We start from the raw sequence: 57,671 nt of genomic DNA, 5'->3' as shown, positions 1-57,671 counted from the left end.
GTTGTCCGGGTCCAGCTTATGACTTTCCTTCATCAACCGGATCTGATTCATACACGAACCGTCAACCTGACGCCTTTTCAGGAAATCTCAAGAGATTGGAACAGCCTGTCACTCCATCGTCCAGGTACTGCAATCCATCTGGTGGGCAATGTGATTGCGTTCATTCCACTGGGGATGTTCATTCCGATGCTGCTGGGCAACAAGCTGCTGTCAGGGGCGAACGTATTTCTGTCGTCTCTGCTTCTAAGTTTAGGCTATGAGGTAACACAGCTGCTCACTGGCATGGGCATATTCGATGTGGATGATCTGATGCTAAATACATTAGGCGGGGTGATAGGATATATTCTGTTTACCATGGCTCTTGGCATGAAACGGTTGCTGATTGGAGGAGAATCCCGAACGGTGAAGAAGGAGTATAACCCTAAGGAGAGTCCTGTGTAAGGAGGAAAATTATGATCCTAGTCACTTTACTATTGATGAGCGCAGGTTTGATGTTTCTTGTGTACCCACGAAGTGTAACAGATGGCTCGAGCAGTCAGATCGCGGAACGAGTGATCATGTCGAGGTGGGTCGGAGGCTCACTGATCATTATGTCATGTCTGTTCCTGATCATGGGTACAATGCAGCTGCTGGATGAGGCTTCACACCATATTGGACACTAGGAAGATAATGAACGAAACAGAGCAATCTTATATGCATCACATAAAGCTTCTCATCACGTTTTAATACTGTGGTGGGAAGCTTTTTTCTGTCTTTTTGTCATTATACCGGAATTGGATAACACAAGTCTTGAGAGGGTTTGCGAATGGGTTCCCTATTGCGGTAGAGTAGGACCAAAGATTACTAAACTACATTTTAACAAAGGAGGATATTTATTGTTATATTCATTAGCTGTAAGCTTGGCAGGCAGAATGAGAGCTATCATGGAAATCGAAAGTGAAATGGTTGAAGCTGAGCAGAATCATCTCGGCAAAGAAATCGTGCGTGCTTTAGAACAGAAAAGATCAGAGTTGATTAACAGCTGCACACGTGATGAGTTATTAGTCATAAAAACAGTAATGAATGTTGGCCGGTCAGAGCGAGGGTATCGTTATTATTTCGACAGGGAGGATGTTGAAATCATTCACTTACCTATTGAGTTGACCGGACCTGAACTGATGCAGAAATATTCCTATTATCTCGTACATAAAACAAAACAAGAACTCGCATATGGCATTGAATATTACACTGCTGTGTCAGAACAACTGCAAGAAGGTATGGAGATCTTGAAACTTTAATCGGTAACTGTAGGAGGATATAAGAATGATTATGAAAATTTCGTACTATACGCCAGATGGTTTCTATTATTACGTCCCCGATCAATATGCAGAGCAGATGGAAGAGTGGAGAAGTGAATTTTCCGATTTTTTGCAAAGTATAGAGGGGAAGCATCCATTTACAGAATATACAGAGTCCATTAATCATGAGGGCAATTTGGAATACGCCGTTTTTGTACGGAGTTACGGAGGAGATGACTTCATGGACTGGATCAACGTGGAGAAATTAAAATGCAGGGGGATATATCGCATTCCTTCGCCGCCTGATGATTCGGAAGTTGGAATAAGAATAGATTTTTAGAAGTAAGCCGCCTATTAAAAGAAAAATCATCAAAAAAAGCTCCCCATCTCGTGCTGAACGCACGTGGCGGGGAGCTTTTCTATGTTAATGCATCATCTTAATTGTTAATGCAATTAAGCTTTTTTCATCATTTGACGCAATACAGTTTGCAGGATACCACCGTTGTGGTAGTAGTCTACGTCAACCATGCTGTCCAGACGAGCGATAACAGGGAAGTCGAACTTGGTTCCGTCTTCGCGGGTTACCGTAACGGTCAACTCTTGTCCAGGCTTCACATCATTGCTGAGACCTGTAATGTCGTACGTTTCACGTCCGTTCAGACCCAGGCTGGACCAGCCATGGCCTTCCTGGAATTGCAGAGGCATTACGCCCATGCCCACCAGGTTACTGCGGTGGATACGCTCGAAGCTTTCTGCGATAACGGCTTTTACGCCAAGCAGGAATGTACCTTTAGCCGCCCAGTCACGGGAGCTGCCTGTACCATACTCTTTACCTGCAATAACGATCAGGTTCTGACCTTCATCCTGATACTTCATGGAAGCATCGTAGATGGACATCTCTTCATCGGTTGGCAGATACTTCGTAATACCACCTTCCGTACCCGGAGCCACCTGGTTGCGAATACGAATGTTGGCAAACGTACCGCGCATCATGACCTCATGGTTACCACGGCGTGAGCCGTAGGAGTTGAAGTCTTTGCGCTCAACGCCATGCTCTTTCAGGTACAATCCGGCTGGACTGGATGGAGCAATATTACCCGCTGGAGAGATGTGGTCCGTTGTTACGGAGTCACCAAGCAAGGCCATAACACGTGCAGAGCGGATGTCTGCAATATCAGTCAGCTTGTCGCCAAGGTTTTGGAAGAACGGCGGGTTCTGAATGTACGTGGAGTTTGGATCCCACTCATACAGTTCGCCTTCCGGTACAGGAATGTTATTCCAGCGCTCATTGGCTGTAAATACGTTCTCGTATTTGTTGCGGAACATCTGAGCATTCAGTGAGCTTGCAATCGCATCCTTGATTTCCTCGGAGCTAGGCCAGAGGTCTTTCAGGAAGACAGGCTCGTTATTCGTATCATAACCGATTGGATCGGTAGCAAAATCAATATTGACCGTTCCCGCGAGAGCGTAAGCTACCACGAGTGGAGGAGAAGCCAGATAGTTGGCTTTTACCTGAGCATGTACACGGCCTTCGAAGTTACGGTTACCGGACAACACAGCCGCTACAGTCATATCGTTCTCGGCAATGGCTTCGCTTACCTCGTCTGGCAGTGGACCGGAGTTACCGATACAAGTTGCACAGCCATAACCCGCAACGTTAAATCCAAGCTTGTCGAGATATTGGATCAGGCCTGATTTTTCGAGATACTCGGTAACAACGAGGGAACCTGGAGTCAAGCTGCTTTTCACGTAGCCTGGTTTGGTCAGACCGCGCTCAACCGCTTTTTTCGCAAGTAGACCCGCTCCGAGCATAACGCTTGGGTTAGATGTGTTGGTGCAGCTTGTGATGGCTGCAATCACAACCGCGCCTGCTTTCAGTTCACTAGTGGAACCGTCAGGGTGCTTCACAGGCACTGTTTCTTCAATCTTCTCATCGCTCAGTCCGTATCCGCCTTTATCGACCGGAGTACGAATGATGCTGTTGAAGCTCTCTTTCATTTGCGTCAGTTCGATGCGATCCTGTGGACGCTTAGGACCTGCGAGACTTGGTACCACGGAAGCGAGATCCAGCTCGATCACGTCGGTGAATTCTGGATCAACCGTGCTGGAAGTCCGGAACATGCCTTGTGCTTTGTAATAAGCTTCAACCAGATCCACTTGCTCGTCGGAACGTCCTGTACTGCGCATGTAGTTCAATGTCTCGCTATCGACAGGGAAGAAACCAATCGTAGCGCCGTATTCCGGTGCCATGTTGGCAACAGTCGCACGGTCAGCGAGGCTGATGTTGGCAAGGCCTGGACCGTAGAACTCGACAAATTTGCCGACTACGCCTTTTTTACGAAGCATTTGAGTGACAGTGAGTGCCAGATCTGTAGCTGTTGCGCCTTCGCTCAGGCTGCCTGTCAATTTGAAGCCGATAACGTCAGGTGTTACAAAGTACAGTGGTTGACCTAGCATTCCTGCTTCGGCCTCAATTCCGCCAACACCCCAACCAACAACGCCGAGTCCGTTGATCATGGTGGTGTGGGAGTCCGTACCTACGAGGGAATCCGGGAACACGACGGTTTCGCCGTCAACCGTTTTGGTTGCAGCGACGGAAGCCAGGTACTCCAGGTTAACTTGGTGAACAATCCCTGTGGATGGTGGTACAGCACGGAAGTTGTTGAATGCCGTTTGTGCCCAGCGCAGGAAACGATAGCGCTCTTCGTTACGCTCGAACTCAACCTTGATGTTGTAGTCGAGAGCGTCGTTGGTTCCGAATGCATCAACCATAACGGAGTGGTCGATAACGAGGTCAACCGGCACGAGCGGGTTGATCTGTTTTGGATCGCCGCCTGCCTTTTTCACCGTATCGCGCATCGCAGCAAGATCCACGACAACCGGTACGCCAGTGAAGTCCTGCAGGACGATACGTGCAGGGATAAACGGAATTTCCTTGTTATTGTCACGGCCTTCTGCCCAGCCGGTAAGTTGTTTCACATGTTCTTCGGTAATTGCGCGTCCGTCGAACTGACGAACTGCTGCTTCGAGCAGCACTTTAATGGAGAAGGGAAGCTTGGAAAGGTCGCCGTAGCCGCCTTCCTGAAGAGCATCGAGACTGTAGTAGCGGTAAGACTTGCCTCCGACCTCAAGACTGCGGGCTGCGGAGAAATGGTTCTTGGCTGACATACATGTACCTCCTTAAAATGTGTCGGTGAGATGAAGATAAAGTTCATTTAAGTGGAAGAACAGGCCTTCATCGTTCCGTGTCCTTGTTCGCTAGTTTCATCAGATGAAACGTAATTTCATAATTGCAACTTTAGTATTAAGTATACCGTTTTCACCTCCGTACGTAAAGGGCTTTTTGCCTGTCCAAACAAGCTTTGCGAACAATGAAGGCGTTTTCGTGAATATTGCCTTGTTACGATACTTCCTGCTGCCCAAGTCTCCAATTTTCGGCACTCGATCCCTGAGCGGAACACATACAACCGGTATACACCTCATATGAATAGAAGTAGTATGCACAGCTGAATTTTCCAGAGAGAACTCAAGTGCCAAAGGGGGACACAGGCTTGGAAAGGGAATGGAAGAGTGCCTTATACACCTATGTGAACCAGTACAACCGATGCGAAATCGACTATCGTCCACAGACGAGCGAGCGGATTGTCACGGATCCGGCATTTGTGCTGGAGCGGGGAGAGCGTATGGCCAGACTGGACGATTGGTATCGTAAACGGCGTGCAGTGCCTCTTCGCAGCGAGACCAGTGCCAAGCTTGTGCGAACGGTTACGGAAGGTCCGGAAGAATCGGTGGTGGATATTCAACTTTACAGCAGGCTTTTCTATGAGAAAAGCGGAATCACCCACCGGGAGGATCGGATTGAGAGGGAACGGTTGACCTTTATTAGGCAGGGTGGAACTTGGATGATTGGACGGGTTGAAAGAGAAGTTCCGGAGCGGCGTCCGGCAGGGGAAGGGAGACCCTTTCAGCAGGCGGATTTTGTACAGGCGAATAATCGGCCGCTGCTGAACAGGGAAGTGCTTGGCCAGGGTAGAAGTTCAAGGCAGCAATTATACCGGCGGGACCTGGCAGTTGCTTATGCAGATCGGTGGTGGAATGCGGGAAACCCCGCATTTGAGGAATTCGAGGTAGACTGCACCAATTACGTCTCCCAATGTCTCTTTGCAGGGGGAGCACCCATCCACTATACTGGTAGAAGAGAAGCGGGCTGGTGGTACAAAGGCTATGTGAACAGCACCGAAATGTGGAGCTACAGCTGGGCCGTATCCAACAGTCTGGAGCGTTATCTGGGAAGCAGCAGCTGGGGGCTGACAGCAACCGAAGTGGATCGGCCAGAACAGCTGATGCTCGGAGATGTCATTCTCTACGATTGGGACGGAGACGGCAGGTTTCAGCATAGTACAGTTGTGACTGCCTTCGATGCGGGAGGCATGCCGCTTGTCAATGCACATACGGTCAGCAGTCGCCACCGCTATTGGGATTACCGGGATTCTTACGCTTGGACGGAGCGGACGGTGTACCGGCTTTTTCATATTGCAGATGAGTTCTAATGAAGCAAGATATATAGGGATTTGGTGACGTGGACATTCAGTTCCGTGTAAAATAAGCCCTAAGACAAGAATAAAATTGATGCTGGTTATACAGGTATGACGGCATCATGCACAGATAATCGGAGGTTACGCATGAGCATGGATAAATTAACAGTTGGCGTCGTTTACGGCGGGAAATCAGGGGAACACGAAGTATCGCTGCAAACGGCGTTTGCTGTAACGAACGCTTTTGATTATGAAAAATATGAATTGGTTCCTTTCTATATCTCCAAGCAGGGGACATGGAAAAAGGGATCTGTGATGCACGCGCCATTCGCGCAGATTGAGGATCTGAAGCTGGAGCAGGCAGCAGGTGGAACCCAGGAAGCGCTGAACACGTTGTTTGCACGTCTGTATGGCGGAGAAGGTGCACTGGACGTCATGTTCCCGCTGCTGCACGGCACGTTTGGTGAGGATGGTACGATTCAGGGGATGTTCGAGATGGCGGATATGCCTTATGTGGGTGCAGGTGTACTGGCTTCAGCAGGCGGTATGGACAAAGTGGTCATGAAAAAGCTGTTTGCGCAGGCTGGAATCGACCAATGTGCCTTTACTTATTTTAATGCAACCCAGTGGAAGCAGACCGAGCACGACATGATCCTGCAAGTAGAGGAACAGCTGGGTTACCCGTGCTTCATCAAACCGGCGAATCTCGGCTCCAGCGTAGGGATCTCCAAAGCACGCAACCGGGATGAACTGAAGACGGCCGTCGAATTTGCACTGCGTTACGACACGAAGGTTGTTATTGAGGAGTTCGTTGAGGCACGCGAAGTGGAAGTGAGTGTACTTGGCAATGATGAGCCGATGGCCTCGGTGCCAGGAGAAATCGTATCCTCTGGTGAATATTATGACTATGCAGCCAAGTATATTGATGGCCAATCACAGATGCTGATCCCCGCTCCGCTGGATTCTGAAGCCGCTGATCGTATTCGTGAGGCAGCCTTGCAGGCATTCCGTGCGATTGAAGGCAATGGGATTTCCCGGGCAGATTTCTTTATTCGCAAATCGGATGGTGCATTGCTTATTAATGAAGTAAACACAATGCCTGGCTTTACGCCGTACAGCATGTATCCGTTGCTGTGGCGTGAGACAGGTGTATCTTATGCGGAACTGCTGGATCGCATGATTGAGCTGTCATTGGAGCGGTACAACCGCAAGCAGGCACTTAATTACGAAAACGGCGTGCAGGCTTAAATTTCTAGCGTTCGAATTTTTAGTTACACTTTACCGTAGCAGACTACACAAGGAGGGGTATGGATGGGATTTCAGACTGAATTCAATTCCGTATGCAAATTCAAGAGCGAGCAGGAGCTGTTTGAACTGCTGGAATACGGCCGCGGCAAAATGGTAAAACAGGGCTTCCGGGTCTTTCCGACCGGACAGAAGGTTATTGCTTATACGCCTGATAACGTGGCTGTAGCCATCGTCAAGATCGTTGCTTCCATTGCAGAGATCAACTTCCAAGGACAGGAAGTAACGGAAGTGGAGATGCAGCTCATTCGCAAGCTGAATGAGGAAGAATCCCGTGTTCAGACTGCACTCGCGGACGAAATGTTCTTTGGTGAGCAGGCACAGGAATAAACCTTACTTCATCATATGGGACCAATGAACGGAATTGTAAAGCGAGCGATTACAGACTTTCTTTTAGGGTAAAACTTGGTTATATACGGTGACCGGAAAACCTGACGGCAGCAGATGCCAGGCAGGAATTCCGCCCTAATAGAGAGGAAGAACACCATGCTTGTACGTTTTGGTTATGTGGCGATGTCTGTGCTGGTCGAGAATGCATCTCCTTCCCGCACGATGACCATGGCCAGCTTCAAGAAAATTGATGACAGGGAGGCAGCCATTCGCAAGCTGGAACGGATTGCAGCCGAGAATTTGCATAATACGTTACGGTTGCTTAGACATAACAAGGGCAGCCATATTCATGTATATCGCTTCTCTTCCAAATTAATTCCACTGGCGACACATGAGGATCTGATGGATTGGGATCCATTCCCGGCCCTCCAGTCCGATTTTGCAGCCATTGGTGATTTTGTGAAGGAGAACGGAATGCGTGTATCCTTCCATCCGGACCATTTTACCGTTCTGAGTACGCCGCGGGAGGAAGTGCTCCGGAACTCCATGCGTGACCTTCGTCATCATGTGCGGATGCTGGATGCCATGGGACTGAATGCCACTGCCAAGAATAATATACATATTGGTGGTGCATACGGGGACAAGCCTAGTGCAGCGCTGCGCTTTGAAGAGAATTTTCTGAAGCTTGATCGGGATATCCAGGAACGGTTGACCCTCGAAAATGATGATAAAACATTCAACGTTCCCGAAACGCTGGCCGTATGTCAGCATTTGGGACTGCCGATGGTGCTGGATATTCATCATCAGTGGGTCAATAATGAAGGCGAACAGCCATGGGATCTGTGGCCTGACATATGGAAGACGTGGCAGTCGCCGCTGGCACAGGCGGACTCCCCTGCAGACCGGCCATTACCGCCGAAAATTCACGTATCCAGTCCGAAGAGTGAGAAGGATATCCGCGGACATGCCGATGGCGTTGAAGTAGAGCCTCTGCTATCCTTTTTGCGTCATATTGCTGCAGGTACGCCGGAACTTGATGTCATGATTGAGGCGAAGCGCAAGGATGAAGCCCTGGTGCAGCTCATGCAGAAGCTGGCCTTCTACCACGAAGAAGGCGTGGAATGGGTGGACGAATCTACAGTCATTATCCATCCCTAGAGCCAAAAGGGGCCTGGGCAGCAAGAAACTTTACAACCGTTGGGGCGTATACTTTTAACAAGTATTTTAACTTTTCGTAGATTGATATAGAAAGTAGAGTGAACGCTTTGAATGAGAAGGAAAAAACACCTTATGTCGTGACGAGCAAAAGCTATACTGCTGTTGCCATTAATGCAGCTTCCAAAGCAGGTGAATGGATCAAGAGCCGTCTCGGAACCATAGGCGAGCCTGGAACCAAATATTCGCCGCAGGATCTTGTGACCGAAGTGGACAAAGGAGCGGAGCAGATGATCCGCCGCCTGATTCTTACTCACTTTCCGGGCCATGCCATTCTCGGTGAAGAGGGTGTTGAACCCGGACCGGAAGCTTCAGCCAAAGCTCTGAAAGAGGCTCAGGAAGAAGAATTCCTCTGGATCGTAGACCCAGTGGACGGAACAACGAATTTTGTCCATGGATTTCCGTTTTATTCGGTGTCAATCGCCTTGGCTCATCATGGTGAGGTCATTGTAGGGGTCATTTACGATCCTTCCAGAGACGAACTATTTGTAGCTGAAAAAGGCAAAGGTGCATACGTCCACGGGAACCGAATGGCTGTATCCAATGAACAGAGCCTGGGCCAGAGCCTGATCGCAGTGGGCTTCCCGGCAGATACTACCTATGCCCTGCCAGTCAACATGGCAGCTGTACAGGCTCTTGCACCGCAAGTACGAAGCCTGCGTGCAGGTGGATCAGCAGCGCTACATTTGGCATACGTTGCTGCAGGTCGCCTCAGTGCATACACCGAAGTCGGACTGAAACCGTGGGATATCGCGGCAGGTGCTCTGCTCGTTGAGGAATCCGGCGGCAAGGTCACCGATACAATGGGTACACCTTATCAGTTGTCGGTCAGTCATGTGGTTGCCACGAACGGCAAAATTCATGATGCACTGACAGATGTACTCAAGGAAGCCAAAGCAACCGGTTTGGAGTGAGTTTATTAATTTCTTAAATGTTTCAACAAACGTATATTGTACATGAACGAGGGGCAGAAAAAATCTGGAGAAGTGAAGCGTTCGCCTTTATCCCCGAATTTTTCCCTTTGAAAAGGAAACAAGAAAAATTGGGGATAACAGCGATCGGAAGATTGTTTTGGCCATCGAAGTCTAGGTGCAATAGTATTTGGTTGTACATTTATGAACTTAATTGAAGGAGCGATGAACGATGGATGAATCCAAGGAACTGGAACGACGTTTGAGTGAAATGCTGACTGAAGGGGAGATGGAAGAGTCCGGCGACGCGGACAAGCGTGAACGCCAGCTGATTCCTCCCAAATATGAGGTGCGCATTCAGACGGAAACGGACCCAATTGTCCAGGAAACGTTGATGTACCGGAATATGGCACGTGAAGTGGACGATCGTTATGATCGTTATCTGGAACGTTCTGTCGAGAAAAATAACTCCGCAGAAACGGAAAAGAAAGACCACTAAACCACCGTTGTAACAAGCGAACACAAAGCTAGGATCATAGGTTAACAGACTTCCCGCAGTGGGGAGTCTGTTGTTTTGTGAGCAGGCTGATGTCCATACGACATCTCTACTTTTTAATGCTAGAATAGAAATATGTGAACTTCTGCCACCGGAGAAGAACCTGTGTAATAAAGTTCAAGTTATTATCTTATAGATGTGAGAAAAAGGAGTGTTCCCACGAATGAAGCGTACACGTACATGGAATAACACGTCTGCTGCTTTGACAGCATGCATGCTGGCTGGAATGATGCTGTTTGCATCAACGGCATTACCGGCACATGCAGCAGATACAAGCACCAGCACATTACCTACCGGTACAACAACGGCAGCCGCCAATGTGAAGAAGGATGCTGCAGCCGTAACGAAGGAGTTCAGAATCGTTACTTTGGGAGATTCGATTACGGTAGGATACGAGCCGAATGCTAAGGGCCTGCCTTATGGTTATGTAGAGCGCTTGCAGGAGCAAGGGTTGCTCCATGGCCGTACTCAGGTGGATAACTACGGTATAGCCGGGTTGAAGAGTATTGGATTGAAGAACTTTATCTCTGCAATAAGTGAAGGCAAAACATTGACCTCTGAAGCCATTCAGCCGAATCTGCCAGATCCAAGAGCTGGGCAGATGGGAGCCAACATAGCTGCAATCCGCGAGAGCGTAGCAGGAGCCAATCTCATCGCGATTACCATTGGAGGCAATGATGTTTCCGAACTGCTGGGTACAGCCAATACCCTAAGTGACTCGGAATTGGAAGCTAAGGTGAAGGAGCTGCTGGCAGCGTATACCGCGAATGTCAGCGAGGCAATTAAAACCATTCATGTGATTAATCCCGAAGCCAAGATTGTCATTGCAGACCAGTATCAGCCTATGCCTGAAGTAGCGGGAAAAGCATTATATGCCAAGCTCATGGAAGCATCCGAAGGTTTTACGGCAACCATTGACGGCATTGCATCCCAATTTACCGCACAGGGGATGGATGTAGAAGTGGCACATGTAGCCAAGGAGTTTGTTGGCGGCGAGGGAACCATGACACATATGATCAAGGATCGTGATTTTCATCCGAACCAGTTTGGTTACGAAGCGATCGCCAAGGTCTTTGCAGAAACGATCTGGGGCGATTATACAAAACTGACCGCGCCTGCAGCAGGTGAACCGATGAACATCATCGTTAGCGGCAAAACGTTAAACACGCCGTATAAACCCATCATTCGTAATGGGAAAAATTTTGTGGCAATTCAGGATATCGTGAACGCTGTAGGGGCTACCACGGTTTGGGACAATAAAACCTCCACGGCAACCATTACATACGGAGACCGTAAAGTCGCTGTGAAGATTGGAGCAAGTGCGGTTCAGGTGAATGGCGCATCTGTTGCCGTAGATACACCTGCGTTCCTGAACAAGGTAGGCAAGGAGTCCAAAACGTATGTGCCACTGGCCATGGTAGCTGAAGGTCTTGGCTTTGATGTACAATATGTTGCCAAGTTGAAGACGGTATTCGTTAATCCGTAAGCCAATGTGAAGTTATTCTATTCGAGAAGCCGGGTTGATCTAACGATCAATCCGGCTTCTTTTCGAAGTGCCTTTGAATAGGACTCTATATGTTGCATAAATATGACTTGTCATCTGCCCATGGATGTGTAAATATGAAAATAACTTACAGTAGAACGAGACTCTCACACCTGCCTGCACCCTTCGCTGGGCCAAAGGAGCGCTTTGGATGAGGAAAATTAAGAACGCTTTCACATCGCTGCCGATCCATCACAAAACCATTCTTCTCATCGGATTTTTGATGCTGATCAGCTTCACGTTTTATGTTTCTGTCCTAGGATATGTATTCAGAATCTATGATCGCCAAATCTATGAGAAGTCGTCTCAGGTACTGAATATGTCTTCCGTGGGCATCGAGAATCAGCTGCGCGAAATCGCCAATCTCTCCTTCAAGGTCATGTCGGACGAGGCGCTCCAGCAGTATCTTCTGCAGTTGGATAAGGCGGAATCCGGATATGAGAAAAACGGGCTGCTCAAAAAGATAACCAACCGGCTTGTCGCATATGCAGGATCAGAGAAGTACATCTATTCCATGATATTTATCGATAATGATCATAACGTTATGGCTGCGGGAAACCGCGAGGGAATATCGGAGTCCATGCAGACGGAACTGATTGCACTCGGACAGCAATATTCAGGATCCAATGCATGGTATACGAGTGGAGATCAGCAAGCCAGGCTGATATCAGTTAGGCAGGTCAAGTCTTTTACAGGTGGGGCCTTTACCTTGGAGAAACTCGGAACGCTGATTATTCGTGTACGGCTGGATCGTATTGTTCAGGATCAGATGCAGCACCCCGCTGAGGACTCGCAGCTGCTGATTACGGATGGGCGAGAGGTGATCTATCCCACGCAATCGTCAGTGACCGATTCCGAGTTGGAATCCGAATTGAAGCGGACCCAGCCTTACGGGATTGCCATGTTTGAACAGGGTAGAAATTTCGTCGCTCGTGCACATTCGTCCTATACAGATTGGGTGTACCTTTATATGACGCCATTTGACCAGATGTTTAAGCAGATACAGTTTGTCAAACAGTTGGTTACTGTCATTTTCTTTATGATTTTGCTGGTGGCACTTGTGTTTGGAGCCAAGCTGTCCCGCAGCATTACACAGCCGATCGCACAGTTGATCAAGAAGATGCGCAACATTGAAAAGGGTGATCTGGATAAGCTGGAGGAGGCTGCTCTGGGCAATGTTCCGGTATCTTCCCAAAATGAAGTTGGGCTGCTCCATCGTACATTCAAAATGATGCTGCAGCGCATCAGGGAACTGATTGACGAGAATTATGCGAAGCAGCTGGTCATTCGGGAGACAGAGTTGAAAGCGCTTCAAGCACAGATCAATCCTCATTTCCTCTATAACACGCTGGAGTCCATTAACTGGCTGGCCAAATTGCAGAAGCAGCGGCAAATTTCCGAAATGGTCGAGGCACTCGGCTTCTTGCTGCGCAGTTCAGTGAATATGTCCGAGAAGTGGATCACGCTGGAAAGGGAGCTGGATATCGTCCGCAGCTATGTGACCATTCAGCGCACGCGATTTGAGGAAAGGCTTGATTTTGATATGGATATCGCTCCTGAGGTGGGGAGTGCCCGACTTCCGAAGCTAACGTTACAGCCTTTGGTGGAGAATGCCATTCACTATGCGCTTGAACCAAGTATACGCCCGTGCAAAATTCGGATTCGAGCCAGAGCAGAAGATGACAAGATTATCATTGAAGTCGAGGATGACGGACCGGGCATGACCCCGGAGTTTTTGGAGCAATTGCAGGAAGGGCGCATTCAGACAAGAGGGCAAGGCATAGGTTTATCCAACATCCAGGAACGGATCAGGCTGACCTTCGGTGAGGAGGGCAGCATGGTCATGAGCAGCAATCCCGGTGCCGGGACCGTAGTATCGATCAGAATACCTTGGATCAGAGAGGACGATGACGATGTACAAAGTGATGCTCGTAGATGACGAACGTGTGATTTTGGAGGGAATCTCCCAAGTGGTGGATTGGGCGGCAGCCGGTACTGAATTGGTGGACACCGCGAGGAATGGGATTGAGGCATTGGACAAAATCGGGCATTCCAGACCTGATATTATTATTACCGATATATCCATGCCAGGTTTGGATGGACTGGGACTTATAGAAAAGGCTTCTGAAGCCTACCCTGGACTTCGATTTATCATGCTGTCCGGGTACAAAGAGTTTGAATATGCCCGCCGGGCCATGCAATATGGCGTGAAGCATTACTTGCTGAAGCCCTGCAACGAAAATCAGATTCATGATGCCCTGTCGGAACTGCTTCAAGAGCATCAGGATGCACAGGTAAAAGAGCATGTGGCTGGGGAAATGAAACAGCGGCTGCAAAGAGTACTTCCCCATGTAAAGGAACAATTTTTGCTCGAGTTCATGACCAATCGGACATATGGTCCGGTCGATCTGGAGTATTATCAGGAGCTGTTCGATCTGAAACTCGAAGCAAGTCAAGTTCGCTTGTTATTGTTCCACATCTCGGACGAACATGACTACAGTCATTTGTTTGCCATCAAGAACATTGCCAGCGACCTGCTGCCGTATGTTTTATTGAGCACAACCATTGAAGGCAAGCTGCTCATTCTGCTGGAAGATTCGGCTGATTCCACTGACTTAAGGGAGAGAATTGAGGAAGTGAGAGCAGCTTTTACCAGGCTCTATAAATTACAAGTGACCGCTGCACTTAGCGAAGCGGACCACATGGTCCAGTCACGGCGTCTGTATCGTGAAGCGCTGCAATGTCTGAACCATCGCTTTTTCATCGGGGAAGGCAAATTGATCACGAAGAATGATGTAGCCATTGCCGGGGAATGCGAAGGCGTGCATGCCGAGCAGGATGCCGAACAATTGTGCCAACTGATTAAGTCGGGTAATGGCGAGGAAGCCAGTGCTGAAGTTGATCGCTTGTTTGAGCGCTTAGCCGGACAGCAGCTTGATATTGAGGTCACCCGATCTTATGTTGTTCAGCTCTATTCGGCCATGATTCATGTCTGTCCGCCTGAAGAGGCCACGGAGTTTACGCAGCGGATGGCAGAGCTTCCTCACATGGATACCTTGTCCGGACTGAAGTCTTTTATCGCCAACAGCACAGCCAATCTGACATCAGGCTATTATAAAAATCATATAAGCCGCCAGTCTTCCGCCGTGGAGAAGATGATGGATATAGTAGATAAACACTACGGTGAGGCTGATCTTTCACTGAATGGTGTTGCCCATCAGATGCTGTATATGAATCCGGATTACCTGGGCAAAATTTTCAAAAAAGTGACAGGAGAAAACTTCTCCAACTACGTGAATCGCCTGCGCATTGAGCGAGCATGTGAGCACATTCGCCGGGGCGGGGACGTCAAGGTATTCGAGCTTGCGGAACTGTTCGGCTTCGGAGGCAATTCGCAATATTTCAGTCAGGTGTTCAAAAAGTGGACTGGCATGACACCAACCGAATACCGAAGATCCGGCATATAACAATTAGCTGCCGCTCCTTGGTCGTTATATGAGGAGGACAAACAACACCGTGAAGGGTGAATGTTGTCCTCCTCTGTTTTTTGAACCAACAAGACGGATTTGTGTATTCAACTCTGGTCGTACATTTGCGAAAATGACATTATCAAGTTTGTGAAAGCGTTATCAGAAAGGCGAGGATAACCCGTTCACATAACCATATCCACACAAAAAGGGGAGATTGGCATGGTGAAAAAGGCAATATTCCTGATGATGGCAATGCTGCTGGTATTTACGGCGGCATGCAGCTCAGATGGAGAATCGGGAGGAACATCCGCGGATGGCTCGGTGACGCTGCGTATCGCGTGGTGGGGCTCGGATGCACGTCATGAATACACGCAGAAGGTCATTGACTTGTACAAAGAGAAAAATCCGAACGTCAAAATTGACGTCGAGTATGCCTCGTTTGATGATTACTGGAAGAAGCTCGCTCCACAGGCTGCAGCGAATCAGCTGCCAGACATTGTTCAGATGGATATTTCCTACATCAGCCAATATGCACAAAATGGTCAGCTGGAAGATCTGGCGCCATACCTTGGTAATCAGATCAAGGTGGATGATGTTTCCGAAAACGTCATCAGTACTGGCGTAATCAACGGCAAGCAGTATGGTGTACCTGCCGGGGTTAACGTACTGGGCTTCCACTATGACCCGGCACTACTCAAAAAGGCAGGAGTGGATACATTCCCGGAAAATCTGACTTGGGAGTCATACGAAGCGCTGGGTAAACAAACCGCAGAAAAAGGACTGTATTTGGATGGTGGGGTAGCTCCGGATATTTTCTTCCACTACTTCCTGCGGACCAAAGGTTTGTCTCTATACAATGCTGAAGGTACGGGACTTGGGTATGACGATGATAAACTGTTTGTCGAGTTCTTCGGTTTGATGCGTCGCATGATCGAACAAGGAGCGGCACCATCACCGGATATAGCTAACCAGACGAAGGGAATTATCGAGGAATCCGATCTGGTCAAAGGCAAAGGGATCGGAATCTGGCAATGGTCCAACCAGTTCGTAGCCGTACAGCAAGTTGCTGACCGTCCACTGGAGTTTGCTCCAATGCCTGGACCTGACATGGAAAAGGGTCTCTACATGCAGCCAAGTATGTACTGGGCAGTCACTTCGAACTCGAAAGTGAAGGAAGAAGCGGCCAAATTCATCGATTTCTGGGTGAACGACGTGGAAGCCAACAAACTGATCAAGGGTGAGCGTGGTGTGCCGATCTCTGGCGCAATCAAGGATGCCATTGCACCTGAACTGAGTGAGCCAACGAAACAGGTATTTGACTTTGTAGCGGCCATGGAGCCAAAAGCTTCCCCAATGAGTCCGCCACCGCCAGTGGGTTCCCCTGAAGTCATTGCGTCTCTGGCGGATGCTGTTGAAGAACTGAATTTTGGCAGAATTACACCGGAACAGGCAGCGGAGACATTCCGTAAAAACGCCGAAGCGGTTCTGGCCAACAATAAATAACAGTTGAATGATTGCTTGCTCATCCCACCCGGGATGACGGGGACTGGGGCTGCTCGCTAACCGCGGGGGCCTTTCCCCGTCCAATTGTTAATCCCCCGTTTGTCGGAAGCAGGCAGATCAATAAAGGAGGTTCATTCCGTTGAGGCAGTATTCGTCGTTGCGCAGAAACCTGACCGGGTACGCATTTATTAGTCCGTTTATTATCGGATTTCTGGGCTTTACGCTGATCCCGATGTTTGTGTCCTTATACATGTCGTTCACGAGTTATAACCTGTTCACTTCTCCCCGGTGGATTGGGATGGACAATTACACCAAAATGTTTTTTGAAGACCCGAAGTATTGGAACTCGGTTAAGGTAACCTTCCTGTATGTATTCATTGGTGTTCCTCTAAGACTGGTCTTCGCACTCTTCGTTGCCATGATTCTGAATACCGGTTCCCGTATGGTCGGAACGTACCGTACGTTGTATTATCTCCCATCCATTATTGGTGGTAGTGTGGCGGTGTCGATCATGTGGCGTAACCTTTTCAGTAATGAAGGGGTTATCAACAGTGCATTAACCGCAATCGGAATCGGGCCTATCAGCTGGTTCGGTGATCCGGATGCGTCCCTGGTGATGCTGATCTCGCTGTCCGTCTGGCAGTTCGGTTCGTCCATGTTGATCTTTCTGGCAGGCCTTAAAAATATCTCCCCCGAGATGTATGAGGCAGCAGGGGTGGATGGCGCAAACCCGATACGCAAGTTCTTTAGCATCACATTGCCACTGCTTAGCCCGATCATCCTGTTCAATCTGATTATGCAAACGATCGGTGCATTCATGACCTTCGTACCTGCATACATCATCTCCAAAGGAGAAGGCGGCCCAATGGATGGTACGATGCTGTACTCACTGTACTTGTTCCGTCAGGCTTTTATGTTTAACAATATGGGTTACGCTTCGGCAATGGCCTGGATCATGCTCATCATGATTGGTTTGCTAACCGTAGCCGTGTTCCTGACATCCAAGTTCTGGGTGTTCTACGAATCTGAAGGAGGGAAGTAACGATGGTTTGGAAAAATGTAAAGTGGCCGATTTATCACCTGTTCGTTGCGGCTTTAGCCCTCCTGATGCTGTATCCGGTACTTTGGATGTTATTCAGTTCATTCAAGGAGAGCCGTACCATCTTCGTTACCGCGGAGTCTCTCTTTCCAGCGGAGTGGATCTGGAGCAACTATGTGGATGGCTGGAAAGGTGCGGGCGGAAGACCGTTTATGGACTACATTACCAATTCACTCGTTATCGTAGTCATTTCCACCATCGGTGCCGTGTTATCCTCGTCGCTTATCGCCTTCGGTTTTGCCAGACTTAACTTCAGAGGCCGCAGCTTCTGGTTCTCCCTGATGATGTTAACTCTGATGCTGCCGCATGACGTGGTGTTGGTTCCGCAATACATTATCTTTACGAAGCTGGGCTGGTTGAATACGATTCTACCGATTGTGGTGCCTACATTCTTCGGAATGCCGTTCTTCATTTTCCTGATGGTACAGTTCATTCGTACGATTCCAAAAGAGCTGGATGAAGCAGCAACCATTGATGGATGCAATAAATTCAGATTGTACATTCAGATTATCATGCCGCTGATTAAGTCCTCGCTGGCGACTGCCGCAATCTTCTCCTTCTACTGGAGATGGGAGGATCTTCTGGGGCCGGTACTATATCTGAACTCACCGGATAAATATACGGTATCAATGGCGCTCAAAATGTTCCTGGATAGCGAGTCTGCCTCCAACTGGGGTGCGATGTTCGCCATGTCCATCGTCAGTCTGATTCCGGTTGTAGCCGTATTCTTCATTTTCCAGAAACAGATTGTACAGGGCATGAGCACCAGCGGACTGAAAGGATAAACTGTATTCACTGTGGATTATCACTTCATCCAAAAGCCTAAACAGGGAGGTTGTTCCTATTGGATAAAGCTCTGGGTAGTCAAGCCGTTGCCACCGAGGCAGCGGCCCGCAATGAAGAGAAAATTACGCATTGGAAATTTGACTTCGGTCCAGGTGCTGGCATTGAAGGGTACCGGAAAGTGTCAGCCAATAGTACCTACAGGGATACGATCGGTTACGGATTTGAGCCGGATTCCCGTGTTTATGAGAAACAGCGGTGTAGTGAGACAGAAGATCGGGATCGTGTACAGCAAAATCAGGAGTACTCGGGGCAGGCCAATGTGTCTGCCCGATTGCGTTCAAGCTTCTGTATTCCACTCAAGGCATCGTTTATCGTTGATGTGCCGGACGGCACTTATCAGGTACTGCTCATTGCCGGAGATGAGCTCGCTGAGACGGTCACCAGAGTCAAGGCGGGTGAAGGCAGATTGATGCTGCCAACGATTCGTACTCTGCCGGGACAATGTGCCGAGGTCAGATTTTCGGTTGTGGTCAGAGGCGGAAGGCTTCGTCTTTCCTTCTCCGGTCCGGCCCCGCGGATCAACGCCTTGGAGATTACGCTTGCCAATCAGACGATGACCGTATTTTTGGCGGGAGATTCCACGGTAACGGATCAGCCAGAGAGCGGGTACCCATACTGTGGCTGGGGACAGCTGCTGCCTGCTCAATTCAAGCATGATGTTGCTGTTGATAATCATGCACAGTCTGGAAGGAGCTCGCGCAGCTTCATCAATGAAGGCCGGTTGGATGCGATCATGAAGCGTATTAAGCCTGAAGATTTCTTGTTCATACAATTCGGACATAATGATGAGAAACCGGACCCGGAGCGGGGAACGGAACCGTTTACAACCTATAAGGAGTATTTGAAAAAGTATATTGATGCAGCCCGCGGAGCCGGAGCTCGCCCGGTATTGGTGACGCCCGTGCATCGGCGCTTTTTTGCGGACGATGGCACGCTGAACGATACGCATGGTGATTATATTATTGCCGTGCGGGAGCTGGCACAAAAGGAAGATGTTCCACTAATTGATCTTGCTGAACGCAGCCGTATTCTGTTCGAGCAGGCGGGGATCGAAGGCACCAAGGACGATTTCATGTGGGTGCTTCCGGGTGAATATTTGAACTTCCCGGCAGGCATGGAGGACAATACGCACTTTCAGGAACGCGGCGGACGGCGACTCGCGGAACAAGTAGCGGAAGCGATCCGCGAGCTTAGACTGCAGCCGCTGCAAATGTATTTACGATAGATAGGACGGATAAATATCATTCATAGAGGAGGATTCCTAATGGCAAGAGAGCATACTGAAGCAGGCCGTTTGGCAAATAGTAGGGCAGCAGAGGCGACAGGTCACACCTATTGGGTTATTCCAGACGGGTACATACCGCCAGATAGTCGAGGCTCGCTGGAGAGTCATGAGAGCATTTGTGTTCTCAATACCGGTCAGGAGGAGGCGAAACTCGATATAACCATCTTCTTTGAAGACAGAGAACCGATCGAGAACATAGTAGCGAGCGTACCGGGAAGAAGAACCAAACATATCCGTACGGCAACACTTCATGCCGGAGTGCAGTCTATTCCCTCAGGTGTGCCGTATGCCATCACCGTTTCCAGTAATGTACCTGTCATCATTCAATACAGTCGTTTGGATACCACACAGCCCGAACTGGCACTGATGAGTGTCATGGCTTTTCCGCTGACTTAAATTTTCATGCCAAGACGACCAGCCACCTTGCAACTACTGCAGGTGGCTGGTCGTTTGTCCATATATTACTCCGTGTATTTGTATGTGCTGGCATTGAGGATTTTCACATGGACTTCCACTTTTCCCAGTTTGAATCGTTTGATTGGATCTGCCCGGTTCTGGACCTGCTCTTTCCACAGAGCGAGGTCATGACGATACAGATGTTCCACCAGACCGTAGGAATCGATCTGTCGTGATTTGGTTTTTTCAAACGTATCACGAATTTCGGACTCAATCTGTTTCCCGGCTGATTCCTCCATCGTTTGAGGAGACTGGTGAGGACCACGTTCTTCAACGATGATGCCTTTTGCCGAAGTAACGAGGTCGAAGGTGACCCCGCTTCCTTCCTTTCTTGCTGAAATTTTGGTATGGGGGTCATGCAGTCTAAGAGTCAGATCCGGAGTTTTGCTTCCATTATTGTAAATGTACAATGGATACTGGTGGACACGATCATAATTCACGAATCGGGTACCATTGGCTTCTTCGCCTGCCACTTTGCCTTGATTGGCACCGTTCGATATGACAAAAAATCCATCCGTTTTAATTAGTGGGGGATTCTCATCCCCATTAAACCACGTTTGGTTCCTGTTGGTGATAGATGGTAATAGAATAACCGAAGCAGGCTCACGTAAACCATCAAGAAGCTGATGAAGACGGATCGGCTCGAAGGAAGAGTACTGCTTATACAGCTTGACCGGTTCGAATAGCTCAATAGTCTGGGTCGATTGGTTTAACAGGGCAGAGGGAGCAAGGACATCGGGTATTCTTTGTTCTGTACCGTAAATCCAAGGTGTATATCTCAACTCACCGGAATGCAGCAGTGTATTAAAAATATCCTCGAGCCGACCGTTCAAGGCGTTTTTGGATAAAACGATTGCTTTTACATGCGTCCACAAGGTTTGTTGCTGCGAAGTCTGATAGAGATCGTTAATAGCCATGCTAAGCGTTGTGCCTTCGCCTCGCCCAATCCAGATATCACTTGCTTGCCGTGAAGTTGGCCCCTCCTGCTTGGCAATACTGGAAAAATCGATCAGTTGGGCATAAGCGATATATTTATTATCCTCGTAATCTATCCCGATTCCCGTGATAAAGTTAATGCTCTGAACCTCTTTGGAATCCCAGCAACCTGTTAGCAAGACCATACAGGTCATAAGCAAGCCCCCTAGGGAGATCCATCTGTTCACGAACGTTTCCTCCGGCGGGTAGAGTCTTGGGTATGGAGTGCGGCCGGGCGTTTGGTCCTCTTCAGGGAAGGTTTCATGGATACGGATTGGGTGAAGTCACCGGGAATATAGGGAGATACAGGGGACAAGTAGGACACGCCATAACATTCCAGGGAAACGAGATGTACCAGTAAAGCAAATAGTCCAATCATGAAACCGAACAATCCGAGGAGGGACGACAGGACAAGCATTCCGATACGAACCTGGGCTGTAGCTCCACTGAGTACCGTATTCACCAATATGTATCTGGAAATGACCGAGATGGCGACGGATACAATGATGGTAGGTGAAGTAATTCCGGCACGAATAGCCGCGTCTCCAATGATAAGCCCACCTACCACGCTGACAGTCTGGCCCAGTGCACGCGGCAGTCTGCGGCCTGCTTCATTGAATAATTCAAACATGAAGATCATCAGAAATGCTTCCAGTGTAACTGGCAAGGGCAACCCCATACGTGTTCCGGCAATGGTCGCCAGAAGAGGCAAGGGAATCTGCTCCACATTGAAACTGGTCAGACCGATATAGAAGGCTGGAAAAAAGCAGGCGATCAGCAGTCCCGAGATCCTCAAAATCCGTTCAAAAGTCACAATAAAAAATGGCGTACTTTCGTCTTCCGGTGATTTCAACTGATTGAACAGGGTTGTTGGGGCAATGATGGCCACAGGTGAACCCTCAATCAGAACTGCAAAACGACCATTTAAGAGTGAGTCTACGACATAATCGGGTCGCTCTGTATTATCAGTGAGAGGGAAAATGCTGCGGATGCCTCCCATGATGGACCGCTCCATAATGGAAGTACCGAGAAGGCCATCGATTTCAATCACGTCCAGGTTTTTGCGAGCTTCTTCTAGAATCTCGGGATTAATAATGTCCTTTACATACAATAGCGCAATAGAGGTCTGGCTACGGCCACCTTTTACATATTTCTCATAACACATGGAAGAGGTTTTCATTCGTTTACGAATGAGTGCAATATTTACGCTTAATTCTTCGGTGAATCCATCACGAGGCCCTTTGACCGATGACTCAATAGCGGATTCCTCAGGGTTTCTCCCAGGTATACTCGCAATATCCAGACTGCAGGATTGTTCACCGTTTCCGAAAATGAGCAGCAATTGTCCACTGAAAATCAGAAGGTTTATATTCTCTGCATCAGTAAGATCTTCGATCGGATTCAGTGTTAATCCCAATTCTTTGGGATGTGCTTCTTCAACAAGCAGAGAATGTTGTTCCAGCCGGGGAATAATGAACTGGTTAATCTGTTTGCCATCGGTCAAGCCGTCACAATATAGCATAATTACCGACTTGTCGGTTTCATCTTTGGCAGGAAAAGTCTGAATAACGACATCCGCACAGGAATCGAATTGTTTTTTCAAAGAGGCAAGCAGTGTTTCATGGGACGTGATGTCAATCGCTTGGTGCTCCATGATGTTTCCTCCTCTGATGGCGTGAACTGACGAATCCAACGGTGGTGGCAATAATGGCTAATCCGCTTAGATAGATGAGATTGAATGGAAATACATAGTCAACAAGCATTTTCTCGAATGTCATATCGTCCAGTCGGTACAGCATGGAAAGAACAAACAAGACAGCGATGGTAACCAAGCTGATTAACCTTCTGGAGGCGCTCTTAATATTCCAAATTTCTACCACAATATACATGGCAAGGCTTATTCGAGTAAATGAACCGGCGAGCCACTGATAGATCGAGAAGAAATCAGTCTGTGCGATATATTTGCCCAAGGAGGCAATTCGCCATTCCTCAAAAGCGGGATAACGCATTTTGGCCGCTTCAAAAGGATTGAATTCTACGATTGCACCAATAAGTGGGCCAAGTGTCAGTCCAAGAATGATAAACGCGAGCATAACATATTGCCATGCACGGATTCGTTTAGCCAAGTGGGGCTGGATGTACCAGATAAAGAGCAGCTCAAACATGCCTGAAAGGCTGTACAGCATGCCATGGAAAACGGGTTGCCAGCCCTGTTCGAGTACGGGAAGCAGACGGTTGTAATCCTTGTATTGGGTATTTACGATGGCGACATAGAACCCAAGTATCACAACAAGAGGCAGAATTAACCCGGCTGCAAACGCCATAGAGCGCATCCCTTTATAGGCTGCATAAGCACTTAGGGACATCAGGGCAATGCTAGTAACTAGTATGGGGGTCTCCGTCAGGTAATTGGTTTTTGCCCACGTGGTGGTATCATGCAGAGTGAAATAGATGACAGACAGGAAAAAGAGGCTGTTTCCGATCCGGAGGAACAAGCCCAGAGGTTTGCCCAGATGGGAAGTCAGCCATTCGTGTAAGGTTTGATGCTGAAGAAAACGGGAGACATAGGCAAGCATGAGCGCAAATACAAGATAGGGTCCTGCCGATATCAGGACCGAAATCCAGGAGTCTCTTTTAGCCGCACTTAACAAGGCAGGAATGATCAGGACGTGGCTAATCAGACCGACGGATAACATGATTAACATCATGGCTTGCAAAAAAGAAGGTTGTCTAGGTTTCATGCTGAGGGGTCCCCTTTTCGCGATAGACTATCCTCAGCAGTGTTAACGTGATTGGGGTGCTTCATACAGGCGAGTGAATTGTTAAGTTGATGTATCCCATGCTGTAGTTCTGGGTTGTTCCTTAACCTTATAGATCAAAGTAACGAATTCCCATCGCTTCTCGCACTTCAAGCATCGTTTCCCGTGCGACTTGGCGAGCTTGACGGGTGCCCTCGATAAGAATTTCTTTTACCTCATTTTCCCGCTGCTCATAGTGAGTTCGCCGTTCACGAAAAGGTGCAAGCAAATCGTTAATCGCAGTGCCGGCAAAATGCTTGCAGTCTCTGCATCCAATGGAACCCTGGCTGCAGCTGGCATGAATTTCTTCAGCGTGCTCCTTCCGGAATAACTGATGGTATGCAAATACCGGGCAGATATCGGGATGGCCTGGGTCGGTACGATGGACACGTGCAGGATCGGTCTTGGCCTTGGTCAGTTTGGCATGCACATCATCAGGACTCGCATTTAAGGAGATAGCGTTGCCCATACTTTTGCTCATTTTGCCGATCCCATCGAGCCCGCCAAGCCGCTCACCAGTCAAAATGCGTGGTTCAGGCAGAACCGGAGCGTAGAGCTCATTAAATCTCCGGACCAGTTTGCGTGCAGTCTCGACATGTGGAATCTGGTCTTCGCCTGCTGGAACGAGTGTCGCTTTGCAGAATGCAATATCAGCGGCCTGACTGACCGGATAGCCCAAGAAACCGTAGTATAGATCCGTATATCCGCGTTCACGCGCTTCTGTTTTGATGGTGGGGTTGTGCCGAAGCGTGTTCACGGTGACAAACATGGAGAAGATCACCGTTAATTCCGCAATCTCCGGAATCATGGATTGGATAAACAGCGTGGCTTGGTTGGGATCAATACCTACAGCGAGATAATCGAGAGTCACTTGATGGACACTGTCTGCAATCAGCCCTGGCTGATCATAGTGGGTGGTCAGCGCCTGCACATCTGCCAGTAAAATATACGTTTTGTATTCATTCTGCAATTGCACCCGGCTGCGCAGGCTGCCCACGTAATGGCCGAGATGAAGCCGCCCTGTGGTCCGGTCTCCAGTCAAAATAACATCCTTGTTCATATGCATGGTTCATTCTCCTTTGATTTTGTAATGGTTCGAACATGCTAATCTGCTGACGCCACCAGCCATCTTCCACGACCATCACCCCCTTTCAGCCTGTTACAGTATGCAGGTATCAAAAAAAGCCTCGTCCTTCATCCTGATCCCCGTGAGGGAACAGAATAGAAGGACGAAGCTTATGCTTCGCGGTGCCACCTTAATTGGCCGCTGGTTGCGGCCCGCTTGGAGATACGGATCAAGATTTATGGTCAGGCTGATTGAAAAACCAGACCGGAACCAGCCGATATCTTGATCGATATCCTGTCCGTGGATAACGGCTGAACATGCCGCCTTGCCTACTTACCGTTCTGCACCCAAGATTACAGGATACAGGCCGTGTTCAGTTTGGAACTCCGAAGCCCATTTCCATACGACCAGTGCACCGGCTTCCACCATCCGCCGGCTCTCTGGAGCACGCTGTCGTATGTACTTCTCTTCATCATCGTTGATAACGTCCGTTTACAATTTTTCACATTGTATCATGCTTTGACATCACTGACCAGCCTGTGTTTTCTGCCACTCATATTGGTTCCGAGTACACCTGCGATAATCAGGAGCGCTCCGACAACATGGTAACCACTGACGGGTTCATGCAAAATCCAGGCGCCACCCGCGATGGAAATCAAGGTGGAGAAGTTGCTGAATACACTCATCTTCGAAGCTTCCAGATGGGTTAACGAATAGCTGGACAGCAGAGTCGAAATCATGGTGGAGAGGAGGGCCAGGTAGGCCAGCGCCCCTAGATAAGATGCATCCCCGAGAGGTTTTACATAATCGCTTATCGTACCGCTGGATAAATGACGGATAACGGCGGAGAAGTTAAAAACAAGACAACCGACCCACAGGGTAACCCACGTTAATTCCATCGGCTTATACTTCTGGGTAAGCGGTCTGGCAAGCACACCATACCCTGCAAAACAAACTGTGGAGAGCAGCAGCAGGGCAATTCCCTTGAAATTACCTATCATTCCGCTGCCTTTCATCAGGAAGATGAAGACCACTCCGGCAACAGAAAGAAGCAGGAATAGCTTTTGCAGCACAGATGTCCGTTCTTTCAGGAATACTGAAGCCAGAACAAGGGTGAAGACAGGGGCCATGGCCTGAATGATTCCCGCCTCGGATGAATTGGATGAAACAAGCCCAAATGCCTGAAAAGCAAAAAACAAAACCGGCGAGAGCAGACCGAGCGGTATGATTCGCCATAGATCCCGCAGTGTGAGCCGGATTTTGATCCATCCCAAGACAACTGGGATACTAACTACGAGAAGGGATAGGGCGAACCGATGTGCAAGCACATCCATCGGGTGTGCCACATTGACGGTCATTTTGACAAACAGAAAAGATAAACCAATGATAGCCGCATACATTACGGCTGCGGTATAGGCATAAGCCCGGGTACGTGTCGTATTCATATTGTTCCTCCATATAGCCTGATGATCTCGGTTGGACTATGCAAACACTTAGATTGTTATCACGTCCTGTAAGGTCTTTGCTTTATTCAATATACTGTCAGTTCAGTCGTGGTACAATGATGAAAAGTATGGATTGTACCGGTACAGTTATGTGGAAAGGACAGATCGTCTATATGAAAAAATATGAAATAATCGCGGAGTCGCTGCAGCGTTGGATACAGGAGCAGCTGCAGCAGCGGGGGCATCAGCAATGGATTGATAAGGGAATTAAGCTTCCGGCAGTGCGTGCGCTGGCTGAACAATATCAATGCAGTGTAAGCACGGCGATTCGTGCCTATCAGTGGCTTGAGCAGCGACATCTGGTATATGCCGTCCCTCAGTCAGGATATTACGCTGTCCAGAACGGAGTGGGGGCAGAGGACGTGGACTGGAAAGAGCCGCTGGACTTCGCTTCTGCTGCTCCCGATCCCCGTGTATTTCCGTATTCCGATTTTCGTCATTGCGTTGATCAGGCAATGGAGAACAATCAGGCGGAGTTGTTTCTGTATGGTACGGAGCAAGGACTGCCATCCCTGATCCATTTGTTACAGAGGCAATTTGCCGATTATCAGGTGTTTGCCCCTGCGGAACAGTTCTTTATTACATCTGGCGTGCAGCAGGCGCTCGCTGTGCTGGCTCTGATGGCTTTTCCGAATGGCAAGAGACGGGTTCTGGTTGAGCTACCAAGCTATCATCTTATGCCATCCCTGCTGAAAGGCCTGAATGTACCTATTACCGGAGTAAGACGAACGCTGGAAGGTCTTGATTGGGAGTCGCTGGAACGGCAATTTGGTGAAGGCGATATTAAATTCTTTTACGTCATGCCACGCTTTCACAATCCGCTGGGGACATCCATGACCATAGCTGAGAAGAAGAGATTAATTAAGCTGGCAGAACGATATGACGTGTACTTGGTGGAGGACGATTATTTAGCCGATCTGGAGGAAAATACAAAACAGGACCCGCTATTTTCTTACGATACCGTAGGCAGGGTCATCTATTTGAAAAGCTACTCCAAAATTCTGTTTCCCGGCCTGCGCATTGGTGTAGCGGTCCTTCCTGCTGCTCTTGCTCCTTCGTTCGGGGGACACAAAAAAATGCTGGATATCGACACCTCGGTGCTGTCTCAGGCTGCGCTGGAGGTCTATATTCGCAATGGCATGTTTGCACATCACGGCAAAGTCATTCGCAGTCGTTATGCAGCCCGGATGCAGAGGGTTCGTGAGCAGCTTGCTGCCGATCCGGAGTTTAGTCCCTTTGCTAATGCTCCGCGAACAGGTGGGGAGCATACCGTGCTGCCATTGGCCAGCAATATGCCGCTTGGAGTGTTGTTAGCAAGGCTGGAAGAACGCGGAGTAATAGCAGGTACAATCGAGCGTTACTACCCGGAGGGAACGCAGCAGGATAAAATGCTGAGGCTGAATATATCCAATGTGCCGAAGCAGCGGATTGAGGAGGGCATGCGGATCATTCGTGAAGAGATCGTGAAGCTGCAAAGCGGTAAGATGAAATGATTTTTTAGCGGCCCCAAAATACAAAAGGCGTGCAGCCAAGCTGAATATTCAGCCTGACTGCACGCCTTTATCGGGTTCACTGAAATCTTAGGACTACTCCTGAGCCATCGCCTTGAAGGAAGCTTCAGCTGCTTCCAGTGTTGCCTGTACGTCATCATCTGTATGAGCTGTAGTCAGGAACCAGGCTTCGTACTTCGATGGAGCGAGGTTGATACCGCGGTTCAGCATATGCCGGAAGAAGGAGGCAAACCGTTCACCGTCTGTATCTTGAGCTTGATCATAATTTGTTACCGGGTGATCACAGAAGTGTGTGGAGAAAGCGCCACGAATCCGGTTAATGGTCAGTGCGATGCCATGACGATCAGCAGACGCCTGCAGACCTGATGTCAGATCAATGGCCAGTCGCTCCATTTCTTCATACACGCCTTCGCCTTGCAGTACTTCCAGACAAGCGATACCCGCGGAGATGGAGGCAGGATTGCCGGCCATTGTTCCGGCCTGATATGCAGGTCCGAGCGGAGCAACCTGTTCCATGACATGCTTGCGTCCGCCATAAGCCCCGATTGGCAATCCGCCACCGATGATTTTGCCGAGTGCTGTCAGATCGGGTTCAATCTCGGCATGATTGGCAAGACCAGCATACGTTTGCGTAGAACCATAGTGGAAACGGAAAGCTGTAATGACTTCGTCATAAATCACAAGTGATCCATTGGCACGTGTCATGGCACACAAACCTTCCAGGAAGCCTGGCTCTGGCATAACCATGCCGAAGTTACCAACAATGGGCTCCACCATTACTGCTGCAACATCATCACCCCAGCGCTCCAGGGCTTCTTTCAGGCTATCCAGGTCATTATAAGGAACCGTGATCACTTCATGTGCGATGCTGGTTGGAATTCCTGCACTATCTGGAATCCCGAGGGTGGAAGGGCCGGAACCCGCAGCGACCAGCACCAGGTCGGAGTGACCATGATAACATCCGGCGAATTTTACAATTTTATTGCGTTTGGTGTAGGCGCGGGCCACGCGGATGGTAGTCATCACTGCCTCGGTACCGGAGTTGACAAAACGTACCTTATCCATGGAAGGAATGGCTTCCTTCAGCATTTTGGCAAGTTTGATTTCAAGCTCGGTTGGAGTACCGTACAACACACCGTTTGCTGCTGCTTCACTAATGGCTTGGGTAATATGAGGATGAGCGTGTCCGGTTACAATGGGGCCATACGCTGCCAGATAATCGATGTAGCGGTTGTCGTCAACATCCCAGAAGTGTGCACCTTGCGCCTTTTTCATAAAAACGGGTGCGCCTCCGCCAACGGCTTTGAATGAGCGGGAAGGACTGTTTACGCCGCCTACAATATGTTCAAGTGCCTCTTTATATAAGATTTCGGATTGGGGACGAGATGAGTTCATGGGTTTATTTCCTTTCGGCTATGAATTTGGTTGCAAATTTTTCGTAACACAACACAGCGAGAGGGCAGCATAATGGCTGCCCTCTGCGTGTTTACATTACTGAGCCGGTTGCTCCGACTGTTGGTCTTCACCGCTTGCTGTTTTATCTTCGGTTCCAGTTGAACTGTCTTCAGGTTCAGCAGGCGGATGAATAATATCCTGAATATGCTGCTTCAATTCCTCTTCATTGGTTACCGTCAGGACTTGTGCTCCACCTGCGGTCCGTTCTTCCTTCAGCATGTTCATCGGCGGAATTTGTTCGCTGCCGTTCATGCTGCTCTGATATCCAAGTCCACCGAGCTTCCACATATCCGAGAGTGTCAGGTTTGTGTCCACATAAGGGCTAACCTGTTCCAGAATGGTAGGAAGCTTGGCAATGGTTGTCGTGGATTGCATTTTCGCCGCTACGGCTTTCAGGAATTCACGTTGACGCTCGGAACGAGCGAAGTCGGACATCGCATCATGACGGAAACGCACGTACATAAGCGCTGTTTCACCGTCGAGATGCTGATAACCTTTCTTCAGATCAATATCGTACTCGTTATTGTCTGCCTTGCTTGTATAGTGCATGTCCTTCTCTACGTCAAAATCAACACCGCCAACGGCATCCACCAATTTGATGAATCCCTGGAAATCGGTATACACATAATACTGGACAGGGATACCCAGCAGGTCGCCAGCCGCTTTCATCGCTGCATTGGGGCCATGGGTAATCGCGGTGTTAATCCGCTCCTTGCCATATCCGTCTATATCGACGTAAGTGTCTCGCAGAATGGAGAACAGGTTGATTTTTTTGGTGAGTGGGTCGAGCGATACAACCATCATGCTGTCCGAACGGGGAATTTCCCCTTCTTTGAGGCCACGGGCATCAACGCCCATAACCAATATATTTACTGTTTCAGTGCCTTCCCATTTTGGAGGGTCCGGTGTATTCACTTTTTCGACATTTTCAATACTGGCGAACGGAGATTCGTCGCCTTCCTTCTGCAAGCCATTCAACTGATTGAGAATAGAACCGAAATAAAATGCCGCTGCGCCTCCAACGATCAGAACAAAGGCGGCAAGAGAAATCCATATGGTTCTCTTCGTCTTTCTGGTCATGCTAGCTCTCCTTTGTATTTGAGATAAAATAAATAACGAGTTCGAGTTGCCATGGTAACGTAGCCTAAAGCCTTCCGTGCACGTCTCTACCAAACAGCAGTCAGAGGACGCAGCTTCAGCTATTTTAAAAGCTTGCTGAATTTTGACTGATACCATTATAATTTCTTTTTGGGCTACAAGCAATTTCAACAAAATCCAAGTGAGGTATAATCATGCTGGCGATTGATGTCAAAGATTTGCGCAAGTCGTTTAGCGTCCAGAAAAGTCGGGGTGGACTGAAGGGCGCATTTCAAGATCTGTTTAAACGCGAATACCAGGAAGTATTGGCGGTAAACGATATTTCGTTTCAGATTCCGCAGGGTGAGATATGCGGATATATTGGAGAGAACGGTGCCGGCAAATCAACAACGATCAAGATGTTGACCGGCATTTTGGTGCCTACTTCAGGGCATATATCGGTTGGTGGATATGTTCCGTACCAGGAACGGGAGAAATTTGTACAGAATATTGGTGTCGTATTTGGTCAGCGGAGCCAGCTGTGGTGGGACATTGGCGTGATTGAATCATTCCATCTGCTGCGCAAGGTATACCGTGTGGACGAATCCGATTTCCGCAAAAGGCTGGATGAACTGGTTGAGCGGCTGCAGCTGCAGGATCTGCTGAATCGTCCGGTGCGCAAGCTCAGTCTCGGGCAGCGGATGCGCTGCGAACTGGTGGCCGCATTGCTGCACAATCCGGATATTGTTTTTCTGGATGAGCCAACCATAGGTCTGGATATTGTCGTTAAGTCGGAGATCCGTGAATTCCTGAAAGACATGAATAAGGAACATGGAACAACCATTTTGCTGACAACACACGATCTGCAGGATATCGAAGCATTGTGTTCAAGAGTGATCATGCTCGATGCCGGAAATATCATCTATGATGGTGGTCTGGATCACTTGAAATCGCAATGGGGCAAGGAACGGGAAATTCGCTTCAAATTCGGCACGGGTCACACCATAGCACAGATGCAGGAATGGACTGCCGCCATGCCCGTACGCTGGACGGTAGAGAACGAGCTGTCCGCATCGGTCTGGATTCCGCTGGAACTCAATGTGTCCGATGTCCTTGGCCGTGTGGTGGGACAGGCTGATATTACGGATATTCAGATTATTGAGATTAACACCGATGAGATTGTACGGAGTATCTACCAATCCGGTTCTGCCGAGCGTCCCGAGATTGTGGGCGCAGGGAAAGAAGCGGTGGGTGTATCCTAGATGAATAGTGCATTTTTTGATTTTATGCGAATCCGGTTTCTGACGATGCTGGCGTACCGGGTGAATTATTATTCCGGCATTTTGATATATACGCTGAATATTGGCGTGTATTACTTTACATGGCAAGCCATTTATGGCGGAAGTGGAGAACTGGGTGGCTTTACGGCAGCCCAGATGACCACGTATGTGGCGGTATCCTGGATGGCGCGTGCATTTTATTTTAACAACCTGGACCGTGAAATTGCCGCAGATATCCGTGATGGATCCATTGCGATTCAATTTATAAGGCCGATCAATTACGTTATGGTCAAAATGATGCAGGGTCTCGGTGAGGGCGTTTTCCGTTTCCTGCTGCTGATGATCCCGGGCATGCTCATCGCAATCCTGCTGTTCCCGGTTGAACTGCCTACTGTGCCTTCAGCGTGGATCGGATTTCTTGTCATGCTGTTCTTCAGTTTCCTCATTAACTCCCAGATTAATGTCATTACGGGACTGGCAGCATTCTTTGTCGAAAACAACGAAGGTATGATGCGCATGAAACGGGTCGTGGTCGATTTGTTCTCCGGTCTCATCATTCCGATTAGCCTCTATCCGGGCTGGATGTCCGCGATCATGAAAGTATTACCTTTTCAGGCCATCACGTATCTGCCAGGTTCCGTATTTACGGGAAGAGTGGAAGGCACCGGCATCTGGAGTGTACTCGGAATTCAGGTGCTTTGGTTTGTCATCCTGCTCGTTCCAATGATGCTGATCTGGCGTCAGGCGCGCAAGCGTCTGTTCGTGCAAGGGGGTTAACAGCATGTACTACTTAGGTCTAGTCTGGGAATATTTAAAAAATTATATGAAAACACGGCTGACGTATCGTGCCGATTTCTGGGTCGAGATCATTTCGGATCTGCTGTTCCAGGCAACGAATCTGATCTTTATCTTTGTTGTTTTCCGGCACACGGATAACCTCGGGGGCTGGAGTGAAAGTGAAGTCCTGTTTGTATATGGTTATTTCATGGTGCCTTACGGCATCTTCAGCTGTTTTATCAATCTATGGGGGTTCAGCGAGCGGTATATTGTTAAGGGTGAGATGGATCGCATTCTGACGCGTCCGGCGCATAATCTGTTTCAGATATTACTCGAAAATGTGGACCCGCCTGCACTTGTGGGTTCGTTTATCGGACTGATTATCATGATCTTCAGCGGGGCGGAAATGGGACTTGTCCTGGAATGGTGGCATATTCCGGCGCTAATCGTTCTGGCGCTAAGCTCTGTGTTAATCTACGCGGGAATTTATACTACACTGACGTCGCTATCTTTTTATTCGGATGCTCCGACAGGTATTCTTCCATTGATGTACAACATTCAGGGTTATGGACGTTATCCGGTAACGATCTACAATCGGGCCATTCAGGTATTGTTAACCTGGGTCATTCCGTTTGCCTTTGTCGGGATCTATCCGGCAGCATTGTTCCTGGATCGATCAGAGATGCATCGCATGGCACTGCTGACCCCGGTGATGGGGCTGGTTTTCGCGGCGATTGGACTTACGCTCTGGAACTACGGCGTGAAACGCTATCGTGGTGCAGGCTCGTAGAGAGAAGCCCGATAATAGAGGGTAAGACGAGAAGGAGGAATAGAGATGACGTTAACTGAAGGCAGCCTTGCTCCGGATTTTGAACTTCCATCGAGCACCGGGGAGAAGGTGAAGCTCTCCGATTACCGCGGACAGCGGGTGCTGATCTACTTTTATCCCAAGGATATGACTTCGTCCTGTACACAGCAGGCATGCGATTTTCGTGATCGTCATGAGGAGTTTAAGGGGTTGAACACGGTTATATTGGGCATTAGTACGGATCCGATAAGCAGGCATGACAAATTTATTGCCAAATACGGATTGCCGTTCACCCTGTTATCGGATGAAGAACATCAGGTTGCCGAGCAATATGGGGTGTGGCAGCTTAAGAAGTTGTACGGCAAGGAATACATGGGTATTGTCCGTTCCACATTCCTCATCGATGAAGAGGGAAAGATAATCAAGGAATGGTCGAAAGTCAGAGTCAAAGGACATATTGAATCCGCTTTGGAGACGGTAAAGTCCCTGTAATAAGCATCAAAAAACATCAACGAAGGCAGTGTTCCCGGATATCACCGTGGACACTGCCTTTTTTAGGAGGTTACACGTTTGGTGGGCCGTTTCTTTCTCTGGAAGCGAAGTCGATGAACGAGGAGCAGGAAGAGCGGGATGACCAGACTGACGGTAACATTCCAGTCGAGCCATGCGGGCATGACGGTGTTGGTATAGAAGACGATATTGGGACCGATCAGAACGGCTGCAGCAAACATCAGCAAGGCCGAGGGCAGGATCAGGGGCTTATAACCTTTTAACTCGAATAATTGGGCTATTCCCAGAACAAAACCGAACATATACAGCATGCTCTTAAAATAGGTCGAGATCAGCCAGGAAATGGCCATTAATGCTTCGATTCGTTCAAAAAAGTTACCGATATTGATTTTCTGTGCCAGTGAATAGGAGATATAGAAACCATGCTGCGTAAGGATTGGACCGAATACCATGAGAGAAAAGAGTTCAAGCATACTAAGCAGAATTCCCCCTCCAAGCGTTGCAAGCAGTATATCCCGTTTAAGATGGTGCGCCTTTGCAACGTAAGGAAGGAACATGGATAATACGATCAACTCGCCAAATGAAGAGAAAGCACCTCTAATCGTGCTGTGTAATAATTTGATCCATGGCGTTTCAAGAAAGGGCTGAAGTCTGGCAGGCTCTACCTGTGGCAGCAGCCCCAGTAGAAGAAGAATCATGAAGACAACGACAATGGGAGCGAGAAGTTCACTGCTCAAGCCCATGGTCTTTAGCCCATGTATAATCCCCCATACCATAGGGGCAAGGAACAGCGTCAGAATGACACGGATGGGGGTTTGAAGATAGATCTGTGTGGTCATAAAATCACCGACTTCGCGCAGACATATGGCAGCACCCATGCTGAAATAGAACAGGTATCCGGCAGCAAGGACGGAACCCATCCATGGACCAAGCAATTTTTTGCAGATTTCGATCAGGGATAAATCGGGATGGGTACGATGGAGTTTGAACAGAATCCATATCATCAATAAACCGATCGGTTGGCTTAGCAAGGAGCATATCCATGCATCCTGTCGGCCATATGCAGTCACAAGGGATGGATAGATGAGAATCATGTCCCCGACCATCGTTAGGAAGGTCAGCATGGTAAATTGCCGTACCGTCAGGCGATCTTTAATCAGCATGGTACTTCTGCTCCTTCAACATTTGATCAGTTGGATATCGATTTTTTCCTTTTGGTAAACAACATCATAAGCAGTAGTAACCCCGGAAGCAGAATCTGGAGGGTCGTGTCCCAATCTACCCAATATGGAACGATGGTAATGACAATAAAGGTCAGGTTAGGAGCTACTACGTTGGCCATTCCAAATACCAGCATGCATGCTGGCAGAAGGAGAATCCGATACTGTTTAAGATTGAAGAGTTCTGCAATTCCTATTATAAAAGCATAAAAATAGATCATTGCTTTGAAATAGGTAGAGATCAGCCAGGAGCTAGCCATAATGGCTTCAATGCGTTCAAAGAACCCACCGATACTAATTTTCTGAGATAAAATAAAGGATGCATAGATACTGTGCTGAGTCAGAAATGCACCGAGCACTAGGAGGGAGATCGTGACCAGCATCGCCAGCATCAAGTTTCCCAGACCGGCAGCAATAATAAGATCCCGAGTCCGGTGAGCTTGTCTCACGGTATAAGGTAAAATCATAAGGATGGGAATGGTCTCACCTACCGGATAAATGATGCTTACCAGAATCCCCTGAGCAATAGGTATAGGACTAGTATCAGTGACGGGTTTCAGGTTACTTATATCAATTTTGGGCAAAAGGCAGAAAGATAGGACAAGGATAAATACGATTACAATCGGAAGCAGCAATTCGCTTGTTCGTCCCATGGTTTCCAACCCGTTGTATACCCCCCAGCCAATGGTAATGACAAACATCAGGATAATAATACGGATGGGCGTATATTGAAAGATCTGGCTGGTCATAAAATCCCCGACCTCACGCGCGTGTGTAGAAGTACCTATGAGAAAGAAGAACAAATACAAGCACGAAAACAAAGTCCCAGGCCAAAATCCCAAATACTTACGAGCAATCTGAACCAGGTTCTTACCAGGATTCATATTACCCAGTTTAAGGAACATGGCCATGAGCCCCATACCTAGCGGAATTCCGATGAGGGCACAGATCCATGCGTTTTGCTTGGCGTAGGACGTGATGACGGAGGGATAGATAAGCATCATATCTCCAATAACCATCAAGATAGTCAGGGTTGCCAGCTGCCTTGTTCCAAGCCTTCCTTGCTCCAACATCCGTTTTACCCCCTTGCCTAAGTTCCGGTAATAGTAGCCAAAAATTGATTCACCGGTTCGTAAATCCACATAATGATATAGAGGGGACTTGGGAATTCCCATAAGTTCGCTGCGATCACGCTAAAGAAGGTGGCAACAAGCAGCATGCTGCTGTATACTGCGGTTTCTTTCCATTCCTTGCGGCGGATTAGACCAGGAAGATCGATCAATCCTACGATAACCCCCACAACAATGACCGTGATCGTGATCATTCAGATCTCACTCCTTCAGTTCATCTTTGAATGAATTGTCCAGTGTTCCCGTACGTTTTATCTGAACGTTGGCTTCGTACTTTATGTCCAGATTGTCGAAGTGCTTGTTCCAGTCGTTCTCCATCGTTTTGAACAGCTTGGGATCTGCATGGTATACTTCCTGCCCGAATCCAAAAATATCCGCATGAAATTTCCGTCTTACTGAGTTCACTGAAGTTTGCATAAGCTCGATTAGTCGCTCCTCACTTTCCTCCTCCAGTTTTTTGAGCATTTTCATTGAACCAATCTTAATACCGCATTCAACGGAAGCGATGGAAGAAACATTTTCAAGCTTGATATGAATAACAGGCTGACCATCAACGATTTTCGCTTTGCGTTTCGTTGAGGTGCGAAGAGCTTTGAAGGTTACTTTTCCTCCACTGCCACAAGGAAGGTCACTAACTGTGGATACAACGTTGTCCCGAATGTAGTTATATCCTTTGGATTCTTCCTCGGTTAACCAGCCAATCAGCTTGTCCTTTTTAAAGATACTTAGTCCGGTCGTGTGAAGGCTGGCTGGGGATCTAATGGACGAAATATTGTCCTTGCTCCCACTTACATCCTGATTTCCAACTATCTCCACACCGGTAATTACAGGCTGTATGCCTGGAGACAACATATAATCAAGTAGTTGATCTCCAGTCACAGTTGTTGTGGGGGACCAGGTCTTGGCGGACACGTCCAGGGAGTTAAACAGCTTCTCAGCAGGAATGTTTTCCAGTGGTGTAAGCAGATCCAGCACTTTGGAAGCGGTTGTCTTGCGTGCAACCATGACGTAATAATCCGGCCGTAACGATGGTTCCCGCGTCATGGCTTCCATGACATCATATATCCCATCTTTACGTGCGTATTCTTCACCAAAGACAAGAATTCGCACATGAGCCATGAATATGCGACGTGGGCTGGTCTCAGTCAGCTTCTGAATGGCTTCAAATAGTGTGTCTGCAGTAGCCTGATATTGGGTTACAGGAGTACCTTTCCCACCTCCAGATTTGGAGGATACCTCGTTGGGAACGACCACCTGGGCACTAACCTTGATTTTATCTCCGTCCTTATCTACCCCGAGGCCCAGCATAATTCCAAGTTCATTGAGTTCCTTGCGATCCCAGCAGCCGGTAAGGAGAGGAAGCAGAACGGCAAGGGATAGAATTAATCGGATGTATTTGTTCATACGGTATTCTCCTTGCCGCGATCAGCGTTTCGTTTTTTTGTTGGACTGCCGGGTTTTGTTCGGTGTACCCGTACTTAGAGAGCGGGTCTTCATGTGAGACCAAGGTACGCGGAAGATTGTATCCTTCAGATCCTTTTGAACCAGCGGAGCAAATGGCGACATATAAGGTACTCCGAACGAGCGAAGGCTGCACAGATGAGTCACTGTAATGAGCAGAACGACCAGAATGCCATAGAAGCCAAAGGCAGCCGCCAGAATCATCAATACGAAACGCAAGATCCGAACCGAGATGGATAATCCGTTCTCCGGAATGACGTAACTGGATATGGCGGTAATCGACACGATGATAACCATTGCTGCAGACACAACCCCCGCATCAACAGCAGCTTGACCGATAACAAGCGTTCCCACGATCGAGACAGCCTGACCGACCGTTTTCGGAATTCGAATGCCGGCCTCCCGCAAGATCTCGTAGGTAAGCTCCATCAAAATGGCTTCGATAAAGGCAGGAAAGGGCACACCTTCACGCTGGGCGGCTAGACTAATCAGCAGATTTGTCGGCAGCATTTCCTGGTGGAAGGTCGAGATGGCGATGTAAAAGGAAGGAGCAAGCAAAGCGATAAAAAAGGCCAGATAACGAATCATTCGAATCAAAGTACTGATATCCGCACGCTGATAGTAATCTTCAGCAGATTGAAAGAAGTGCACAAACAGTGCCGGAACCAGAAGTACAAATGGGGTACCATCCACGATAATGGCAACGCGCCCTTCGAGGAGTGCAGCAGACACTGTGTCCGGCCGCTCGCTGTTATAAACTGTTGGGAAGATGGTTCCGGTCTTGTCCTGAACCAGTTCTTCAATATAGCCGCCTTCCAGAATGCTGTCGATGTCGATCTCATCAAGCCTGCGCTGGAGTTCCTCCACCACTTCCTTATCCACGATATGTTCCAGATATAATACGGCTACCTTGGTCTTGGTCACTCGTCCGACCGCTCTCTCTTCGATCCACAGATGAGGGTCACGAATCCGTTTACGGATCAAGGAGGTATTTGTACGCAAATTTTCATTAAAGCCTTCCATGGGTCCACGTACGACGGTTTGGGATACGGGCTCAGTAACAGCGCGATCTTCCCAGCCGGCTGCTCCGATCTTCAGGCCTTTGGTTGAGCCTTCGATTAGCAGTACTGCAGAACCGGACAATAAGGCATTAAGTACATCCTGCATATTGTCTACCAGCAGCACATCACTGGCAGCAAGAATGTCATTTTGAAGATAGCTTAGGCGTTCGTCTTCAGCCGAGAACTCTGGAAGATCATGTGTCTGAAGCAGGGATCCCAGAATGGCCTGATTCAGTATCTGAACATCGACTAACCCATCAATGTACAGCAGAATCGATGGCCACTTATGTAAACATTGGAGCGGGCGGATCATCAGGTCGTTGCTCTGGCCCATCACTTGTTTGCAATATTCCGTATTTTCAATCAGATTCGGAGAGATCAGTTTCTGTTCATGACCGCTCTGCGCTGCAGAACTCATAACCCTCACCCCCATACCTCCCTATATTTGCAAGTTAGTATGACCTGGATGAAATCAACTTATGACAAAAAAGAAGTGACATCAGAACGGTGCACATACAAAAGGTGATTGCCAACTTCATTCAATTAGAATATTATCTAATTAGATTATTATCTAATAACTAAATGAGTGAGGTATCAAAATGACATTCAGTTTTGGTTTTAAACGCTTGCTGCACGCAGAACCCGATTACAGGCAGCTTTTCATGGCAGGATTGGTAAACGGAATTGGAGATCGATTCAGTCAGGTTGCCATGCTGGCCTTGATTCTTGGTACAACCGGTTCAGGTCTTGCCGTAGGTTTGGCGCTCGGGTTGAGGGTGTTTCCTTTTCTTCTTCTGGCTCCGCTAGGTGGTGTATTGACGCTGCATTTCAGCCGGCGAACAATTATGATAGTGACCAATCTTCTAAGGGTACCCGTGGCTTTAAGCTATCTGTTCGTTCACCATGCAGATGATCTATGGATTCTCTATACAGCGAGTACGCTGCTTGCATGCGCAGAAGCGCTATATGCGCCTGTCCGCAAATCAGGAATTCCCTTGCTTGTACGTTCGGAAAACCTGCACCAGATTAATGGGCTCGAACAAGTCATGAACGGATCCGTTCTCATTGTGGGCGCTTTTGTAGGTGGTATCGTCTCCGCTGCATTAGGTCCTCAGGCTGCTTTTGTAACCAATGCACTTGCCTTCCTGTTTGCTGCTGCTTTGATTCGCAAGATTTCGTTTCCACCACTTGGAACTGAGCAAGTAGATGAGAAGGTGGGGATACAGCCTACGTATGCTCGAAAGAGTAAAGGTAAAGGGGTTGTCCTTATGCTGTGGCAGTCCATCTGCTCATCGGTCCCTTTGCAGATTCTTATTGCATTTGAGTTGTGGGTTCCCGTTATTAATGGGATTGATAATGTTCTGATCAGTGTATATGCGATTGAAGTGTTCGAACTCGGAGATTGGGGTGTGGGTCTATTTTACGCAGCATTGGGGATTGGACTTGTGCTCAGCAGCTGGGGTTCTCGTTATTTGCAGCTGTGGCTGCTCCCTGGGGTTGTGACATGTCTGTTGATTGAAGGCTGCTTGCTAATGCTGCTAAGTGAGACCAGGTTCGCATCCGTTGCTGTCCTGATGTATATTTTGCTGGCCTTTACGTCAGGTATGGGGAACACGTGTCTCGATACGCTCCTGATGCGCGAAACACCAGAGAAATACCGCGGGATTGTCTATGGTTTAGTGACGGCATGCAGCAGTACGATGCTTGGGTTATCCATGTTTGGCGCAGGCATACTGCTGGAGGTGATGGAACCGCGTAGACTTGGTTTTGCAGGGGGATTGGGATTCGCATGTATTGCGCTGTTGCTCGCAGCTTATGCATGGATTCGAAGGGATGTTTTTAAAAGGAGTTAATTAAAAAGAGTCGCACTGGTGCGACTCCGGGGATATGCTTCATTCTGCATTTTGTTTCTGCCTGATTGGAGATGACTTGCGGATTGAGCGTCGCCCCCAAGCTTTCCGATAACGGTACAGCACGGCAGCGATCAGTAACAATCCAATGGCTGCAACGATATATGCTGCATATTGATGCGCAAGATGGAACACCGCGTTCCACTGTGGACCGAATACCTTTCCAATGCCCAGAAATAACACGACCCAGAACAGTGCACCCGAGTATGCATATAGAGCGAATTTACGAAAAGGAACCGCAGCTATACCTGCAAAGTATCCAGTAAAATGCCGAACTCCCGGTATGAAGTAACCGATGAAAATCAGAGCATTACCGTATTTGGCAAACCACTTTTGCGTTTTATCCAGCTTGTCCTGTTTGAATAGAAACCATTTTCCGTAACGGACAATGAAGGGCAGACCGGCTTTGGCACCAATGAAGTAAGTGATCGTCATGCCGATGGTCGTTCCGAGAAAGGCAAGGATGGCAAGAATCCCGAAGTCCAGTTGACCCTTGTATGATAGGTATCCTGCATAAGCCATGGTGGTTTCTCCCGGGAAGGGAAGAGCGATAAACTCCAGCAACAAGCCAAAAAACAAAACGCTGTATCCATAGGATCCGAACAGATGTTGGATCTTTTCAAGCAATTCCAATAGATTCACTCTCCTGAAGACAGGGGAATCGGATGACTCTCCATGCTGTCCTGTATACGATCATTGCAGCCCGCCGTCATGTAAAACATTTGCAGTGCTTATCCCCGTAATAGCAGTGATTCCGGTAATAAGTGCCTGTTCATTATGCTACCCAATCCGAAGCCAAGAATCAATCATGAGCTAACCAAAATTGTGAAAAATATAAAACAGAAACGCGTCTTTTTTCGATAATGCCTCCATATAATTCTAACAAATCTGCTAAAGTCTATCAGCAGAATCACTAGAGACGTTGGAGGATGATTCGTAAATGATGCAGAGACCGGATTTCACAATGGTGGAAAAAGCAGAGCAATCCGTAAAATCCAATTCCATACATAAGCATGGTTTTCCCGCATGGGCATCGTATCTGCTTCGTCTTGCGGTAATAATATGCGTATTTGCTTCTTATGCCTGGACAGCATATCCTTCTTACGCCGCTGGCGCAGAAGCCGTTGTACCTAAGAAAGAGAGCAATAAGGATAAGGTAGTCTACCTGAGTTTTGACGACGGACCAGGCAAGCATACCCGTGAAGTATTGGATATTTTGCGTGAGGAACAGGTTCAGGCCACATTTTTTGTCCTTGGAGAGCAGGCAGAACGTTATCCCGAGTTGATTCAGGCTGCCGTGGAAGAGGGGCATGCACTTGGCAATCATACCTATAACCATCATTATGATGAACTGTATAGTGATTTTAAATCGTTCTGGAAACAGGTGAAGCAGACAGAAGACATTGTGAACCGGATCACCGGCTTCCGCCCCAACCTGGTACGTGCACCTGGCGGAACATATGGACATTTTGATCAAAACTATTTCGATCTGCTCAAGTTGGGCGGGTACACCGTGATGGACTGGAATGTCGACAGTGGTGATTCGAAGCGCAAGGGTGTGCCAGCCAAAGAAATTTTGCGCAATTCCACCAAGGTGCCTGCCGGTACTGGTTCAGTAATCTTGTTAATGCACGATGGTGGAGCTCATGCGGAGACGGTAAAGGCCCTACCCGGAATAATCAAATACTACCGTGATCACGGATATCGTTTTGACACCATGAGAGCGGAGGATCCACCTGTGCAATTCCGTGTTCATCCCGAAGGGAAATACAAATCTCGCAAGGCACCTGGCGCCGAGTGGGTTGCGGAGCATGTGAAATTCAATCGTAACCTGTGGTTATCCGGCAAGGAACTCAAGGTAGAGATTGGTCTTACTGCGGCGACATTGAAGCCAGGGGAATTCCGCGTGGAAGATCAGCGAATTATGGTGCCATTAAGACCATTTATGAAAAAGTTTGGCGGCAGTATTCACTGGGACGTGGAATCCAGAACGGCGACTGCGCTATGGAAGGATAGAGTGATCCAGGCGAACAGCGTCAGCGGTGAACTGAAATCCACATCAGCGAATCTATCGAATGATAGAACGATACAGGAAGCAGTGCAGAGTCAAGGGGGGACGATATGGGTTCCACTGCGAGAACTGCTGGAATTCATGGGGCTGGATGTCTCTTCGCTTCAGTCCAATGAATCCGAGTGGATCGTAAAGGCCAATATGCCTCTTGCGGCAGCGTTAAACTTCTACCTGTACAGAACGATATGAATTAACGCATCCAGACAGGACTAATCTCTCTACTTCCGGGCAACAATGAATCATAGATTACTATGGCTCTGAATGCCCAGAATGGAAGGAGAATGAGGGATGTCGTATATTCGAATGGAACATGAACATGCGGTCGAGCTGCTGAACAGGGTGATCAAGCGGGTCGAGAGTGTAATTATAGGCAAAAAACAAGAGATTCAATATGTCCTTACTGCAATGCTAAGTGGAGGTCACGTGCTTCTGGAAGATGTACCCGGGACAGGAAAAACAATGCTGGTTCGGGCTGTCGCCTCATCATTGAGCTGTTCCATGGGCCGGATTCAATTCACCTCCGATGTCATGCCTGCAGATGTTACTGGGACATCCATGTATCACCCCCACACGAGTGAATTCACATTCCGGCCAGGTCCTGTCATGTCCAACATTGTACTGGCTGACGAGATTAATCGGGCATCGCCCCGGACCCAGTCAGCTCTGCTGGAAGCAATGGAAGAACGACGTATTACAGTGGATGGTACGACACATGCCTTGCCAAGGCCGTTCTTTTTGCTGGCAACGCAGAATCCGCTGCAGTTCGAGGGCACGTATCGGTTACCCGAAGCGCAGCTGGATCGTTTCCTAATGCGAATAGGACTCGGTTACCCGGAGCCGGAACAGGAAGTCGAGCTGTTAACCAGAGGGCAGAGCAGAGAGTTGCTGGATGAACTTCGTCCAGTGGTGCTCGCGGAAGAAGTGAGTGCGATGCAGCGCGAAGTCAGACATGTGCACGTTGATTCCGTAGTCAAGCAGTACCTGGTTGCAGTGGCTGTGGCTACTCGTAATCATCCTGCCGTGAGGCTCGGCATCAGTCCACGCGGAACGCTGGCCTGGATGGTTGCGACGCAAGCATATGCTTACCTGCAGGGGCGGAGCTATGTCATTCCGGATGATGTAAAAGAGGTGGCTCAGCCTGTGCTTGCCCACCGAATCGGGTTGAAAGGTCAGAACAGGACGGAGGCATTCCGGGGTCAGGAACAAGTCATTCAGGATGCACTAGCATCGGTTCCCGTACCTGTGCAACTGACCGCTCAGGGAAGGGGCCGGCGATCATGACCGCGCCTGTTCAATGGCTGTTCCATGCGGTTTTGGCAGCAGCTTTGGCTTGTCTTTACCTATGGCATGGAGGCAAGGCGGCACTGTTTTTGTCCATTACGGCTTCTCTCATCCTGATGAGTGGTGTGGTCATTCATCTATTGGGACCACGCCGAATTCGCATTCGCCGGCAAATGAATTCGGAACGAATTATGGTTGGGGAGATGGTGCGTGTTCAGGTGGAAGTGGAGTTCGAATGCCGAATTCCACTGCTTTGGGTCATGCTCTGTGAGGATACGCCCGCTGGAGTGCATCGTAAATTACTTTTTCCGGGAATGAGACGAAAGTTTGCCTACCAGTATCAAATGTCCGGCTTGCGAAGAGGGTTGTATCAATGGGGTTCAGGCCAACTGTACTGGGGAGATGTATTCGGATGGAACACCGTCTCTGCGGAGACTGTGGGTGGGACATCTCTTGCTGTCGTTCCATCTGGATCAACATTCGGTGATCGTGAGTCTGCAGCATTGGCGGCTATAGATCAGGGGAATTCGGCAAATACAAAAACCAGTCAAGGTAACCGAAGTCCCGAGTTCCGCGAGTACCAACCAGGAGATCCGTTGGGACGCATTCATTGGAAAAGTACGGCCAAGACGGGCAAGCTTCAAACCTTTTTGCCTGAAATATCGGAATCAACGTCTTTGGGTATTCTGCTGTATGAAGGCAAGACTGGCTACGAGCGACGAATTCAGGGGGCGAAGGAGCATCCAGCGTTTGAACGTGCCATTAACATGGCTGCCCGCTGGGTATTTACAGCTGTTCGTGATGATGTTCCCTATCAACTCTGGAGGACAGGGGCAGAGGCTGGTCCGGATAAGCAATCCGGGTGGTTAAGCGATCTAATCCATGCCGAGCATGTCAATCTGTCACTGGACAGCCTGGCCCAGGCAAGCATATCAAGTACTGACTTATCCGTTTCATCGCTGGCAGATACAACCATGCTGGATCAGTGGCCCGCGGGGACACGCATGGTTGTCCTTACTGGCAGACTGGATGCCGTGCTGACGGGATGGGTGCTGGGTGCGGCTGAGCTGGGACATGAGATAGAAGTGCAGTTAACTGAGACACCGATGGGTGAGAAACAAGCTGAAATGAGTATCGTTCAGGGAGGGATTGGGAACCTGGCTGACCAATGGACGGAGCAGCTTCGGGTAAGCGGGGTAAGAGTCAGCTCAGTCGCAGACCAAGCCATGCCTTTTGTTGGAAAGGCGGGTGTTTCGGATGTGGGAGCGTAACCGTGGTGATATGACGGTGGTCCAATCTGCCGAAGAAGTCTCGGTACCTGGTCAGGGATCCAAATCCCAACGTTCTAAGCGAGAGCCCGCCGTGTATAAGATAAGCATTTCTGTTCTGCTGCTTCTTCTCTCCCTGGAATGGATCTACCCGATTACTTCCTCGGGACAGCAGGGAAGTGAGCGTTTTCTGGTGGTGATGGCCGGACTTACGGGGGCTCTCCTGATGGCAGGATTATTGCGTGTAGGCTGGATGTTGGGGATATTGCTTCGACTGCTTATGGCTCTTACTGCTCTATGTCTGATGTATGGAGGCAGTGATCCTGCGGGTTGGGCTCTCGGTTACTCGGGAACATGGATGGAGGATATAGGCTCATTTATGGAAAGTGGGCACTTTTATTCCATCAGTACGGAGACAAGAGGTTTATTGATGATGTGTGGGTGGAGCATGCTCATGGCTTCCGTACAATCCCTTGTTTTGATGCGGCGGAGTGTGATGCTGTTCGGCAGTGCGACCCTGCTTTATTTGCTGCTCCTGGAAACATTGGCCGGGCTGGATGTTTACGCCTCCATAATGAGATCTGTTCTATGGATACTGCTGATCCAGACTATTCTCCAACTGCTCCGTCTGTTGGAAGGGGGCACAACACCAACCTTTCACCGATATCCCTATGTTCGTTGGTGTGCGGTGGCTGCTGCTGCGGCTGCGGGGATGGTATTGGTTGCTGCTCTGCCCGGACGTGTTGTCCCGGTCCCTGAGCCGGAACGGATATCGCTTGATCAGATTGGAGAACGCCTTGCCCGCTGGGCAGGCTATACACCACGCGGCAGCATCCCTGCTTCGGCATCTGTCACGGGATACAGCACCTTTGATGCACCGATGGGATCTCCATTGGTACAAGGAAATGCCATCTTTTTTACAGCGAAGAGCCCTCAAGTCACGTATTGGCGCGGGGAGACTCGTTCCTATTACAACGGAAGTACATGGAGTGATCCTGCACAAAACTTCCAAAAAGCCAGCCCCACAGGGCTGTTTCGTGCCGATGGCTGGGAGAACCAAGCCTACTGGACACGCATTCGCCAAACGATCTCGATGGAGCGTCCGTGGAGGGGACCTAATCCGCTCTTTACGGGAGGAGTACCTTTGAACCTGTCCTTTCAGGACAAGAATGAACAGAACGAAGAAAATAGAATGGCCCTGCTCTCCAATGCAGACTCGGCTACGCTCTGGCTTGCCGGATCCAGCAGTCGTGAACCGATCAAAACGTATACAACCGATGTTATGATTCCCACTGCATCGCCAGAACAGCTTCGTCTATTGGGCGAGGCGCGCAGTTCGAGTCAGGATCCGGCAGCTATCCGCAGAACCTACCTGCAGCTGCCGAAATCTCTCCCTGAGCGGGTACGATCACTTGCAAGTGACATTATCCAGAAGAGCGAAACGCGTTATGATGCAGTCCAGGCAGTGCGAACCTACCTGGCAGAGCATGCCGAATATACACTGGACACGCGCATGCCGCCTCGCGGTACGGATTTCGTCGATGACTTTCTGTTTGTCACTGGGGAAGGCTACTGCAATCATTTCTCCACGGCGATGGTTGTATTGCTTCGCTCAGAGGGAATACCCGCGCGTTGGGTAAAGGGATTCAGTGCAGGTTCACCGGACCCTGAGGTACCGGGTCGGTATGTCGTTACCCAGGGGGATGCACATTCCTGGGTGGAGGTGTATTTCCCCGGCGCAGGCTGGATGCCGATCGAGGCTACGCCGGGCTTCGCATTGCCGCAAGGCGACGGTACAGACGCCGCAGCAGTCGCCGGGGCACAGCCCGGCGAGGAGATCCCGCCGCAATCTGGCGGCGGGATCAATAGTGCGGGCGCCTGGCTGCTGGCGCGCGCGCGTGCTCTTGCCGCGGAGCCATGGCTCGCGGCAGCCCTTGGGGCAGCGGCGCTGCTGGCCGCTGCCGGGGCCGTGCGCATGCGGCGGCTTCGCCCCGCGCTGCGGCTCAGGCTGCTGCTGGCATGGCCGCGCAGCAGCTTCCCCGACCGTGAGCGGCTGCTTAGCGCCGCAGCTCCGGTCTGGGCCGCGCTCGCGCGGCGGTACGGCCCGCGGCCGCCAGGGATGACGCTGCGGGAGTATGCAGCGTCACCCGCCTTGGCCGCAGGCACGGACGCCGCGGACATCGCGCGGTTTGCAGCCGACTGGGAACGGCTGCTGTACGGGCCGGACCGTCCACTGCGCGCGGACAGTCTTGAATTCCTGCGCCGGGCACTTCGTCTCGCCCGGCGCCTGCAAGTACCATAACATCGCCCAGAGACGTCTTGCTCGCCGAAGTGCGAACAAGGCTCTTTGGGCGATTTCTTTCTAGTTTGGCTTGTCAATGTAGTGTCTGTTTTACATACAGCCTGGCATGAAATATTCATTTGAACATGAAGCGAATGGAAGTGGGGAATTTGTAGAAAACTCACAATGAAGGGGTCTTCATATCGAATGTTCCAAACTGCCCACAAAAAGGAGTTTCGTCTTTCCTTGACGGTATGTTTTGTCGTTGCGTATAATTAGTTTCATTAATTGAGGGAGGCACGGTAATGAATAAGCAAAATGAAATTGTGGTTGTCCTTGACTTTGGAGGCCAATACAACCAGTTAATCGCCAGAAGAATCCGGGATCTTGGCGTATACAGCGAGCTTTTGCCGTATAACACACCGGCAGAGAAGATCGCAGAATTGTCACCAAAAGGTATTGTATTCTCCGGAGGTCCGTCCAGCGTGTACGCTGAGAACGCTCCGCATGTAGATCCGGGTGTGTATGATCTGGGACTTCCAATCTTCGGGATTTGCTACGGTATGCAGCTTATGGCACAGCAGCTTGAAGGTAAAGTAGAACGTTCCGAGAAACGTGAGTACGGAAAGGCAGACCTTGAGTTTGCCGCGGGATCTGCACTGGCACAAGGCATTGAAGGCGAACATACGGTATGGATGAGTCATGGTGACCATGTAGTTACGTTGCCTCCGGGCTTCAAACTGGATGCAGGCACGGAGAGTGCGCCGATCGCTGCGATGAGTAACGATGAGCGCAAATTGTATGCTGTTCAGTTCCACCCGGAAGTACGTCACTCTGTTCGTGGTAATGATATGATTAGCAACTTCCTGTTTAACATCTGTGGTTGTGAAGGCAACTGGACGATGGAAACATTTATTGACGACACGATCAAGGATATTCGTGAAAAAGTGGGCGACGGTAAAGTACTGTGTGCACTTAGCGGTGGTGTGGATTCTTCCGTTGTGGCTGCATTGCTTCACAAAGCGATCGGTGACCAACTGACATGTATGTTCATTGACCACGGTTTGCTGCGTAAAGGCGAAGCCGAAAGCGTAATGGAGACGTTTGTTGGCAAATTTGACATGAAAGTTGTCAAAATCGATGCACAGGAACGCTTCATGTCCAAGCTGGCTGGCGTGGATGATCCGGAACAAAAACGTAAAATTATCGGTAACGAGTTTATTTACGTATTTGATGAAGAGTCCAAGCAGTTTGATGATTTTGAATTCCTGGCACAAGGTACACTGTACACAGACATCGTGGAAAGTGGAACAGCGACAGCGCAAACGATCAAATCTCACCACAACGTGGGTGGATTGCCTGAAGATATGAACTTTAAGTTGATTGAGCCGCTGAACACCTTGTTTAAGGATGAAGTGCGCAAAGTGGGTACAGAGTGCGGCCTGCCGGACGAAATTGTACACCGTCAACCTTTCCCAGGTCCGGGTCTTGCGATCCGTGTTCTTGGAGAAGTTACCGAAGAGAAGCTTAAAATTGTTCGTGATTCCGACTACATCCTGCGTGAAGAAATTATTAAAGCAGGTCTGGACCGCGAAATTTGGCAATACTTCACGGCGCTGCCGAACATGAAGAGTGTAGGTGTTATGGGTGATGCCCGTACGTATTCCTACACTGTAGGTATTCGCGCCGTAACATCCATCGACGGTATGACGGCCGACTGGGCACGTATCCCTTGGGATGTACTGGAGAAAATCTCTGTACGTATCGTAAATGAAGTCGATAACGTTAACCGGATCGTCTATGACGTAACTTCCAAACCACCCGCAACCATCGAGTGGGAATAGGTTTACGAATAAACGGTATTGAACGAAAAGAAACTCCCTTTGATCATGTATTACACATGTCAAAGGGAGTTTTTTTGTTTTGCCATTGATGATTAACTTAGAATCGCTAGGCTTACAAACGCTTAATTCATTCAGGCTTTTCAGTTTTGTCGGTGTAATACAGCCGGAAAATGATGTCCTGATTATGGTTACCGAAACCTTCTCCGAATAACGTAACGCCACCGATGTGCTCTGCATCCTCCTTGACGGCAATGCGAAGGGACCAGTAGCTGTTACGGATGCCGATATCATCGATGGTCACATCGGACAATTTCACACCATCCATAAAGGTACCTTCTTTTTTGATAATGAGATGTTTCAGGAGGCCGTATTGATTTACACTTTCAAACCACCAAGGCGGATTCAGTTTGCCTTTACCTCCAAAGTCACCTGGGCTCGTCCACATTCCTACCTCAACGCCATTAACGATAAACGAAATATCAGAAGGCCAATTGTTGTTGGTGAGGGGTGCCTCGGAGGAGATCTCCATCGATATCTCCAATTCCTCCGGATTCTCATCTCCCATTAGGTAATTGGGTACCTTGTATTCAATATATCCTTGTCCAAACCACAGAATTTTGGCTTTGAGTCGGTCAGGATCAAGGAAATACCGGGGATCATCAAAAATACCAATGATGGAATCTCTTGTACATATGCCACAGGTTGGTTTGATCTGCAGATCAGTGAAATGTCCGACAGATATTTCGGTTTTGTGAATCTCACGTTGGATGACGTCCTTGGTCGGGAATGCGATTTCAAGAGTGTCCATACGAAGAGAGCAGACCTTTTGGGCCGCTCCGCCTTTACCCGGAGCCATGTTGGATTCAATCACACCGGCTTTTTCTAATTTTTTGACATGCATGGTCATGATGGCACTACTAAGTCCAAGCGCTTCGGCCAGTTCTTTTATATTCATAGAGTTTTTAGACAGCAGATGAACGATCTGAATGCGTACACTGCTAGAAAGGGCTTCGAAGATATGCAGGTTTTTTTCGTTCAGGTCGATTTTCAATGTAATTCCTCCGAAGAAATGAAATGTTAACATTTATGTGAATAGTAAACGTAGAATATTATAATATCGGAATTCGAACATAATCACAACGTTTTTATATAAATAATACCAGATATACAACTTAAAAACAGAACAATTCGGAAAAATGTAAAAACAAACCATGAAATAACCAAAAAAACCCTGTCAAATCATTGACACGTGCTGCTCGATAACTTAATATTTAGGTGAATTAATAACATATTTACGAATACATAAACAAAAACATTAACCTATCGTGCAGAACAGGAGATGACAGCGTGAGTACAGTTTCGAAAAAGGAATCATTTGTTAATCCGATTATACCGCAACGAGCCGATCCATGGGTATACAAACATACCGACGGCTATTATTATTTTACAGGTTCCGTGCCTGAGTATGATCGTATCGAGGTTAGAAGAGCTCGCACTGTTCAAGAGCTGGAGAGTGCTGAGCCTGTCGTTGTATGGCGCAAATATGATGAAGGACCGATGAGTGCCAACATTTGGGCACCGGAAATTCATTTTATCCACGGTAAATGGTATATCTATTTTGCTGCAGCACGAACAACGGCTACGGTGGAAGGGCTTTTTGACCATCGCATGTTCGTTCTGGAAAATGCATCGGAGAACCCACTTGAAGGCGTGTGGGAAGAAAAGGGGCAAATCAAGACAAAATGGGAGAGTTTCGCGCTTGATGCAACCTCGTTTCTACATAAAGACGTTCAATATTTGGTTTGGGCACAGAAAGATCCGGACATCGTGGGCAATTCCAACTTATATATTGCATCCATGGAAAATCCGTGGACACTCGCTTCCGAACAGGTGATGATCGCTGAACCGACACATGATTGGGAGAAAATCGGTTTTTTGGTCAACGAGGGCGCAGCGGTTCTGAATAGAAACGGCAAAATATTTATATCCTTCTCCGCAAGTGCTACAGATCATAATTATTGCATGGGATTGCTGTATGCAGAGGAAGGGAGCGACCTGTTGTCACAGGCGAGTTGGACTAAGCTTCCGGCTCCTGTATTCCAAACCGATGTAGAGGCGGGACAATACGGCCCCGGGCATAACAGTTTCACCGTGTCGGAGGACGGAAGTCAGGATATTTTGGTCTATCATGCTCGCAATTATAAAGAAATCGAGGGAGATCCACTCTATGATCCGAATCGCCACATGCGGGCACAGGTCTTTGGTTGGGATGAGTTTGGATTCCCGTACTTTGGCAAACCCGTTCCAGATGGTCGCCAGGTGAACGTATAGGGCTAAAGCATAAATAAAAAATAAAAATGGAACAAAGTGGTTGACAAATGTAAGCGCTATGAATTACGATAAATTCACACAAATGTTAATGATTAATTTATTCATTAACATTTGTGTGATAGGGCGAAGGGAGTGCTCCTAGGCAAGCTCCCTTCAGTAAGGGTACTTTAGCAGCAGGGCCGGTTTCCAAGAAGAAAATTGCAGAGCCCTGTGATTTTCTTGAATATTTGAATGCGTTTACAAATGTGCTTAGGATTGATTATTCTAGGGGGGTTCTTGTGTGAAACGTACAAAAAAAGGTTTTGTAATCATGGTATCTACACTGTTTCTGCTAGTTTTTGTGCTGTCGGGTTGCAGTACAGACGACAAAAATACGATTACGTTCTGGACGCCTCTGACTGGAGAAGATGGAGCCTATATGGACCAGTTAGTTAAAGAATATAACGCCACTGAACCAGAAATCAAATTAAAACATGTAATTACGTCTGATATGTACACCAAGCTGTCTACGGTAATTAACTCCGGTAAAGGGATCCCGGATCTGGCTATTATCCATGCTGACCGTGTTCCCGGCTTTGTGAAGCAAAACGTACTTGAGCCTATGAATGCAATGCTTGCAGCACAGCCGGAAATCAAGGAAGAGAACTATTTGCCGCAAGCATGGTCGACAGGAACAATTGATGGGACACAGTACACTGTTCCTCTCGATATTCACAGTAATGCCATGTACTACAACAAGGATTTGCTGAAAAAGTATAACGCGGAATCATTCCTGGATGATGATATTGTCACGATTGACGAAATGCTTTCCTTGCAAGGCAAATTAGATGAAGGAGACTTCGTCGTGAATGATGCTTTGCTCGGATGGGTTATCCTCGGACAATTGCAGAATGTGGGCGGAGATGTGCAGAAGGATGGGAAACCAGCACTGAACACTCCTGAAATGAAGGCTGCATTTGAAAGTGTCAAAAAGATCGCTGATGCCGGTCTCATGACTCCGTTCGGTGAAGATGGATACCTGATGTTCCAATCTGGTAATGTCCTGTTTTCTACAGATGGTACATGGAGCTCAACCGCTCATGCCACTGTTGAAGGTCTGAATTTCGGCGTGACTAATGTCTATTCACCTACGGCTGATAAGTTTACAAACCGTTCTTCGTCCCACCTGTTTGCGATGCTGAACAATGAAGCGAGAACGGATGAGAAGGAACAAGGGATCGGTAAATTCCTGGAGTTTATCCGTCAAAATTCAATGGAATGGGCCAAAGCGGGACAGACCGTTGCAAGTAAACAGGTTATTGAGAGTCCGGAGTATAAAGACTACATGCAGTCGTTCTTTACTTCGAACGAGAAGGAGATTGAATCGCTCTACATCTACACTTACGAGTATTACCCGTATGTAGCTGAAGCGGTTGACAAATACGCGGCTGATATTGTTCGTGGCAATGTGGAGTTGGATGCGACACTGCAAACGATGCAAAAAGAGGTTGAGGACAAAATTGCTCAAGGAAGCAGTGGGGCCCAGTAACACTTGAATTGCATACCGGATGTACTGTACATCTCGCCATTCTACTGTAATAGAAGCAATGTGCCGCAAGAGAGGCACATTGCTTTTCCCAAAGGAGAAATGAAAGGATATGAATAAACGATCATTTGCACCGTTCTTATTTGTTGGTCCTCATCTAATCCTGTTTTTGGTGTTTATACTGCTGCCAACGATCTACGGGATTTATGCCTCTTTCACCAGATGGAACCTAATTAACGATCCGGTTTGGGTCGGTTTTGAAAATTATAGGACGATCCTGTTTGACCAGGATTCCTCATTTCATTTTCAATTCTTTAATGGTTTAAAGAATACCTTGATTTTCGTGGCACTGAGCGTTCCGCCGTTAATCATAATTCCGCTGCTTGTTGCTGTAGCCCTTGAACATAAAAAGGTGAAATTCAAAGGTTTCATGCAGGCGATTATCTACATTCCGGGTATGATCTCCATATCTGCGGCGGCGCTCATCTGGTCTCTTATTTTCAATAAACAGCTGGGCATCACCGGTAACGTGTTTGGATCGGAGATATCCTGGGCAGCCAATCAACCGTATGCTTGGATCATTATTATTGTGATATCTGTGTGGGGAGCGGTCGGAGGTAACATGATTATCTATCGCGCTTCCATTAATGGTGTACCTAGCGATCTGTATGAAGCAGCCGAGATGGATGGTGCCGGTCCGGTACGCCGATTCTTCAGCATTACGCTGCCTTCCATCCGTTTCCCGTTGATTTTTACATTTGTCATGACAACAGCTGGTTCGTTTAACGTATTTGGTCAGCCACTGATGATGACTGATGGTGGACCACAGCAGACTACGCATGTTCTCATGATGTATATTCGCCAGCTTGCGTTTGGCTCCGGTGAGTCAGTGGCAGGTATGGCTTCCGCCATGGCTGTGCTGTTAGGACTGGTTATTCTGGTCATCTCCGCATTGCAATATTACGTAATGAACCGGAACGCCAATTAGAGGAGCAGGATCGAACGTGGATCGGGAAGGAGCAGGTATATCAACATGGTCAAAAAAATAAGTATCTCCAAATATATATCCTATCTATTTTTGGTAACCATTTGTGTCATATGGGTGGTGCCCGTTATTTTCGGGATTACGACTTCGTTTCGCTCGCAGGCGGAAGTGGTGTCGGCCGGATTCCGGTTATTCCCTAAAGAGTGGGACTTTAATAACTACGTCGCCATACTGGACAATACATCAACCGCTCCGATTCTGAGATGGTTGAGCAACTCGCTGCTCATTGCAGTATCTCACACGGTGCTTGTCGTTTTTATCATTTCCCTTACTGGTTATGGATACACAAGGTTGAAGTTCAAAGGGAGAGATGCCTTATTTTTCACGCTTCTCGGGATTTCATTTTTTCCGGGTGTCGTTAACCTGATCCCTTCCTACAAAATCATTGAGGCACTAGGATGGGTCAATACAGCTTGGGCCATGATTATTCCGGGGCTGGCTGGTATGGGGAATATCTTCCTCGTTCGTCAGTTCATGAAAGGAATACCTGGAGAACTGGATGAATCTGCTAAGGTTGATGGTGCAAGTGATTTCCGGATTTATTACTCCATTATTTTACCCCTGGTGAAACCGGTATTGATTGTGTGCGGTCTTTTCTCGTTCATTGGGTCCTGGAATGACTTCCTATGGCCGGTTATCGTATACACAGATGTCGAGAAAATGCCGATTACCGCTGGACTGCTGCTACTGCAGGATATTTACGGCAACTATCGCATGATTGGACAGCTGATGGGCTCGGCAATTCTGGCGATCATTCCAACACTCGTACTGTTTATTTTTGCACAAAAGTATTTCCTGCAATCGATTAACCTGAATTCGGGAATCAAAGGGTAATGCTGAGTTGGAACATTGTTTGTTAAACTGTTGTTTTAAGTAGGAATAATGTATAGGTTGTATTAATGAGCTGCCGTTTATATGGTGGCTTTTTTTGCGATGAAATTAATAGCGCTTTCAGAACACGAACGTTTCCGTAGAAACATATAATTAACATTCGTTTTTATCATTGACAGAAAAGGTCGGCGCTTCTAAAATAGGGATGGGAAAACAAACAAATAGCGCATACTACTTCGTATAATCCTGGGGATATGGCCCGGGAGTTTCTACAAGATCACCCTAATGATCTGGCTACGAGCAGGAGAAGCTAAGCACAGCAAAATTCTATATGACTGCGTGGTTAACTATAATGGACGCACATTAGAATTTTTTTTGTTCTTGGCATAGGCTACGCCTCTCCTTATAGCTAACCCTGGGTGAAGTAAGTCCGTCCAGGGTCTTTGTCGTTTTTCAAAAAGGCTTCAACATCTCTAAGGGGGAGTTAGTGGATTATGGATCGTTTCTTTAAACTAAAAGAAAACGGAACGAATGTTAGAACGGAGATTGTTGCGGGTCTTACTACTTTTATGACCATGGCGTACATCCTTTTTGTTAACACATTGTTCCTCGGCTCAGCCGGGGCGGGGATGTCGGATAACGCAGTGTTTTTTGCAACAGCTGTAGGTGCTGGGCTTATGACCATCATTATGGGATTGTTCGTTAACATCCCGATCGCCCTCGCTCCGGGTATGGGATTGAACGCATACTTCATGACGGTGGTATTGAGTTCTAATGGGGCAATTACCTGGCAGGCTGCTCTCGGAGCGGTATTCCTCTCGGGTATCGTATTCATCATCTTGACCGTGACGAGAATCCGTCAGATGCTGCTTGTGGCTGTACCACAAACATTGAAAATGGCCATTACGGTTGGTATCGGTCTCTTTATTACTATTGTAGGTTTCAAACTGGCCAATCTCGTTGCTGTTACGGTTAATGTTGCGCCAGATGCAGACCTTAGCCAGCCGATTCCCGGCAGCAGTTTCAATTTGTCGCTCGGTAATTTTGTGACGCATCATGATGCGTTGCTGGCATTGATTGGATTAATCCTCATTGCTGTACTGATGGTTATGCGTGTAAAAGGTGCGCTGCTCATTGGTATCGTTGCTACAACTCTAATTGGTATTCCGATGGGTGTTACGAATCTTAGCGGACTATCCGGTGCAAGTTGGCTGCCTAATTTCAGTGATCTAGCTGTTGGACAGTTGGACCTGAAGGGCGCAATCAGCCTTGGATTGTTTGAGATTATCTTCATCTTTACCTTCGTTGAATTGTTTGACACGTTCGGTACAATGGTTGGGACTGCGACCCGGATGGGGATTATGAAAGACAAGCAAAAAGGCGAGAAAACAATTGGTAAAGCAATGCTCGTCGATGCAGTAGGTGTAAGTGCGGGTGCGGCATTGGGTACGAGTACAATTACGGCATTCGTTGAGAGTGCTTCCGGTGTTGAAGCGGGTGGACGTACGGGTCTGACTTCGGTAACAACTGGGATCTTGTTCATTCTGGCGCTGTTCATTGCTCCGCTTGCGCTGGTTGTTCCGTCTGCTGCCACAGCTCCGGCCCTGATTATCGTAGGTGTATTGATGATGAGCCAGGTACGCAGCATTGAGTGGGATGATTTCCTTCAAGCGTTCCCTGCATTCCTTACAATTGTATTGATGCCTTTCACAGGCGGAATTGCAAACGGGATCTCAGCAGGTATTCTGTCTTATGTTATTCTGGCCGTATTCAGTAACTTGGTTACGGATCGCAAAGTGAAGATTCACTGGTTGATGTGGATTCTCGCAATCATTGTTCTTGCCCGCTATATCTTTATGGGCGGAGAATAGCTCAGTTCTACTATATAAAAGGACGATAGCACCTGGGCTTTATCAGGGCTTTCGTCCTTTTTTATTACTACGGAAACAAAAGTCGTTAAAATGTATAATACTGTTCCTTTCATTATACAATGGGTGAGTTTGTTCTATTATAGAGGGAAAGTCGGCGAGAGGTATGGTGAGATGGTTTATAATTTGGGAAAGGTACGCTAATAAAAATCATACCATGAGTTTGGTCGATAGAAGGATTCGTGTAGAGTATTATGTTTATATGATGTTAAAGAGACCTCTGATAAGCTGCAACGTTTATGCCGGACTTTGCTCGATGTGACCTTTTGATGGTTGAGATACTTTAGGTGCTCTTGCAGTAACTTTGTATCTTTATATAGAAGAAACTATTTAAAGAGAAGTGTGTATGCTCTTGATTAATTTCTTTTTCAAAAAAAAGTACTTGCATAAA

At 48.3% G+C, this 57,671-nt stretch carries 49 protein-coding genes, 1 riboswitch and 1 other annotated feature (1 of these 51 running past the window's edge); of the genes, 34 read left to right on the top strand and 15 right to left on the bottom strand.

The window, feature by feature from the left end; genetic code table 11:
- From CHI14_RS27480 to CHI14_RS27465, 4 genes are all read left to right on the top strand, one after another.
- Positions 1–441: the 3' portion of a VanZ family protein gene (locus CHI14_RS27480; protein WP_095293197.1), read on the top strand. The gene continues 111 nt to the left of window position 1, outside the view; the window shows 441 of its 552 coding nt (coding positions 112–552); its start codon lies off the left edge, out of view; it ends in the stop codon at positions 439–441.
- Between the two features lie 11 nt (positions 442–452).
- Positions 453–662 (top strand): hypothetical protein, encoded by a 210-nt coding sequence (locus CHI14_RS27475; protein ID WP_095293196.1) that lies wholly within the window; start codon positions 453–455, stop codon positions 660–662.
- 213 nt (positions 663–875) lie between these two features.
- Entirely contained in the window at positions 876–1,277 is a 402-nt protein-coding gene (locus CHI14_RS27470; protein WP_095293195.1) for a hypothetical protein, read from the top strand.
- A 25-nt stretch (positions 1,278–1,302) separates the two neighbouring features.
- On the top strand, positions 1,303–1,617 hold the full coding sequence (locus CHI14_RS27465) for a hypothetical protein (RefSeq protein ID WP_095293194.1): 315 nt from the start codon (positions 1,303–1,305) through the stop codon (positions 1,615–1,617).
- Between the two features lie 113 nt (positions 1,618–1,730).
- On the opposite strand, the gene acnA is transcribed toward CHI14_RS27465, so the two are convergent.
- Positions 1,731–4,445 carry an aconitate hydratase AcnA gene (gene acnA, locus CHI14_RS27460; RefSeq protein ID WP_095293193.1) on the bottom strand — a complete coding sequence of 905 codons (2,715 nt, stop codon included), beginning with the start codon at positions 4,443–4,445 and terminating at the stop codon, positions 1,731–1,733.
- 383 nt (positions 4,446–4,828) lie between these two features.
- On the opposite strand from acnA, the gene CHI14_RS27455 reads away from it, so the two are divergent.
- From CHI14_RS27455 to CHI14_RS27390, 14 genes are all read left to right on the top strand, one after another.
- Entirely contained in the window at positions 4,829–5,827 is a 999-nt protein-coding gene (locus CHI14_RS27455; protein WP_095293192.1) for an amidase domain-containing protein, read from the top strand.
- A 132-nt stretch (positions 5,828–5,959) separates the two neighbouring features.
- Positions 5,960–7,060, top strand: a complete 1,101-nt coding sequence (locus tag CHI14_RS27450; RefSeq protein ID WP_095293191.1) for a D-alanine--D-alanine ligase — start codon at positions 5,960–5,962, stop codon at positions 7,058–7,060.
- A 63-nt stretch (positions 7,061–7,123) separates the two neighbouring features.
- A complete protein-coding gene (locus CHI14_RS27445) occupies positions 7,124–7,447 on the top strand; it encodes a hypothetical protein (RefSeq protein WP_095293190.1) in 324 nt (107 codons plus the stop codon).
- A 156-nt stretch (positions 7,448–7,603) separates the two neighbouring features.
- Entirely contained in the window at positions 7,604–8,605 is a 1,002-nt protein-coding gene (gene uvsE / locus CHI14_RS27440) for a UV DNA damage repair endonuclease UvsE (protein WP_095293189.1), read from the top strand.
- A gap of 107 nt (positions 8,606–8,712) precedes the next feature.
- Entirely contained in the window at positions 8,713–9,576 is an 864-nt protein-coding gene (locus CHI14_RS27435; RefSeq protein WP_481856460.1) for an inositol monophosphatase family protein, read from the top strand.
- 229 nt (positions 9,577–9,805) lie between these two features.
- On the top strand, positions 9,806–10,072 hold the full coding sequence (locus CHI14_RS27430; RefSeq protein WP_095293187.1) for a hypothetical protein: 267 nt from the start codon (positions 9,806–9,808) through the stop codon (positions 10,070–10,072).
- 220 nt (positions 10,073–10,292) lie between these two features.
- Positions 10,293–11,615, top strand: coding sequence for a stalk domain-containing protein (locus CHI14_RS27425; RefSeq protein WP_095293186.1), 1,323 nt, complete (start codon positions 10,293–10,295; stop codon positions 11,613–11,615).
- 208 nt (positions 11,616–11,823) lie between these two features.
- Positions 11,824–13,611 (top strand): sensor histidine kinase, encoded by a 1,788-nt coding sequence (locus CHI14_RS27420; protein ID WP_095293185.1) that lies wholly within the window; start codon positions 11,824–11,826, stop codon positions 13,609–13,611.
- On the top strand, positions 13,586–15,139 hold the full coding sequence (locus CHI14_RS27415; RefSeq protein WP_095293184.1) for a response regulator transcription factor: 1,554 nt from the start codon (positions 13,586–13,588) through the stop codon (positions 15,137–15,139). The genes CHI14_RS27420 and CHI14_RS27415 overlap by 26 nt, the downstream gene beginning before the upstream one ends.
- 222 nt (positions 15,140–15,361) lie before the next feature.
- Positions 15,362–16,645 carry an ABC transporter substrate-binding protein gene (locus CHI14_RS27410; protein ID WP_095293183.1) on the top strand — a complete coding sequence of 428 codons (1,284 nt, stop codon included), beginning with the start codon at positions 15,362–15,364 and terminating at the stop codon, positions 16,643–16,645.
- A gap of 139 nt (positions 16,646–16,784) precedes the next feature.
- The gene (locus tag CHI14_RS27405) at positions 16,785–17,687 is read left to right on the top strand and encodes a carbohydrate ABC transporter permease (RefSeq protein WP_227780131.1); all 903 of its coding nucleotides are present in this window, start codon (positions 16,785–16,787) and stop codon (positions 17,685–17,687) included.
- A 2-nt stretch (positions 17,688–17,689) separates the two neighbouring features.
- Entirely contained in the window at positions 17,690–18,529 is an 840-nt protein-coding gene (locus tag CHI14_RS27400) for a carbohydrate ABC transporter permease (protein ID WP_095293181.1), read from the top strand.
- A gap of 122 nt (positions 18,530–18,651) precedes the next feature.
- Positions 18,652–19,815, top strand: a complete 1,164-nt coding sequence (locus CHI14_RS27395; protein WP_249281262.1) for a rhamnogalacturonan acetylesterase — start codon at positions 18,652–18,654, stop codon at positions 19,813–19,815.
- Positions 19,816–19,854: 39 nt separating this feature from the next.
- The gene (locus CHI14_RS27390) at positions 19,855–20,271 is read left to right on the top strand and encodes a sensory rhodopsin transducer (protein WP_095293179.1); all 417 of its coding nucleotides are present in this window, start codon (positions 19,855–19,857) and stop codon (positions 20,269–20,271) included.
- 65 nt (positions 20,272–20,336) lie between these two features.
- Here CHI14_RS27390 and CHI14_RS27385 read toward each other — a convergent pair whose 3' ends face one another.
- The 5 genes from CHI14_RS27385 to CHI14_RS27365 all read right to left on the bottom strand — a co-directional run bounded on the left by CHI14_RS27385 (position 20,337) and on the right by CHI14_RS27365 (position 26,615).
- Entirely contained in the window at positions 20,337–21,461 is a 1,125-nt protein-coding gene (locus CHI14_RS27385; RefSeq protein WP_095293178.1) for a Ger(x)C family spore germination protein, read from the bottom strand.
- A gap of 29 nt (positions 21,462–21,490) precedes the next feature.
- Positions 21,491–22,960 (bottom strand): spore germination protein, encoded by a 1,470-nt coding sequence (locus tag CHI14_RS27380; protein WP_095293177.1) that lies wholly within the window; start codon positions 22,958–22,960, stop codon positions 21,491–21,493.
- Positions 22,941–24,047 (bottom strand): GerAB/ArcD/ProY family transporter, encoded by a 1,107-nt coding sequence (locus CHI14_RS27375; protein WP_095293176.1) that lies wholly within the window; start codon positions 24,045–24,047, stop codon positions 22,941–22,943. Before CHI14_RS27375 ends, CHI14_RS27380 begins: the two co-directional genes overlap by 20 nt.
- A 127-nt stretch (positions 24,048–24,174) precedes the next feature.
- Positions 24,175–25,170 carry a tryptophan--tRNA ligase gene (gene trpS, locus CHI14_RS27370; protein WP_095293175.1) on the bottom strand — a complete coding sequence of 332 codons (996 nt, stop codon included), beginning with the start codon at positions 25,168–25,170 and terminating at the stop codon, positions 24,175–24,177.
- Between the two features lie 156 nt (positions 25,171–25,326).
- Positions 25,327–25,655: a binding site (T-box leader), on the bottom strand.
- A 27-nt stretch (positions 25,656–25,682) separates the two neighbouring features.
- Positions 25,683–26,615 carry a DMT family transporter gene (locus tag CHI14_RS27365; protein WP_095293174.1) on the bottom strand — a complete coding sequence of 311 codons (933 nt, stop codon included), beginning with the start codon at positions 26,613–26,615 and terminating at the stop codon, positions 25,683–25,685.
- A gap of 149 nt (positions 26,616–26,764) precedes the next feature.
- Between CHI14_RS27365 and CHI14_RS27360 the strand changes: the two genes are divergently transcribed.
- The gene (locus tag CHI14_RS27360; RefSeq protein WP_249281261.1) at positions 26,765–28,168 is read left to right on the top strand and encodes an aminotransferase-like domain-containing protein; all 1,404 of its coding nucleotides are present in this window, start codon (positions 26,765–26,767) and stop codon (positions 28,166–28,168) included.
- Between the two features lie 93 nt (positions 28,169–28,261).
- On the opposite strand, the gene CHI14_RS27355 is transcribed toward CHI14_RS27360, so the two are convergent.
- Entirely contained in the window at positions 28,262–29,581 is a 1,320-nt protein-coding gene (locus CHI14_RS27355; RefSeq protein WP_095293173.1) for a glutamate-1-semialdehyde 2,1-aminomutase, read from the bottom strand.
- Between the two features lie 96 nt (positions 29,582–29,677).
- Complete coding sequence (locus tag CHI14_RS27350) at positions 29,678–30,721, bottom strand: LCP family protein (protein WP_095293172.1); 1,044 nt, start codon at positions 30,719–30,721, stop codon at positions 29,678–29,680.
- 212 nt (positions 30,722–30,933) lie between these two features.
- Between CHI14_RS27350 and CHI14_RS27345 the strand changes: the two genes are divergently transcribed.
- Genes CHI14_RS27345 through bcp form a run of 4 tightly spaced genes read left to right on the top strand, consistent with a single transcriptional unit; the run spans position 30,934 to position 34,075 of the window.
- Positions 30,934–31,980 carry an ABC transporter ATP-binding protein gene (locus CHI14_RS27345; protein ID WP_095293171.1) on the top strand — a complete coding sequence of 349 codons (1,047 nt, stop codon included), beginning with the start codon at positions 30,934–30,936 and terminating at the stop codon, positions 31,978–31,980.
- Positions 31,981–32,775, top strand: coding sequence for an ABC transporter permease (locus CHI14_RS27340; RefSeq protein ID WP_095293170.1), 795 nt, complete (start codon positions 31,981–31,983; stop codon positions 32,773–32,775).
- A 4-nt stretch (positions 32,776–32,779) separates the two neighbouring features.
- Positions 32,780–33,565, top strand: a complete 786-nt coding sequence (locus CHI14_RS27335; RefSeq protein WP_095293169.1) for an ABC transporter permease — start codon at positions 32,780–32,782, stop codon at positions 33,563–33,565.
- Positions 33,566–33,610: 45 nt separating this feature from the next.
- Entirely contained in the window at positions 33,611–34,075 is a 465-nt protein-coding gene (gene bcp / locus CHI14_RS27330) for a thioredoxin-dependent thiol peroxidase (RefSeq protein WP_095293168.1), read from the top strand.
- A gap of 62 nt (positions 34,076–34,137) precedes the next feature.
- Here bcp and CHI14_RS27325 read toward each other — a convergent pair whose 3' ends face one another.
- The 5 genes from CHI14_RS27325 to CHI14_RS27305 are packed head-to-tail and all read right to left on the bottom strand — an operon-like array spanning position 34,138 to position 39,383.
- On the bottom strand, positions 34,138–35,256 hold the full coding sequence (locus CHI14_RS27325; protein ID WP_095293167.1) for a GerAB/ArcD/ProY family transporter: 1,119 nt from the start codon (positions 35,254–35,256) through the stop codon (positions 34,138–34,140).
- Positions 35,257–35,282: 26 nt separating this feature from the next.
- Positions 35,283–36,386, bottom strand: coding sequence for a GerAB/ArcD/ProY family transporter (locus CHI14_RS27320; RefSeq protein WP_095293166.1), 1,104 nt, complete (start codon positions 36,384–36,386; stop codon positions 35,283–35,285).
- A 17-nt stretch (positions 36,387–36,403) separates the two neighbouring features.
- Complete coding sequence (locus CHI14_RS27315; RefSeq protein WP_095293165.1) at positions 36,404–36,637, bottom strand: hypothetical protein; 234 nt, start codon at positions 36,635–36,637, stop codon at positions 36,404–36,406.
- Positions 36,638–36,644: 7 nt separating this feature from the next.
- Positions 36,645–37,847, bottom strand: a complete 1,203-nt coding sequence (locus CHI14_RS27310; RefSeq protein WP_095293164.1) for a Ger(x)C family spore germination protein — start codon at positions 37,845–37,847, stop codon at positions 36,645–36,647.
- Between the two features lie 21 nt (positions 37,848–37,868).
- Entirely contained in the window at positions 37,869–39,383 is a 1,515-nt protein-coding gene (locus tag CHI14_RS27305; protein ID WP_095293163.1) for a spore germination protein, read from the bottom strand.
- A 181-nt stretch (positions 39,384–39,564) separates the two neighbouring features.
- On the opposite strand from CHI14_RS27305, the gene CHI14_RS27300 reads away from it, so the two are divergent.
- Positions 39,565–40,818: an MFS transporter gene (locus tag CHI14_RS27300; protein ID WP_095293162.1), complete on the top strand. Its 1,254-nt coding sequence runs from the start codon at positions 39,565–39,567 to the stop codon at positions 40,816–40,818.
- Positions 40,819–40,857: 39 nt separating this feature from the next.
- On the opposite strand, the gene CHI14_RS27295 is transcribed toward CHI14_RS27300, so the two are convergent.
- Positions 40,858–41,508: a DedA family protein gene (locus CHI14_RS27295; protein WP_095293161.1), complete on the bottom strand. Its 651-nt coding sequence runs from the start codon at positions 41,506–41,508 to the stop codon at positions 40,858–40,860.
- A gap of 307 nt (positions 41,509–41,815) precedes the next feature.
- On the opposite strand from CHI14_RS27295, the gene CHI14_RS27290 reads away from it, so the two are divergent.
- The 5 genes from CHI14_RS27290 (at position 41,816) to guaA (ending at position 49,620) form a co-directional block, all read left to right on the top strand.
- Positions 41,816–43,135 (top strand): polysaccharide deacetylase, encoded by a 1,320-nt coding sequence (locus CHI14_RS27290; protein WP_249281260.1) that lies wholly within the window; start codon positions 41,816–41,818, stop codon positions 43,133–43,135.
- A 99-nt stretch (positions 43,136–43,234) separates the two neighbouring features.
- On the top strand, positions 43,235–44,227 hold the full coding sequence (locus tag CHI14_RS27285; RefSeq protein WP_095293160.1) for an AAA family ATPase: 993 nt from the start codon (positions 43,235–43,237) through the stop codon (positions 44,225–44,227).
- The gene (locus tag CHI14_RS27280; RefSeq protein ID WP_095293159.1) at positions 44,224–45,498 is read left to right on the top strand and encodes a DUF58 domain-containing protein; all 1,275 of its coding nucleotides are present in this window, start codon (positions 44,224–44,226) and stop codon (positions 45,496–45,498) included. The genes CHI14_RS27285 and CHI14_RS27280 overlap by 4 nt, the downstream gene beginning before the upstream one ends.
- Positions 45,485–47,797, top strand: coding sequence for a DUF4129 domain-containing transglutaminase family protein (locus CHI14_RS27275; RefSeq protein ID WP_095293158.1), 2,313 nt, complete (start codon positions 45,485–45,487; stop codon positions 47,795–47,797). Before CHI14_RS27280 ends, CHI14_RS27275 begins: the two co-directional genes overlap by 14 nt.
- A 284-nt stretch (positions 47,798–48,081) precedes the next feature.
- A complete protein-coding gene (guaA, locus tag CHI14_RS27270; protein WP_095293157.1) occupies positions 48,082–49,620 on the top strand; it encodes a glutamine-hydrolyzing GMP synthase in 1,539 nt (512 codons plus the stop codon).
- A 127-nt stretch (positions 49,621–49,747) separates the two neighbouring features.
- Here guaA and CHI14_RS27265 read toward each other — a convergent pair whose 3' ends face one another.
- The gene (locus CHI14_RS27265) at positions 49,748–50,671 is read right to left on the bottom strand and encodes an ArsR/SmtB family transcription factor (protein ID WP_095293156.1); all 924 of its coding nucleotides are present in this window, start codon (positions 50,669–50,671) and stop codon (positions 49,748–49,750) included.
- A gap of 296 nt (positions 50,672–50,967) precedes the next feature.
- Here CHI14_RS27265 and CHI14_RS27260 point away from each other — a divergent pair, with 296 nt between their 5' ends.
- From CHI14_RS27260 to CHI14_RS27240, 5 genes are all read left to right on the top strand, one after another.
- Complete coding sequence (locus CHI14_RS27260; protein ID WP_095293155.1) at positions 50,968–51,951, top strand: glycoside hydrolase family 43 protein; 984 nt, start codon at positions 50,968–50,970, stop codon at positions 51,949–51,951.
- Between the two features lie 310 nt (positions 51,952–52,261).
- Positions 52,262–53,479: an extracellular solute-binding protein gene (locus CHI14_RS27255; RefSeq protein ID WP_095293249.1), complete on the top strand. Its 1,218-nt coding sequence runs from the start codon at positions 52,262–52,264 to the stop codon at positions 53,477–53,479.
- A gap of 109 nt (positions 53,480–53,588) precedes the next feature.
- The gene (locus CHI14_RS27250; RefSeq protein ID WP_095293154.1) at positions 53,589–54,464 is read left to right on the top strand and encodes a carbohydrate ABC transporter permease; all 876 of its coding nucleotides are present in this window, start codon (positions 53,589–53,591) and stop codon (positions 54,462–54,464) included.
- Positions 54,465–54,509: 45 nt separating this feature from the next.
- Positions 54,510–55,355, top strand: coding sequence for a carbohydrate ABC transporter permease (locus CHI14_RS27245; protein WP_095293153.1), 846 nt, complete (start codon positions 54,510–54,512; stop codon positions 55,353–55,355).
- Between the two features lie 213 nt (positions 55,356–55,568).
- Positions 55,569–55,669: riboswitch (purine riboswitch) on the top strand.
- Between the two features lie 177 nt (positions 55,670–55,846).
- Positions 55,847–57,223: an NCS2 family permease gene (locus tag CHI14_RS27240; protein WP_095293152.1), complete on the top strand. Its 1,377-nt coding sequence runs from the start codon at positions 55,847–55,849 to the stop codon at positions 57,221–57,223.
- The last annotated feature ends 448 nt before the right edge of the window (positions 57,224–57,671 follow it).

This window comes from Paenibacillus sp. 7516, from assembly GCF_002272715.1.
Taxonomy (GTDB): domain Bacteria; phylum Bacillota; class Bacilli; order Paenibacillales; family Paenibacillaceae; genus Paenibacillus; species Paenibacillus illinoisensis_A.
Note: the sequence above shows the minus strand (reverse complement) of the source record. Positions and strands in the feature narration are given on the sequence as shown.

Bases quoted from the DNA above. Each gene is read 5' to 3' on its own strand.
- CHI14_RS27475 (WP_095293196.1), top strand. From the start codon at position 453: ATGATCCTAGTCACTTTACTATTGATGAGCGCAGGTTTGATGTTTCTT.
- CHI14_RS27465 (WP_095293194.1), top strand. From the start codon at position 1,303: ATGATTATGAAAATTTCGTACTATACGCCAGATGGTTTCTATTATTAC.
- acnA (WP_095293193.1), bottom strand. From the start codon at position 4,445: ATGTCAGCCAAGAACCATTTCTCCGCAGCCCGCAGTCTTGAGGTCGGA.
- CHI14_RS27450 (WP_095293191.1), top strand. From the start codon at position 5,960: ATGAGCATGGATAAATTAACAGTTGGCGTCGTTTACGGCGGGAAATCA.
- CHI14_RS27445 (WP_095293190.1), top strand. From the start codon at position 7,124: ATGGGATTTCAGACTGAATTCAATTCCGTATGCAAATTCAAGAGCGAG.
- uvsE (WP_095293189.1), top strand. From the start codon at position 7,604: ATGCTTGTACGTTTTGGTTATGTGGCGATGTCTGTGCTGGTCGAGAAT.
- CHI14_RS27430 (WP_095293187.1), top strand. From the start codon at position 9,806: ATGGATGAATCCAAGGAACTGGAACGACGTTTGAGTGAAATGCTGACT.
- CHI14_RS27425 (WP_095293186.1), top strand. From the start codon at position 10,293: ATGAAGCGTACACGTACATGGAATAACACGTCTGCTGCTTTGACAGCA.
- CHI14_RS27420 (WP_095293185.1), top strand. From the start codon at position 11,824: ATGAGGAAAATTAAGAACGCTTTCACATCGCTGCCGATCCATCACAAA.
- CHI14_RS27415 (WP_095293184.1), top strand. From the start codon at position 13,586: ATGTACAAAGTGATGCTCGTAGATGACGAACGTGTGATTTTGGAGGGA.
- CHI14_RS27410 (WP_095293183.1), top strand. From the start codon at position 15,362: ATGGTGAAAAAGGCAATATTCCTGATGATGGCAATGCTGCTGGTATTT.
- CHI14_RS27400 (WP_095293181.1), top strand. From the start codon at position 17,690: ATGGTTTGGAAAAATGTAAAGTGGCCGATTTATCACCTGTTCGTTGCG.
- CHI14_RS27390 (WP_095293179.1), top strand. From the start codon at position 19,855: ATGGCAAGAGAGCATACTGAAGCAGGCCGTTTGGCAAATAGTAGGGCA.
- CHI14_RS27385 (WP_095293178.1), bottom strand. From the start codon at position 21,461: ATGACCTGTATGGTCTTGCTAACAGGTTGCTGGGATTCCAAAGAGGTT.
- CHI14_RS27380 (WP_095293177.1), bottom strand. From the start codon at position 22,960: ATGGAGCACCAAGCGATTGACATCACGTCCCATGAAACACTGCTTGCC.
- CHI14_RS27375 (WP_095293176.1), bottom strand. From the start codon at position 24,047: ATGAAACCTAGACAACCTTCTTTTTTGCAAGCCATGATGTTAATCATG.
- trpS (WP_095293175.1), bottom strand. From the start codon at position 25,170: ATGCATATGAACAAGGATGTTATTTTGACTGGAGACCGGACCACAGGG.
- CHI14_RS27365 (WP_095293174.1), bottom strand. From the start codon at position 26,615: ATGAATACGACACGTACCCGGGCTTATGCCTATACCGCAGCCGTAATG.
- CHI14_RS27360 (WP_249281261.1), top strand. From the start codon at position 26,765: ATGTGGAAAGGACAGATCGTCTATATGAAAAAATATGAAATAATCGCG.
- CHI14_RS27355 (WP_095293173.1), bottom strand. From the start codon at position 29,581: ATGAACTCATCTCGTCCCCAATCCGAAATCTTATATAAAGAGGCACTT.
- CHI14_RS27350 (WP_095293172.1), bottom strand. From the start codon at position 30,721: ATGACCAGAAAGACGAAGAGAACCATATGGATTTCTCTTGCCGCCTTT.
- CHI14_RS27345 (WP_095293171.1), top strand. From the start codon at position 30,934: ATGCTGGCGATTGATGTCAAAGATTTGCGCAAGTCGTTTAGCGTCCAG.
- CHI14_RS27340 (WP_095293170.1), top strand. From the start codon at position 31,981: ATGAATAGTGCATTTTTTGATTTTATGCGAATCCGGTTTCTGACGATG.
- CHI14_RS27335 (WP_095293169.1), top strand. From the start codon at position 32,780: ATGTACTACTTAGGTCTAGTCTGGGAATATTTAAAAAATTATATGAAA.
- bcp (WP_095293168.1), top strand. From the start codon at position 33,611: ATGACGTTAACTGAAGGCAGCCTTGCTCCGGATTTTGAACTTCCATCG.
- CHI14_RS27325 (WP_095293167.1), bottom strand. From the start codon at position 35,256: ATGCTGATTAAAGATCGCCTGACGGTACGGCAATTTACCATGCTGACC.
- CHI14_RS27320 (WP_095293166.1), bottom strand. From the start codon at position 36,386: ATGTTGGAGCAAGGAAGGCTTGGAACAAGGCAGCTGGCAACCCTGACT.
- CHI14_RS27315 (WP_095293165.1), bottom strand. From the start codon at position 36,637: ATGATCACGATCACGGTCATTGTTGTGGGGGTTATCGTAGGATTGATC.
- CHI14_RS27310 (WP_095293164.1), bottom strand. From the start codon at position 37,847: ATGAACAAATACATCCGATTAATTCTATCCCTTGCCGTTCTGCTTCCT.
- CHI14_RS27305 (WP_095293163.1), bottom strand. From the start codon at position 39,383: ATGAGTTCTGCAGCGCAGAGCGGTCATGAACAGAAACTGATCTCTCCG.
- CHI14_RS27300 (WP_095293162.1), top strand. From the start codon at position 39,565: ATGACATTCAGTTTTGGTTTTAAACGCTTGCTGCACGCAGAACCCGAT.
- CHI14_RS27290 (WP_249281260.1), top strand. From the start codon at position 41,816: ATGATGCAGAGACCGGATTTCACAATGGTGGAAAAAGCAGAGCAATCC.
- CHI14_RS27285 (WP_095293160.1), top strand. From the start codon at position 43,235: ATGTCGTATATTCGAATGGAACATGAACATGCGGTCGAGCTGCTGAAC.
- CHI14_RS27280 (WP_095293159.1), top strand. From the start codon at position 44,224: ATGACCGCGCCTGTTCAATGGCTGTTCCATGCGGTTTTGGCAGCAGCT.
- CHI14_RS27275 (WP_095293158.1), top strand. From the start codon at position 45,485: ATGTGGGAGCGTAACCGTGGTGATATGACGGTGGTCCAATCTGCCGAA.
- guaA (WP_095293157.1), top strand. From the start codon at position 48,082: ATGAATAAGCAAAATGAAATTGTGGTTGTCCTTGACTTTGGAGGCCAA.
- CHI14_RS27255 (WP_095293249.1), top strand. From the start codon at position 52,262: ATGGTATCTACACTGTTTCTGCTAGTTTTTGTGCTGTCGGGTTGCAGT.
- CHI14_RS27250 (WP_095293154.1), top strand. From the start codon at position 53,589: ATGAATAAACGATCATTTGCACCGTTCTTATTTGTTGGTCCTCATCTA.
- CHI14_RS27245 (WP_095293153.1), top strand. From the start codon at position 54,510: ATGGTCAAAAAAATAAGTATCTCCAAATATATATCCTATCTATTTTTG.
- CHI14_RS27240 (WP_095293152.1), top strand. From the start codon at position 55,847: ATGGATCGTTTCTTTAAACTAAAAGAAAACGGAACGAATGTTAGAACG.